General features: G+C 55.1%; 43 protein-coding genes and 1 pseudogene (2 of these 44 cut by a window edge). 29 read left to right on the forward strand and 15 right to left on the reverse strand.

Going from position 1 to position 57,671, the window contains the following annotated elements:
* Nucleotides 1-1,498: the 3' portion of a chemotaxis protein CheW gene (locus G491_RS0127305; RefSeq protein ID WP_028316794.1), read on the forward strand. The gene continues 1,157 nt to the left of window position 1, outside the view; 1,498 of the gene's 2,655 nt are visible here — the last part of the coding sequence; its start codon lies beyond the left edge, outside the window; the stop codon is at nt 1,496-1,498.
* A gap of 74 nt (nt 1,499-1,572) precedes the next feature.
* Here the strand turns inward: G491_RS0127305 and G491_RS34760 are convergent, their stop codons facing one another.
* Nucleotides 1,573-2,109 (reverse strand): hypothetical protein, encoded by a 537-nt coding sequence (locus G491_RS34760; protein ID WP_051327560.1) that lies wholly within the window; start codon nt 2,107-2,109, stop codon nt 1,573-1,575.
* Between the two features lie 40 nt (nt 2,110-2,149).
* Nucleotides 2,150-3,100 (reverse strand): MBL fold metallo-hydrolase, encoded by a 951-nt coding sequence (locus G491_RS0127315; protein ID WP_028316795.1) that lies wholly within the window; start codon nt 3,098-3,100, stop codon nt 2,150-2,152.
* A 92-nt stretch (nt 3,101-3,192) separates the two neighbouring features.
* Here G491_RS0127315 and G491_RS35780 point away from each other — a divergent pair, with 92 nt between their 5' ends.
* The 7 genes from G491_RS35780 (at nt 3,193) to G491_RS0127350 (ending at nt 12,476) form a co-directional block, all read left to right on the forward strand.
* The gene (locus G491_RS35780) at nt 3,193-3,489 is read left to right on the forward strand and encodes a hypothetical protein (RefSeq protein WP_157468644.1); all 297 of its coding nucleotides are present in this window, start codon (nt 3,193-3,195) and stop codon (nt 3,487-3,489) included.
* The gene (locus tag G491_RS0127320; protein ID WP_028316796.1) at nt 3,482-4,873 is read left to right on the forward strand and encodes a TolC family protein; all 1,392 of its coding nucleotides are present in this window, start codon (nt 3,482-3,484) and stop codon (nt 4,871-4,873) included. Before G491_RS35780 ends, G491_RS0127320 begins: the two co-directional genes overlap by 8 nt.
* A 2-nt stretch (nt 4,874-4,875) precedes the next feature.
* Nucleotides 4,876-5,982: an HlyD family secretion protein gene (locus G491_RS0127325; RefSeq protein WP_028316797.1), complete on the forward strand. Its 1,107-nt coding sequence runs from the start codon at nt 4,876-4,878 to the stop codon at nt 5,980-5,982.
* Nucleotides 5,961-7,931, forward strand: a complete 1,971-nt coding sequence (locus G491_RS0127330; RefSeq protein WP_028316798.1) for an ATP-binding cassette domain-containing protein — start codon at nt 5,961-5,963, stop codon at nt 7,929-7,931. Before G491_RS0127325 ends, G491_RS0127330 begins: the two co-directional genes overlap by 22 nt.
* On the forward strand, nt 7,928-9,082 hold the full coding sequence (locus G491_RS0127335) for an ABC transporter permease (RefSeq protein ID WP_028316799.1): 1,155 nt from the start codon (nt 7,928-7,930) through the stop codon (nt 9,080-9,082). The genes G491_RS0127330 and G491_RS0127335 overlap by 4 nt, the downstream gene beginning before the upstream one ends.
* A complete protein-coding gene (locus G491_RS0127340) occupies nt 9,079-10,239 on the forward strand; it encodes an ABC transporter permease (RefSeq protein WP_028316800.1) in 1,161 nt (386 codons plus the stop codon). Before G491_RS0127335 ends, G491_RS0127340 begins: the two co-directional genes overlap by 4 nt.
* Before the next feature lie 248 nt (nt 10,240-10,487).
* Nucleotides 10,488-12,476 (forward strand): choice-of-anchor Q domain-containing protein, encoded by a 1,989-nt coding sequence (locus tag G491_RS0127350; protein ID WP_028316802.1) that lies wholly within the window; start codon nt 10,488-10,490, stop codon nt 12,474-12,476.
* 53 nt (nt 12,477-12,529) lie between these two features.
* On the opposite strand, the gene G491_RS0127355 is transcribed toward G491_RS0127350, so the two are convergent.
* A complete protein-coding gene (locus tag G491_RS0127355) occupies nt 12,530-14,233 on the reverse strand; it encodes a class I adenylate-forming enzyme family protein (protein WP_028316803.1) in 1,704 nt (567 codons plus the stop codon).
* A gap of 16 nt (nt 14,234-14,249) precedes the next feature.
* On the reverse strand, nt 14,250-15,131 hold the full coding sequence (locus G491_RS0127360) for a MaoC family dehydratase (RefSeq protein WP_028316804.1): 882 nt from the start codon (nt 15,129-15,131) through the stop codon (nt 14,250-14,252).
* A gap of 2,055 nt (nt 15,132-17,186) precedes the next feature.
* On the opposite strand from G491_RS0127360, the gene G491_RS0127365 reads away from it, so the two are divergent.
* Entirely contained in the window at nt 17,187-17,681 is a 495-nt protein-coding gene (locus G491_RS0127365; RefSeq protein ID WP_028316805.1) for a hypothetical protein, read from the forward strand.
* 147 nt (nt 17,682-17,828) lie between these two features.
* On the opposite strand, the gene G491_RS0127370 is transcribed toward G491_RS0127365, so the two are convergent.
* From G491_RS0127370 to G491_RS0127400, 6 genes are all read right to left on the reverse strand, one after another.
* Nucleotides 17,829-18,917: an FAD:protein FMN transferase gene (locus tag G491_RS0127370; RefSeq protein WP_051327561.1), complete on the reverse strand. Its 1,089-nt coding sequence runs from the start codon at nt 18,915-18,917 to the stop codon at nt 17,829-17,831.
* On the reverse strand, nt 18,917-19,762 hold the full coding sequence (locus G491_RS0127375) for an FAD/NAD(P)-binding protein (protein WP_015949768.1): 846 nt from the start codon (nt 19,760-19,762) through the stop codon (nt 18,917-18,919). The genes G491_RS0127370 and G491_RS0127375 overlap by 1 nt, the downstream gene beginning before the upstream one ends.
* 15 nt (nt 19,763-19,777) lie before the next feature.
* Nucleotides 19,778-20,833, reverse strand: coding sequence for a 4Fe-4S dicluster domain-containing protein (locus tag G491_RS0127380; RefSeq protein WP_028316807.1), 1,056 nt, complete (start codon nt 20,831-20,833; stop codon nt 19,778-19,780).
* 23 nt (nt 20,834-20,856) lie between these two features.
* The gene (locus G491_RS0127385; RefSeq protein WP_015949770.1) at nt 20,857-21,804 is read right to left on the reverse strand and encodes a 4Fe-4S dicluster domain-containing protein; all 948 of its coding nucleotides are present in this window, start codon (nt 21,802-21,804) and stop codon (nt 20,857-20,859) included.
* 1 nt (nt 21,805) lies between these two features.
* Nucleotides 21,806-22,237, reverse strand: coding sequence for a hydrogenase iron-sulfur subunit (locus G491_RS32870; protein WP_015949771.1), 432 nt, complete (start codon nt 22,235-22,237; stop codon nt 21,806-21,808).
* A 61-nt stretch (nt 22,238-22,298) separates the two neighbouring features.
* Nucleotides 22,299-25,328, reverse strand: coding sequence for an FAD-dependent oxidoreductase (locus G491_RS0127400; RefSeq protein ID WP_157468646.1), 3,030 nt, complete (start codon nt 25,326-25,328; stop codon nt 22,299-22,301).
* Nucleotides 25,329-25,916: 588 nt separating this feature from the next.
* On the opposite strand from G491_RS0127400, the gene G491_RS0127410 reads away from it, so the two are divergent.
* The 11 genes from G491_RS0127410 to G491_RS0127470 all read left to right on the forward strand — a co-directional run bounded on the left by G491_RS0127410 (nt 25,917) and on the right by G491_RS0127470 (nt 37,069).
* A complete protein-coding gene (locus tag G491_RS0127410) occupies nt 25,917-27,680 on the forward strand; it encodes a 4Fe-4S dicluster domain-containing protein (RefSeq protein ID WP_028316811.1) in 1,764 nt (587 codons plus the stop codon).
* 78 nt (nt 27,681-27,758) lie between these two features.
* Nucleotides 27,759-28,628: a CoB--CoM heterodisulfide reductase iron-sulfur subunit B family protein gene (locus tag G491_RS0127415; protein ID WP_015949775.1), complete on the forward strand. Its 870-nt coding sequence runs from the start codon at nt 27,759-27,761 to the stop codon at nt 28,626-28,628.
* A gap of 15 nt (nt 28,629-28,643) precedes the next feature.
* The gene (locus G491_RS35785; RefSeq protein WP_015949776.1) at nt 28,644-29,033 is read left to right on the forward strand and encodes an FAD-dependent oxidoreductase; all 390 of its coding nucleotides are present in this window, start codon (nt 28,644-28,646) and stop codon (nt 29,031-29,033) included.
* A gap of 29 nt (nt 29,034-29,062) precedes the next feature.
* The gene (locus tag G491_RS0127425; protein WP_015949777.1) at nt 29,063-29,533 is read left to right on the forward strand and encodes an NADH-quinone oxidoreductase subunit NuoE family protein; all 471 of its coding nucleotides are present in this window, start codon (nt 29,063-29,065) and stop codon (nt 29,531-29,533) included.
* 152 nt (nt 29,534-29,685) lie between these two features.
* Complete coding sequence (locus tag G491_RS34765; RefSeq protein ID WP_051327562.1) at nt 29,686-31,125, forward strand: ATP-binding protein; 1,440 nt, start codon at nt 29,686-29,688, stop codon at nt 31,123-31,125.
* Nucleotides 31,118-32,551 (forward strand): sigma-54-dependent transcriptional regulator, encoded by a 1,434-nt coding sequence (locus G491_RS0127435; protein WP_028316813.1) that lies wholly within the window; start codon nt 31,118-31,120, stop codon nt 32,549-32,551. The genes G491_RS34765 and G491_RS0127435 overlap by 8 nt, the downstream gene beginning before the upstream one ends.
* Before the next feature lie 62 nt (nt 32,552-32,613).
* A complete protein-coding gene (locus G491_RS0127440; protein WP_028316814.1) occupies nt 32,614-32,991 on the forward strand; it encodes a YajD family HNH nuclease in 378 nt (125 codons plus the stop codon).
* 143 nt (nt 32,992-33,134) lie between these two features.
* Nucleotides 33,135-33,608 carry a MarR family winged helix-turn-helix transcriptional regulator gene (locus G491_RS32880; RefSeq protein WP_051327563.1) on the forward strand — a complete coding sequence of 158 codons (474 nt, stop codon included), beginning with the start codon at nt 33,135-33,137 and terminating at the stop codon, nt 33,606-33,608.
* A gap of 200 nt (nt 33,609-33,808) precedes the next feature.
* Nucleotides 33,809-34,357: a hypothetical protein gene (locus G491_RS0127455; RefSeq protein ID WP_028316815.1), complete on the forward strand. Its 549-nt coding sequence runs from the start codon at nt 33,809-33,811 to the stop codon at nt 34,355-34,357.
* A 420-nt stretch (nt 34,358-34,777) separates the two neighbouring features.
* Entirely contained in the window at nt 34,778-35,371 is a 594-nt protein-coding gene (locus G491_RS0127465; RefSeq protein ID WP_028316816.1) for an NfeD family protein, read from the forward strand.
* Between the two features lie 42 nt (nt 35,372-35,413).
* The gene (locus G491_RS0127470) at nt 35,414-37,069 is read left to right on the forward strand and encodes a flotillin family protein (protein WP_028316817.1); all 1,656 of its coding nucleotides are present in this window, start codon (nt 35,414-35,416) and stop codon (nt 37,067-37,069) included.
* 502 nt (nt 37,070-37,571) lie between these two features.
* Here the strand turns inward: G491_RS0127470 and G491_RS0127480 are convergent.
* The 3 genes from G491_RS0127480 to tsaA all read right to left on the reverse strand — a co-directional run bounded on the left by G491_RS0127480 (nt 37,572) and on the right by tsaA (nt 40,629).
* Nucleotides 37,572-38,915, reverse strand: a complete 1,344-nt coding sequence (locus G491_RS0127480) for a trimethylamine methyltransferase family protein (RefSeq protein ID WP_028316819.1) — start codon at nt 38,913-38,915, stop codon at nt 37,572-37,574.
* A gap of 193 nt (nt 38,916-39,108) precedes the next feature.
* Entirely contained in the window at nt 39,109-39,870 is a 762-nt protein-coding gene (locus G491_RS0127485) for a TSUP family transporter (protein WP_028316820.1), read from the reverse strand.
* A 213-nt stretch (nt 39,871-40,083) separates the two neighbouring features.
* Complete coding sequence (tsaA, locus tag G491_RS0127490) at nt 40,084-40,629, reverse strand: tRNA (N6-threonylcarbamoyladenosine(37)-N6)-methyltransferase TrmO (protein WP_028316821.1); 546 nt, start codon at nt 40,627-40,629, stop codon at nt 40,084-40,086.
* A 455-nt stretch (nt 40,630-41,084) separates the two neighbouring features.
* On the opposite strand from tsaA, the gene G491_RS0127500 reads away from it, so the two are divergent.
* The 6 genes from G491_RS0127500 to G491_RS0127525 all read left to right on the forward strand — a co-directional run bounded on the left by G491_RS0127500 (nt 41,085) and on the right by G491_RS0127525 (nt 49,676).
* Nucleotides 41,085-42,194 (forward strand): iron ABC transporter substrate-binding protein, encoded by a 1,110-nt coding sequence (locus G491_RS0127500; protein ID WP_028316822.1) that lies wholly within the window; start codon nt 41,085-41,087, stop codon nt 42,192-42,194.
* Nucleotides 42,195-42,204: 10 nt separating this feature from the next.
* Nucleotides 42,205-43,275 carry a FecCD family ABC transporter permease gene (locus tag G491_RS0127505; RefSeq protein WP_028316823.1) on the forward strand — a complete coding sequence of 357 codons (1,071 nt, stop codon included), beginning with the start codon at nt 42,205-42,207 and terminating at the stop codon, nt 43,273-43,275.
* Nucleotides 43,272-44,027 carry an ABC transporter ATP-binding protein gene (locus tag G491_RS0127510; protein WP_028316824.1) on the forward strand — a complete coding sequence of 252 codons (756 nt, stop codon included), beginning with the start codon at nt 43,272-43,274 and terminating at the stop codon, nt 44,025-44,027. The genes G491_RS0127505 and G491_RS0127510 overlap by 4 nt, the downstream gene beginning before the upstream one ends.
* A 234-nt stretch (nt 44,028-44,261) precedes the next feature.
* A complete protein-coding gene (locus tag G491_RS0127515; RefSeq protein ID WP_028316825.1) occupies nt 44,262-46,094 on the forward strand; it encodes an LTA synthase family protein in 1,833 nt (610 codons plus the stop codon).
* Between the two features lie 261 nt (nt 46,095-46,355).
* Nucleotides 46,356-47,915, forward strand: coding sequence for an OprO/OprP family phosphate-selective porin (locus G491_RS34770; RefSeq protein WP_028316826.1), 1,560 nt, complete (start codon nt 46,356-46,358; stop codon nt 47,913-47,915).
* A 60-nt stretch (nt 47,916-47,975) separates the two neighbouring features.
* Nucleotides 47,976-49,676, forward strand: a complete 1,701-nt coding sequence (locus G491_RS0127525; protein WP_028316827.1) for a GEGP motif-containing diheme protein — start codon at nt 47,976-47,978, stop codon at nt 49,674-49,676.
* Between the two features lie 324 nt (nt 49,677-50,000).
* Here the strand turns inward: G491_RS0127525 and G491_RS32890 are convergent.
* A pseudogene (locus G491_RS32890) lies at nt 50,001-50,705 on the reverse strand (YczE/YyaS/YitT family protein).
* Nucleotides 50,698-51,135, reverse strand: coding sequence for a MarR family winged helix-turn-helix transcriptional regulator (locus G491_RS0127540; RefSeq protein WP_028316828.1), 438 nt, complete (start codon nt 51,133-51,135; stop codon nt 50,698-50,700). The pseudogene G491_RS32890 and the gene G491_RS0127540 overlap by 8 nt, the downstream one beginning before the upstream one ends.
* A gap of 515 nt (nt 51,136-51,650) precedes the next feature.
* On the opposite strand from G491_RS0127540, the gene G491_RS34775 reads away from it, so the two are divergent.
* From G491_RS34775 to G491_RS0127555, 3 genes are all read left to right on the forward strand, one after another.
* On the forward strand, nt 51,651-52,985 hold the full coding sequence (locus G491_RS34775) for a response regulator (RefSeq protein ID WP_051327565.1): 1,335 nt from the start codon (nt 51,651-51,653) through the stop codon (nt 52,983-52,985).
* Nucleotides 52,986-53,213: 228 nt separating this feature from the next.
* Entirely contained in the window at nt 53,214-55,070 is a 1,857-nt protein-coding gene (locus G491_RS0127550; protein ID WP_028316829.1) for an NADH-ubiquinone oxidoreductase-F iron-sulfur binding region domain-containing protein, read from the forward strand.
* A 21-nt stretch (nt 55,071-55,091) separates the two neighbouring features.
* A protein-coding gene (locus G491_RS0127555) for an FAD-dependent oxidoreductase (protein ID WP_028316830.1) crosses the window boundary here: on the forward strand, nt 55,092-57,671 show its 5' portion. 651 nt of this gene lie beyond the right edge of the window; only the first 2,580 of its 3,231 coding nucleotides appear in the window; its start codon is at nt 55,092-55,094; its stop codon lies off the right edge, out of view.

The raw sequence follows: 57,671 nt of genomic DNA on the forward strand, positions 1-57,671 counted from the left end.
CAACGTATGCGAAAGCGACTCCTCGTCAAAAGTGCTTCTCTGGAACATATCCCGAGCCGGATCCCGCACAAAGGCGGTGTTTGAGGAGTCCATCGGAAACCTGCATGAAACCGTGGTTTCGGCCATCCTCGGCGACGTGGAGTTCCAGGCGGCCCTGGGAGTCGATATCATGGATCGCAATCTTTACGAACGGGCCAACGATTGCAGGTGGTGGGCTCTTACGTCGGCTTTTCGGCGTCTGCTCGCCAAACCCCAGGTGGAAGCCGGGGACAGAAGAAAAATATCCGAAATACTGCAGTACATCAATGGGCTCTATACCGTTTACACAAACCTCTTCGTCTACGACTCCCGCGGCAGGATCCTCGCCGTATCAAATCCGGCGGAAGAAGAAATCGTTGACTCAATTCTCAGTGAAAAATGGGTCGCACAAACCCTCTCGCTGCGCAACAGCCAGCGATACAGCGTGTCTCCTTATGAAAAAACGGATCTTTACAACGGGCGCCATACCTATGTCTACGGAGCGTCCATCACGGATCTCAATGATCCTTCCCGCGTACTGGGCGGAATCGGCATTGTCTTTGACAGCGAACCGCAGTTTGAAGCCATGCTCAAGGATTCCCTGCCCAGAAACAATAGGGACGAGATCAGCAAAGGCTGTCTCGGCATCTTCGCCGATCGCAATCAAACGATCATCAGCTCCACTGACCCGGCCCATACTGTCGGAGAAAAGCTGGACATCGAAGCTGAATTATTCTCCCTGCCTAACGGCGAAAAAACTTCCTGCATCCTAGAATACCGTGGGCAGTACTATGCGGTCGGCGCCTGCACCAGTTTCGGATACCGCGAATACAAAGTCAGCGACAGCTACCGGAACGACATCATCGGCCTGGTTTTTGTTCCCTTGGCTAAAGTTCAGGAGCCAAAAGCCGGAGCCGCGTTGAGGAGAGAGTTTGGAATGGACATTGGCCGCGCCCGAACCGGCGGGGAAGACTGCGTCGAAATGGCTACGTTTTATATTGGCGCCAAATGGCTGGGAGTCAACGCACAGTGCGTTGTAGAAGCTGTCAATTTTCAAGGCGTTTCAGCCATTCCGGGCGCCCATCCAATTGTTCGAGGCAAAATGTTGTACAATAATCATGTCATTCCGGTGCTCCTTATCCATTCCGAGCTCAGGGCCGCCAAACCCGCCGATGAATCATACTCAAGCGTTGTCGTCGTGCAATACATGGATGAAAACGACAAAAAGCAGCTTATCGGCATTGTTGTGGATTCCCTCGGCGAAATATCCGAGATAGACAAAAGCCGGATTGTGGACTCCCCCTCCTTATTTGACAGCAAGGGGCTGGCAAAGAGCGTGGTTAAGCCGGATCTCGGATCGGAATGCTCTGACATGTTCGTCGAACTCAACCTGGAGCGCTTGATAGAATGCCTCACGGAGGGCATCCCGGATGAACTGGCCGCTGAGTTTAATGAACTGAACGCTCAATTTCAGGCGTAAATGGAACGCGGAACGGAAGACGCACGGCTTATGGCAATAGGGGGAAGGCCCAAACCTCCCCCCTCTTGACTATTCTAATTCATCATGCGCGGTTCTGCGGGAGGCGTGACGTCCACCTGGGAGAGCAGCTTGAGCGACAAGCCCCAGCCCGCCCGTTCCGCGGCGTCGGCGATGAGCTTGCGGACCGAATGAAGCATGCTTTCCGCCAAAGCCAGGGTGACCGCCGGGCCTTCCTCGCCTTGCATAATCAGGACCTTTTTTCCATCCTCAGCCCTTTTGATTTGCATTTTGGTTATCAGGACCGGATTTTCGCCCAAAGGCGTGACCGTTTTTTCCTCATTCCGATACGGCGTGGAGAAATCCGCCGACGACAACGCCGCTTCCTCCTTGAACTGGCGCACAGCCTCCTGTTGGGATTGCTGAACCGCCGGATCGAATGGCTGATCCGCTTCCATGGCCTTTTCCAGCCCTTGCCACATTAGCTGGACAAATCGGCGGGTAAGCCACAGGCGGTATTCCGCCGCTCCTTCGGGCGTGGATGCATTCATGCGGAGCAGAAGCCGGTCTTCCGCGGGATCGTACTTGACGTTAATCTGGGTCGGGCCGCTCATGGGTCTTTATTGAGTCCTTCCTTTGCTCGTCAAACAGGCTCTATGCCGAAAAAGTCAGCACGGTGCCCGCCATATTGGTTATGTACGCCTGGGGCATTTCCTTTTCAAATGCCATGGCTGCGTTCCTGCCCGTGCAATGGGTCGGGATCACATAATCCGGGCTGAATTCCTTCATGGCCTGGATGGTGGGATCGATCAAAGGCGCTCCGGCCGGGCCGGAAAGATGAAATCCGCCCATGACGCAATGCACCTTGCTCACGCCGGTTACGTCTATGGCGTGTTTGACCGTGTTGATCACCCCGGAGTGGGCGCAACCGGTCAGGACCACCAGGCCTTTGCCTTTGAGGTTCATGACCAGGGCCGTATCGTCTTCTATCGGATCCAGCAGGTCTTCCCCGTTCTTTTCGTAATACATGGGGGATCCTTTTTCAAAATCCGTCACCCTGGGAACCTGGCCCAGAAAAAGCACGTCGCCGGAAACCAAAGACATGGGGCCGGCGCTTTCCACCGCGTTGAACCCGGAGTCCTTCACATAGTCCCTGGTGAGCACCGGCAGGGTGATCTTGAGTTCCGGCATGGGCATGACAAAGCGGCTGGTCTGAAAGGCCTCGGGATGAAGCACCAGGTCCAGGCCTTTGTCGCCGATCAGCCCGGCCATGGCTTTCATGCCGCCGAAATGGTCCATGTGCCCGTGGGAGAGACAGGCGACCTGTATATCAGAGAGGTCGCAATTGACGGCCTGGGCGTTTCTGGCCGCCACGTCTTCGCTCAGTCCAAAGTCAAAGAGCACGGAGCTCTTTTCCTCCCCCCGGAACGTGTTCACCACGGATGCAAATCCATGCTCCGCAAGCACGGAATTGGAAAAAACCATCCCCTTGATGGGCATGGCTCTGGTGACCACTTCGCTGTTGTCCATGGACAACAGATCCACAAAGTTGTCTTCCAGGGTGGTTATAACGACTTTATCCACTTCATTTAATTGAACCGCCATGTTCCGCCTCCTTGGTTTTGTCTCCCGGCTATCCAAAAGGGCTGTCTGCGGCATGTCCCGACTCGGACCGGACGGTCCGAAAAGATGGGGAAATGAGTACTGAAAGAGCTACCACGAATTTGGGTTGGTGTCCACCTTCTATGCCCATGGCCTATCCGGGCTTGACGCAATGTAAAAAATGCTGGCGGATAAACGCCTTGGGTCTGAGGCTCCTTTCTGTTTACTATCTAAAAAATTTTCCAGAAATTCAAATGGATATGCTCAAAATTCAGTTTCTCGAAAACTGGTATGATAGTTGCCGTTTAACCGCAGCAGTTCGGCGCTGGAAATCATTTTTTCATACCGGGAAAATGAGGCCGCCGCAAGCAGGAGATGCGAAGAATGAATAAATCGCAATGTCTGGGAATTTGTTTGTTGTTGATATTGTTAAACTCTTTACCCCCGGCAAGTGCGGAAACCTTGGAAGAGGCGTGGGAGGCCGCCGCCATTCACAATTGGAGCTTAAAGTCTTCTCAAGAAGAAGTGAATGCGGCTCATGAAGAGTTAGCGGCGACGAAGGCCGCCAGGTTGCCGCGCGTTTCGGTGGACGGTTCTTACAAGGTTTTGGACGAAACGCCGGCCATGGAGGTTCCTCAGGAAATGGTGGATCAGGCCATAGCTAAGGCGGAAGACCTTTCCGTCAGCCTGGATTTGCCCTGGGGGCTGCCGTCCATTCCTCTTCCTACGGATATTGATATTCCGGGTTTTCAGGTTCCGAACATTCCCATGGCGGAAAAGGAAAGCCTGTCATACGGAGCGATTGTGGAAATCCCCGTGTTCACCAGCGGGAAAATAAACAATGGAATCAAGGCGTCGCAGGCCATGCTGGAAGCGGCCCGATCCGACTCCGGGACGGCTGCGCAGGACCTGCGTATGAACGTTTCGGAGGCGTATATTTTGATTTTGCGCGCGCAGAACGCTGTCAAAATCGCAGAGGCCTACGTTGACAGCCTTATGGCGCATGCGGGAGATGCGGCGGATTTTTACGAGCAGGGCTATGCGGCCAAAAACGATTTCCTTGCCTCCCAGGTTGCTCTGGCGGACGGCCGCCAAAGCCTTAGCAAGGCGAAAAACGCACGGGACCTTGCCGGCGGCGCATACAACCGCTTGCTGGGCAGGCCGTTGGACGCCCCTGTTTTTGTGGAGGAAGTTCGGCGCCTTCCGGTTCAGGACTCCCTGGACGCATTAACAAAGACGGCCATGAAAAACCGGTCTGAATTAAAAAGCATCGAGACGCGCGTGGAGGCGTTGAACTATTCGGCCAAGATGAAAAAGGCCGGCTTGCTCCCTCAGGTGGGGGTGAGCGGCGGCTATCAGTTCACCGAAAACAAGTACCAGGCCCATGAAGGAATATGGGCTGCGGGATTGGGCGTAAAATGGGAGCTTTTCGACGGAGGGGTTTCCCTGAAAAAGGCCGGGGCGGACAGGCGCAAAGCCATGGCCCTGGAATACATGAAAAAGGATGTGCGCTCCGGCATAGCTCTGCAGGTGAGAAAGGCCTGGCTGGACTCCAAGGAGGCTAAGGAGCGCGTGAGCGTATCGGAAAAGGCTTTGGACCAGGCGGACGAAAATCTGCGCGTAGCCCAGGATCGTTACAAAGCGGGGCTGTCCACCAACACGGAAGTGCTGGACGCGCAAACCCTTCGCGCAAAAGCCATGAACAACCACAATGAGGCTGTCTACGACTGGGTGCTGGCCACGTACCGCCTGGGACGGGCAACAGGGGCGTTATAACAATGGGCAATATGGTGAAAGCCGTTTTGGGATTCATAGCAGCAGCGTTGATTGTCGTTGCAGCAGTGTATTTCGTTCGTTTATCAGGGCGGGAAACCCTGCCTGAGGGTTTGGTCCAGGCAAACGGGCGAATAGAGGGAGACAGGATAACCGCGGCGGGAAAGTTTGCAGGCAGGATCCTGGAGACGACAGTCAAAGAGGGGGATTGGGTGGAAGCCGGCCAGGTCATGGTCCATATGGACGACGCACAGGTCCAGGCCAAGGTGGCGCAGGCAAGGGAAGCCTATGAGGCGGGATGCGCCCAGGTGCGCGCTCATGAAGCGATATTGGCGGCCATGGACGCGGAGATTCCCATTGGGGTGGAAGCGGCGAAAGCGGGCGTCGAACATGCGGAAGCGGTTATGGGCAAAGCCAAAGCGGTGATGGAGCAGGCTGAAAAGGACGCGGAAAGATTTCGGGAACTGGCTGAGCGGGAAACCGTATCCAGGCACGAACTGGAAAAAGCGGAGCTGGGCCTGTCGGTCGCCAAGCAGGATTTTTTTTCGGCGAAAATCGGCGTGGTTGTCGCCCGCAAGCAACTGGCCCAGGCGATTCTGGGCTTTGAAAAAATCAAAGCCAAGGAAGAGGAGGTGAAAGCCCACAAGGCGGTGTGTCAGCAGGCTCAGGCCGTGGTGTCCGAGGCGGAAAGCGTGATGAACGATCTGACCATCCGGGCGCCCTGCAAAGGGGTGGTCATGGAAAAAACCGCCAACACGGGAGAGGTGGTTTCGGCCGGATCTCCGCTTTTCGGCCTGGTGGATTTGGATCAGCTCTACTTGAAGGCCTACATCCCTGAAAAGGAAATCGGCAAGGTCAGCCTGGGCCAGGAAGCCATGATATACACGGACGCTTTTCCGGACCAGCCCCTGCCCGCCAGGGTGACGTACATCGCCTCTCAAGCGCAGTTCACGCCCAAGGAGGTGCAGACCCCGGACGAGCGAGTCAAGCTGGTCTATGAGGTCAAGGTCTCGCTGGACGACAATCCCGGCCGCAGGTTCACGCCGGGCTTGCCGTCGGACGTGGTCATCCGCTGGAAAAAGGAGATCCCATGGGCAAAACCGGTGTGGTGACCCGCCCTATCGTTGAAGTTGTGGACTTCCGAAAGTCCTACGGCCGAACCAGGGCGGTGGACGGCGTGAGTTTTTCCGTCATGCCCGGAGAGATATACGGCCTCATAGGCCCGGACGGCTCGGGCAAAAGCTCGATCATGAAAGCCGTCGCCGGGGTGCTGTCTTTTGAATCAGGCAGCGTGACCGTTTTCGGCCAAAAGCTGGTTTCGGAAAGCGCTGCGGAGTCCATCAAGCAGCGTTGCGGATTCATGCCCCAGGGATTGGGCTTGAACCTGTATCCGGACCTTTCCATTGAGGAAAACATCGATTTTTTTGCTCGCTTGAGGCTGGTCCCCAGGCAAAAGCTGAAACAGACGAAAAGCCAGCTTCTCGCCATGACGCGCCTGGAGCCCTTTCGATCCCGGCCCATGAAAAAACTGTCCGGCGGCATGAAGCAAAAGCTGGGCCTTGTCTGCACCCTGATCCACGAGCCGGACCTGATCATTCTGGACGAGCCGACTACTGGGGTGGATCCTGTTTCGCGCCGGGATTTCTGGAAGATTCTTTCCAGCCTGCTTAGGGAAAAAGGCATTACAGCCATCGTTTCCACCGCGTATATGGACGAGGCGTCCCGGTTTCATCATCTTAGCCTGTTTCATCAGGGAAAGATTCTTGCCAGGGGGGATATGGAAAGCATCACCGGCAAGGCTGGCGGCGCCATGGTGATATTCAAGACTCCCGACCAGCAGGCTGCGTTGTCCAAACTGGCGGGGCCTCCGTTTATGGCCCAGGCCTCGGGGGAGTGGATCAGGGCCTACAGTCCAAACCAAAACCAGGAAGCCATAGACCATGTGGCCCAGGTCCTTGAGGGCGCGCCGGTTTTTGAAGCATATTTGCAGAAGCCCAACCTGGAGGAGGCCTCCATTCATTTGCTGAGCGACCAGGACGGCCTGGGCCTTAAAGCATTTGCGGAAGCGGAAGAGAACGAGCCGCGGGCCGTTTATCCTCCCGGAGGGCCGATCAACGTAATCCAGGCCTCGAATCTGGTCAGGAAATTCGGCGATTTTACGGCTGTGGATCACGTGAGCTTTTCCGTAAAAAAGGGAGAGATTTTCGGACTGGTTGGCGCCAACGGGGCGGGCAAGACCACGGTCATCAAAATGCTCACAGGCATCATGCCGCCCACGGAGGGCCACGGCAAAGTTGCAGGCGGGGATATGAAACGGGCCGCACGCTATATTAAGCAGAATATCGGCTATGTGTCCCAGGCCTTCAGCTTGTACCAGGAGCTTTCCGTCCGGGAAAATCTCCGCTTGTACGGCGCCATATACGGCCTGCGACCCTTAAAAGCCCGGCGCCGGGCCAACGAGTTGGCCGCCATGATGGGCCTGGGCGCTTATATGGATAAGCAGGCAGGGGACCTGCCCATGGGATTGAGGCAGCGCCTGGCCCTGGGCTGCGCATTGGTGCACAGGCCCACGATTCTGTTTTTGGACGAACCTACCAGCGGCGTCGACCCCCTGGGACGAAAGCGTTTTTGGGAAATCCTGCATAAGCTGGCGCGCGTCGACGGGGTGACCATTCTCATCACTACCCATTACATGAGTGAGGTGGAAAACTGCGATCATGTGGTGATTATGCACGCAGGCCGGGTGGTGGCGGACGACTCGCCCGAGCAGTTGAAAAAGGACACGCAAGCGCGTGCGGGCGAAATGCTGGAAGTCCACACGGACCAGCCTTTACGCACCTTGGGGCTGCTGGAGGATTATGGATTCGACGGCGTGGGTCTGTTTGGAAAAAAGGTGCACCTGCTGGCCAAGGACCCGGTTGCTGCGGAGAAGGCCATCCGGTCCCTTACCGCTGCAAACGGGGTGCTGCTTTATTCCATCCAGCCCATGCCCCTGGGCATGGAAGACGTATTTGTCTGCCAGGTGTTGTCCCTGGAAAAGGCTAGCAGGGAGGCGGCATGAACATCCAGCGCATAGCGGCGGTCATGCTCAAGGAATGGCGGGAGATTGTCCGCGACAGGCTATTTTTCATCCTGGCCTTTGTCGTGCCCGCCAGCTTTATGCTTTTGTTCGGCTACGGCCTGTCCATGGACGTGGAGGACATCCCCATGGCGGTGCTTGACCAGGATAACACGCCCTTAAGCCGGGACTACGCCTATCGGTTTATGGGTTCGCGTTATTTTGACTTTAAAGGCATGACTCCGAGCCTAAAGCAGGCGGAGCCCTTGCTGCTGGACAATAAGCTGCGGCTCATACTCATCATCCCGGACAAGTTTCAGGAAAACATTATTGCCGGCAGGACCGCCGAGGTGCAGACCATCATTGACGGCACCTTTCCTTTCCGCGCCCAGACGTCCAAAGGATATGTGGCGGCGATCAACGGAGAGGCCAACATGGAGCTGCTGGCCAAGGTCCTGGCAAAAAAGGCGGGCATGACGCAGGAAGCGGCCAGGGAGGCGGTTCAGCCGGTCAAACTGGCCGTGCGTTATCTCTACAATCAAAGCTGCCAGAGCATCTGGTCCATGGCGCCTAAAATCATGATGGTCATTCTAATGATTACGCCGCCGTTTTTGACCGCCTTGGGCATTGTGCGGGAAAAGGAAACCGGCTCCATTTACAATATCTACGCCTCCACCGTAACCAGACCGGAGTTTTTGTTGGGCAAGCTGACTCCCTACGCAGTCATTTCAGTCCTGAACATGCTCATCCTCTGGCTTTTTGCAGTGCGGCTTTTCGGCGCACCGTTCAAGGGCAATGTTGTATTCTTTTCCCTGGCGTCCATATTGTACGTGGTGTGCACAACCGGCATAGGACTGATCATTTCCGTATTGGTGCGCACCCAGACGGCGGCCATGGTCATGACCGCCATTCTGACCATTGCGCCATCCGTCTTGTATTCCGGCGTAATCATTCCCGTATCTTCCATGGGGGATGCGGCCCAGTTCGCGGCGTCCACCCTCCCGGCGACCTATTACACCGAGGTGGTCCTGGGTTGCTTCTTAAAAGGAGTGGGGTGGAGCATTTTGTGGTCCCGCATCGCCATATTGGGAATATACGCAATAGGCCTTTTTTCCATAGGCTACGTCATGTTCAGCAAGAGGCCGAGTCGATGAAAAAGGAAACCAGCGCAGCTTTTATCTGGCTGCAGAGGCATGCGGCGATGATCCGGAAAGAGCTTGTTCAGCTTTTGCGTGATAAACTCCTTGTGTTTTTTTTGATCTATGCCTTCTCCATGGATATCATCCTGGCCGGGGGCAGCATTTCCCTGGATTTGAAGAACGCCAGCCTATGGGTGCGCGACCTGGATCATAAAGTGGAATCCCGGGAGTTGATGCAGCGGTTTCAGCCGCCTGCTTTCAGGCTGAAGGGCGGGGTGGACAACGCCCATGAGATTCAAACCATGATGGACAAGGGCGAAGCCATGGCCACCCTGGATTTTGGACCGGGTTTTTCGGAAAATATCCATAAGGGGCGGCAAGCGACAACCCTCATGCAGGTGGATGCCACCAACTCGGTGCTTGGGACGCTTGCAGCCAGTCACGCCTCGCACATCGTGTTTCAGTTCAGCCTGGAAAAGGCCCAGGAAAGGCTGGCAAAGGCCGGGGCGGCCTCCGGCGGAACGCCTTCCATCAGGGACGCCCACAGAGTCTGGTTCAACCCCAATCAGCGGGATTCGTGGTTTATGTCCATCACGGAGTTGCTGACCATCATCACGGTTTTCGCGGTCATGCTGCCGGCCACGGCCATGGTCCGGGAAAAGGAGCGGGGCACCGTGGAGCAACTGCTGGTAAGCCCCCTATCCACGTGGCAGATCATGCTTCCTAAAATCCTGTCCATGACCTTTGTGATTTTGCTGGGGACCGCCGTCAGCCTGTTTTGCGTAATACGGCCCATATTCCACACGCCCATCAGGGGCAGCCTGCCGTTGTTCTTCGGGGTTACCGCCCTATACGTATTCACAACCTCGGGGCTATCTCTCTTTATTTCCACCTTGGCAAGAAACCTGGCCCAGGTGGGCCTGCTGACCATTCTGGTGCTGGCGCCCATGCTTTTTCTATCCGGCGCGTGGACGCCTCCGGAAGCCATGCCGGGATGGCTGCGGTTCGCCATGGTGGTTTCGCCTCTGCATCACTACATTGATACGGGCTTCGGCATTTTGCTTAAGGGAGCGGGCATGGAAATTCTATGGGATTCCGTGGGAATGATCGCCCTGATCGGCGGAATTATGCTGTCCGTGGGCGCATGGCGATTCAGAAGGCAGTTTCATTAATAGGCAAATAGCGTTCCATCAGGCGAAGGCGGTTGGATAGGGCCGCTTTCTCCTGCAAGGCGGCCGGGGCGAATCCATGTCCCCTTGCCCCGGTCGCCGCACCATTTTCAGGAAACACTATCCCACAAGCCCCGGTCGCGAACATCCTGACTGACCTGTTTCCCTCCCTTTCCTCAAAAAAAATCTTTTGGCCTAAATTTCGCATGCTGTTTTATAAACTTCATTATCACCCTTGGACAGGAGATTACATGAACCGGTTTGGACGACTTTCTTTCATCATTTTGCTGCCAGGCATCCTTTTCCTTTGCGCCTTAAATGGTCATGCCGCCACAATCACGGTAACTAACGCCAGCGACTCAGGGGCCGGATCCCTTCGGCAGGCCATTGCCGACGCCGCCTCCGGCGATGCAATCAATTTTGACGCCGCCGCCTTCCCGGACGCCCAAACCGGCGTTATTCTATTAAGCAGCGGCCAGTTGTCCATTGACAAAGCCTTGACCATTGACGGAGACGGGCGAGTAACCCTGGACGGGAACAACGCCTCCAGAGTGCTTTACATCTCCTACAGCACGGAAACCCATTTTATCAGCGTCAGCCTGAAGGGCTTGAGGATCATCAACGGCAGCGCCGATTACGGCGCCGGGGTGTATTGCATGGAGCACCTTACCGTGGAGGACTGCACCTTTTCCGGCAACCAGTCCACCTTGGACGGCGGGGGACTGCATGTCTATTACGGCATTGGCGCCGTCTCCAACTCCCTGTTTTCCAATAACCACGCCCTGGGCTCCTCCAACGGCGGGGGTATGGCGTTGTCCAACCAATGCACCTACACCATCAACCAATGCACGTTCACCGGCAACACGGCGAACGGAGGCGGGGGCGTATATGCGGGCAGCGCCAACCTGATATTGACCAATTCCCTGCTGCAGGGCAATCAGAGCGGCGGCGGAGGCGGGGCGGTCAGAAGCTATACCTCCACAACCAAAATCATCAATTCCACGTTGTCCGGCAACAGCAACACCAATAATGTTTTCGCCAGCGCAATGCGAAACCATTTCAGCGAAATCCGGATTTATAACTCGACCATAACCGCGGGAGGCCAGGGCGTAGGCGCCATATCCAACCTCAGTTCCTCCTGCGCCATCACCAGCACGATTATCGCCGGCAACGAGGGCGTAGACATCCATTGGGTGACAGGCGATATCCAGACATATCCGGTTACGCTTTCCCATTCTCTGGTGGAAAGCGTGGATACGTACACGGTCACGGACGGCGTGAACGGAAACATTGTGGGCCATGCGCCGGAACTGGCCGCCCTGGCCGACAACGGCGGCCCCACCCTGACTCACGCCCTGCTATCCTCCAGCCCGGCCATTGACGCCGGTTCCAATGAACTGTCCCTGGCTTATGACCAGCGCGGCCAGGGTTTCGCCCGCACCCTGGGGAGCGGCGCGGACATGGGCGCCTATGAATTCGGAAACCAGCTTATTATCAAAGCGGCCGGCGCCGGCTCGGGAAGTCTTTCCACCGATCCCGCCGGAATATCTTTTTTCTATCCGGACGCTAACTCCGCCGCCGCCGTGTTTCCCTCAGGCGTTGTCACTGCAACGGCTTCAGCCAACCCCTATTGCGTCGCATTCTGGGACAAAGGCCAGGCGCAGAACGGCGTATTACGCGGAGACGGATCAAACCAGGCGTCCTGCTACATTCCTTCCATTGGCTTGGAAAAAACCATTACGGCAACCTTTGTTTTTGCAGATTCCGACAATGACGGCCTTTTTGATAAGGACGAGGACAAAGACATGGACGGAGAGATTGATCCGGGCGAGACAGACCCCAATGATCCGGATTCGGATAATGACGGCGTTCAGGACGGTACGGAACTGGGGCTCACCCTGGACGATGTAGGCGTCTCCACGAATTTGTCGTTTTTTCAGCCGGATTTGGACCCGGAGACCTCTACCAATCCCTTGGTTCAGGATTCCGATGGAGACGGCGTAAACGACGGCGCCGAGGACGCCAACCATAACGGCAGGATGGATCTGGGGGAAACGTCCGCAGCCAGAAAATCCGGGGACGTCAACGCAGACGGCATGCTTTCCATGGAGGACGCCATCCTCGCCGTCCAGGATCTTGTGGATAAACCCTATGCCGCCAAAGAGCGCTATGCGGACGTTGACGGGGACGGCGCCGTCTCTCTTGCGGAAGCCCTTTTTGTGCTGCAAAGCCTGCAATAAAAAAAGGCCCGGCGGAATTTCCGCCGGGCTTCAACCAACTGTAATTTAAGAAATCAGGCCTTATCCCAGCCGCCTTGGGCGCGAAGGCTTTCGATCACTTCCAAGGCGTTGGCCTTCAAGGCCATTTTGTCTACTTTAGCGGTGCGGGTGATGGGAAAGGGCTCGTCCCCGGGCCAGATGACCACGTGCTGGGGCCGTTTATACGAGGCGATTCCCTTGCAATGCTCCATGACCTCTTCCGCAACAAGATCCTTCCCCGGCTTGGGCTGCACAAAGGCCAGCAGTCCTTCGTCAAACATTTCGTGGGGCGCGCCCACAACCTGCGCCACAGCCACTTTTTCCAACCGGGCGATGTGGTCCTCCACCTCATCCGGGAACACGTTGTACCCCTTTTGCTTGACGATGAACTTTTTCCTTCCTGCCAGGCGCAAAGCCCGGTAAGAGCCCTTGTCCTGGAAAAAGCCCAGGTCGCCGGTGTACAAAATGCCTTCCTTGGAGACCGTCTTGGCGGTTTCTTCCGGCATGTTGAAATATCCCGCAAAAACAATGGGCGGATGATAGCAGATCTCGCCCATTTCGCCGTCGGGAAGCGCCTCGCCGGCCGTCCCGTCTACGTTCATGGGCTTGCGGATGCTCACCTCAGCCAGATCCGCAAAGGCCTGCCCGACTTGGCCCACCATTTCCTCGGGGGATATGCCCTTGGGCGTCATGGTGGCGAACCCGGCGTTTTCCGTCATGCCGATGCCCGTGTAAAATTCCGGGGCCATTTTGGAAAGCCTTTGCAAAAAAGGCAGGTCCGCAGCAGCGCCCGCGTACACAACCCGTTTCAGGCTGGACAGGTCGTAATCGTCGTATCCGGGAACCGCCCAAAGCATACGAAACTGTGTGGGTATCATCCCCAAGAAATTCACCTTATGCGCCTGGACCGCGTCCAGGGTGGTCTTGGGATCGAAAATCATGAGGCAGACCGCGCAGCCGCCCAAAGCAAAAATGGTCATGAAGCACTCCGTCACGCAGGCCACGTGGCTGGGAGGCAGGTTGATCAAAATGCGGTTGTCGTCGTCCAAGTTGCAATTCACTCCCCGGGCCAGCACCTCGTTCTGCACGATGATGCATTCATGGGTGAGCAGGGCCGGCTTGGGCGCTCCCGTAGTGCCTGTGGTGAAGATGATGAGCGTCGGCGTTAATGGAGTGACCGCCCGCCAGGCTTTTTCCAGGGCTTGGGTTTGCTTGTTCGCCTCCACCAAAGAGGCGACGGCTTCGGGGTCCAACAACAGGGGCAGGCTTTTGGCGCCTTCCATAATCTCGTCGTCCCCAAAGCCGAGCGGGGCCTGCACCAGATGCTTGATGGAAGGGCAATTGTCAAGGGCGGCTTTGGCGGCCGTGGTGAAATCCCGCAACGGGGTTTTGCCCAGGATGAACAATATGCAGGGATCGATTTTGCTTAAATCCCGCACCACCTCCTGATCCTGCAGACGCACGTCCAAGGGCGCGCAGATAGCGCCGATGCGGGAGCAGGCGTACATAAGGGCCATATGCTCCGGGCTTAAAAGCATCATGGTGGCCACCCGGTCTCCGGCCTGGACGCCCATGGCCAGCAATTGCAGGGCCAGAGCGTCGGACATCTCCTTGAATTGGGCGTAAGTTACTTTTCGGCCCGTCTCGTGCTGGATCATCACCTCGGCTTCAGGCTTTTTTTCGGCCCAGTGATCCACATAGTCATTAAGAAGCGGCAAGCGGATAAAATTTTCGCTCATGGCTAATCCCCCTTTGTCATTGGTTTTTGCAAACCATCAACCCTTTGCGAAGCACCGGCTTTCCGGCCTCCCCCAGGACGTCAAAATAATAGTTCATTCCATTTTCAGCGGCCTTTTTGTCCAGGAGCCGCACTGTTATCGTAGAGCCGGGAAGCACCATTCCGGAAAATCTGCAGCCGATCTCCAGGATGTTCTCCGGCGCAGCTTGCGCGTCCATCTCCAGCAATTTGCTGATGGACAACGCCAGGGTCGCCGTGCCCTGGACGATAATCCCGGGTAGGCCCACGCTGGCTGCAAATGCAGGCGAAGTGTGGATGGGAAAGACAATATCGCTGCACCCGTCGTAGATGTACGGCAGCACCTCGCTCGCAAAGACTTCTCCGGTCTGCAGGGGCGCCTGCTCCTTCGGGCTGTCAAAGTCCTTTGGAACGCCTTCCAGGCTGGCGCCCTGGTCCTGGCATTCCACGCCCCGCAACATGCCGCCGATATGCTCCGTGAACACGGGCTCGCCGTCTGCGTCCATCGCCTCGTAACGCATGATGATTCGGGTTCCCGCCCTATGAGGCAGCATGGCGGCCACCACGCCGTATATGGTTAAATCCAGGCCCGGCGTCAGGGGCTTGTGCAGCCGGATGTGCTCGGTGTGATGCACCTGCATCAGGAGCGCCTCCTTGGGGAAGTCCGTGGCTTCCAGGTCTCCCCCCATATTGGTGCACAAAGGCCAGGTGACCGCCACCGGAAACACCGGATGGGCGATGACGCCGCCTTCCCTGGAATCGTCCAGATAGCAGGGCAGGGCGTCCCCCAGGGCGGCGGCGTAATTGGTGGTCTGTCGCTGGGTAATGGTGGTTTTATAGGGCTTTAGTTTGGTTCCCGTGTACTTGGATGATATCTGCATGGCTCCTCGCTATAAAAAACAATGTTTCGTTCATTTCAAATTATCGAAACATTGTTTCGATGTCAAGATCAAAAGGAAGCAGTACCCGCCCACATCGTCCTTCCATGGAGTCCGGCCCCAAATATAGCCCAAGTATCCGGCCGTGCATGGCAAGATTTAACCCATGCTTTTCAATACGCAATGTAGAATCAGGGCTTGCCCTGGGTAATGACGCGCACCGCGCGTCAAAAAAAGGCGCCCACAGGGGGGGCGCATCTACACTGGATCTTGATGCTGTGTAGGCTGAATATAGACTTTGCCTCTTATGACGTGTAGTTGCAGGCCCCCGTGCCTGCCAGGGTATGCGCTGCGCGCATCCCAAGCGAAGCAGTCCGTTCGGACAGGCAATCGAGCAAAGTGCTACCTAAGGCCTCTCCTCCCACGGTAGGCTATGCAGTGCCATTGCGCTCGTTCCCATGGTCCCCGTGGGAATGCATACCGCAGCATCCACAACCATTGAAGATGAAGGCTTCGGAGGCATGCGTCGAAACCCAAAAAACAAGGAGTCTATCAAGGCTGTCCGCCTGGCGATCTCGTGGAGTTCCGATAATTCAATGCGCCGGTAATCAAACACCAACCCGGTAATGGCAACCTGATAGCCCCTAAGCAACTCCCATATGCATTCCCACGCTGGAGCATGGGAACGAGGTCTTGACCTATGCCTTCCGCCCGCCAACCTTCCTCAATTCCTACCATCTGTCCCGGCCGCGCCTTTTGGCCTATCGGCCCAGGCAAAAAACCGCCTTGCCTGGGCCGCCCATCTGAATGGGCGTCATAGTGGGGCTTGCCGAGGTGTAGGATGGCTTCATCCTCCATGGTCGAGATGCAATGTAGAATCAGGGCTTGCCCTGCGGAGTGTAGATTCAGGGCTTGCCCTGCAGAAGACGCGCCCTGCGCGCTTCAAACAGGCGCCCCAAGGGGCGAAGCTACAATGTTTATTCGCTAGTGTCTGCCACAACGAAGATGCAGGTTTATGATTTGAAGTTGCAGGCCCCCGTGCCTGCCAGGGGATGCGGCATTAGCATCTCAACCGAAATAACGCGTTCCGACAGGCATTCCAGCAAAATGCATCAATCGTTTTGGGTGGCCCAGGCAGCGTCGTTTGCTGCCTGGGCGCGGAGCACAGTAGGTACGACCTTCCCAGTAGGTAGAATCCAAAAATTCTTCTGCGAACGAGCGTTTTTCCTTAGAGCAATGTAGCGTCAGGGCTTGCCCTGCAGAAAAACGCGCTTTGCGCGCTTCAAAAAAAGGCGCCCCAAGGGGCAAAGCTACAATGAATATTGACACCGCATGGGCTGTATATAGACGCTGCCGTTTATGATATGTAGTTGCAGGCCCCTGTGCCTGCCAGGGTATGCGCTGCGCGCATCCCAAGCGAAGCAGTCCGTTCGGACAGGCAATCGAGCAAAGTGCTACCTAAGGCCTCTCCTCCCACGGTAGGCTATGCAGTGCCATTGCGCTCGTTCCCATGGTCCCCGTGGGAATGCATACCGCAGCATCCACAACCATTGAAGATGAAGGCTTCGGAGGCATGCGTCGAAACCCAAAAAACAAGGAGTCTATCAAGGCTGTCCGCCTGGCGATCTCGTGGAGTTCCGATAATTCAATGCGCCGGTAATCAAACACCAACCCGGTAATGGCAACCTGATGGATCTTAAACAACTCCCATATGCATTCCCACGCTGGAGCATGGGAACGAGATTTTAACCAGGGCCTTCCGCCCGCCAACCTTCCTCAATTCCTACCATCTGTCCCGGCCGCGCCTTTTGGCCTATCGGCCCAGGCAAAAAACCGCCTTGCCTGGGCCGCCCTCGTATAGTAAAAAGTGTTGATGTTATTAATAGGTTTGCTGCCCAGAAAAACCCATTGAATCCAGGTGTTGGAAACTGCGTCATATAGACTGATGGTAGTGCGCCATGATCCTTCTCGGCCATCTTATTGGCCAGGCTACGCCCGGAATTGCATGCCGGGACAACTGGTCGGCATTTTTTGTGTCGTCAAAGAAAGGAGTTTATAATGGATTGGAAGATTGCAATTGCGATAGCCGGATGGTTAACTGCTATTGTAACATTCTATTTCAACTATCGGTTATCCATTAAAAAGAATGAAGATGAATTACTGGAAAAAACATTGAGTTACTTTCTGAAAGGGGCTTTAGCTAGGTCGATTGGGATTAGCTTGGTCGAAGGAATTTGGTTTAAGCGAAAGGTTAATTTGGAAATAATACTTCCGGTTCTTGTCGGCCAAGCAACATTTTTACTAACAGAGGCTGATGAGTATTCTCCTGATAGTAAAAATCTAATTCGGCTATTGAGACTAATTGAAAAGTGTTTACCCTATGCCTCAAATAGGATTAATGAAGTTTCAGAGATATTAGACACATTAATACTTGCAACCCGTTCTGAAAAAGGTGTGCCAATTTCCAAAGAAGTTTTAAAGTTATGGTATTCAAAGTTCAATAATGGAAAAGTTGATGTATTCGAAAATGCAATTAGGAAAATAACCAAATAAATTTGCAGGAGAAAATAAAAAAACTGATGGAGATGAAGTGATACAAAAAACCCCTGGATTATTTAAAATCCAGGGGTTTCTTAATTTGCATCTATGCAGGCGGGCGGGGCGATGACTGGCCAATCGCCTTTTGCGCGGCGCAATTGATTATGCAGCGCTTTTCCAGCCTTTGGTGGCGGTCTTTTTATTGATCCTGCTGATGACGAGGGCTTCGCAATCGGGCAGGGTTTCAATAAACTGGGTCCCCTTGTGGGAGCCCATGACAAACACCGTAGTGGACAAGGCGTCGGCTGTGGTCACGTCTTTGGCCCAGACCGAGGCGGAAGCCAGCTCGTGCGGGCTCATGCCGTCGGTGGGTTTGACGATGTGATGGTACAGTCTTTCCTTGTCAAAATAGATTTCGTAGTTGCCGGAGGTTGCGACGGCGCCGTTTTGCATACGGATTTTATCCGCATAGGCGATGTCTTTGTCCGGGTGGCGGACGGCCACGGTCCAGGCGCGGTCAGAGCCTTTCCCGCCGATGGCGCGGATATCGCCGCCCGCGTTGATGAGGGCGTGGGCGATGTTTTCCTGCTCCAGGGCTTTGGCGCCGGCGTCGATGACATAGCCTTTGGCGATGCCGTCCAGAGTGACGCCCATGCCGGGCTTCATGAGCCTGGCGGACCGGCGTTGCATCAGTTTGCCGTCCTGGACGTCGAGCTGCAGCATGCCGCCGTCAACCAGGGCCACGGCTTCTTCAATAGCCTTGGTCGCCGGGACCTTGCCGGTCTTGCGATAAGTTTCCTGATACAGATCCACCACGGGCTTGACGGTCACGTCAAAGGTTCCGCCCGAGATTCTGTGGTAGTAATTTGCAGCCGTGAGCACCTGAGCCATTTCCTCGGGCATGCCGTCGATTTTGCCGTCGCGGTTAAGCGCGGCCACGGGGGATGCGGAGTCAAAGCGATCCAGGAGCCTGGTCACCCTTTCCATTTCAGCGTAGGCCTTTTCAATGGCTGCGTCCGCCTGATCGACGGACGGATGCATGACCGTGATGGCCACCAGGGTGCCCATGGTGTTTTTGGTGCGCGTTACTTTATGCAGGCCTTTATCAAAGGCCAGTGCTTCGGAAACAGGCATAACCGTGGTTGCGGCTACTCCAACGCCGAGCATGCCGGAGATCTTCAGGAAATTCCGGCGGTCCACTTTCCTGTCAAAAGGTTCAAACATCACTTCCTCCCTGAAATGCCTTGGCATTAATACTCCTTGGGGATGCTGTTAAGCTCCTCAAGGGTGAATACAGGGCCGTCTTTGCAGACAAACTCTTTGCCGATATTGCAACGGCCGCACATGCCTATACCGCATTTCATCCGGTTTTCCAAGGACATGATGATATGATCGTGCTTATAGCCCAATTTGTCCAGCACAGGCTGGGTGAATTTGATCATGATCGGAGGTCCGCAGACGATGGCGAAGGTGTCGTCATCGCCCTTGGGGGCCTTTTCCTCGGTGATGGACGGGACGAAGCCCACGTTGTACTTCCAGTCGGGATCGTCCGTGCCGTCCACGGTGATATGCATGTTGATGTCGTCCCGGGCTTCCCATTCGGCAAGCTCGTCGCGGTACAGGAGCATGCCGGGCGACCGGGCGCCGTAGACTACGTGGATGTCCCCGAACTTTTTCCGGTTTTCCGGATCCAGAAGCATGACGATGCTGGAGCGCAGGGTGGTGAAGGCGAAGCCGCCGCCGATGATGACGATGTTCTTGCCTTCCATGCGTTCCCAGGGATACCAGTTTCCCAAAGGACCGCGGATGCCCATGATGTCGCCTTCCTTCATGTTATGAAGGGCGGTGGACACAAGTCCCACCTTGTTGACGGTGAACATCACGTAGCCTTTTTCCGTGGGAGAGGAGGCGATTCCGATGGGGATTTCGCCTTTTCCGGTGACCGACAGTTCACCGAACTGGCCGGCCTTGTACTGGAATTTTGCCTCGTCTTCAGGATTCACGTAGACGAATTTAAATGTCTTAAGGTTTCTGTCCTCAGTCTCGATAGTCGCTTTGTCTATCCGGACCGGGATTGGCAGATATGGATTTTGCACCGTGTTAATCCCCCTTTATGCGCATTCTTTGCCGGGTTCAAACCGGTTCATCAGATCACAAACCCTGCGGATGTCTATGTTTACCGGGCACTGCTGGACGCATCTTCCGCATCCTACGCAGGCGATCCCGTTCTCGTACTTGTCCACATAGTACTTCAGCTTGTGCATAAAGCGCTGGCGCACCCTGGCCGTTTTGTTGGGCCTGGGGTTGTGGCCGGTGCCATGCTTAGTGAACAGGGCGGACATGCAGGTGTCCCAGTTGCGCATCCGGCAGCCGTCGGTTCCCTGAACCTCATCCTGGATGTCGAAGCACCAGCATGTGGGGCAGAGGTAGGTACAGGTGCCGCAGTTGATGCACGCAAAGGCCACGTCTTCCCAGAAATCCGCGTCGTAGAGTTCGGTGGTGACCTTGTCGCCCAGCTTATCGGTTTCGATCTTGGACGTGATTTTTGCTTCTGCAGCCTTGGCGGCGTCGTCAATGGCGCCGGCTTCGGCCGATCCGTCCTGGTCAAAACCCGCTTTGCCCACCAGGGCCTCGCCTTTCTCCGTCATCACTTTGGCCAGGTAGTAATCGCCCATGTCAGCCAGAAGCACGTCCGCGGAGGAATCGTCGAAAGGACCGGTTCCGGCGGAGGTGCAAAAGCAGGTGCTGCACGGGTTGTTGCAGGCCAGGGCGACGGTGGTAAGGGCGGCGCGGCGCTGCACCCACCAGGGATCCTGGTATTCGGGATTGTCGAAGTTGATGTTTACAAGGTCGATGGCCTTGACGTCGCAGGGCCTGATGCCCAGGATGGCCCGGGGGCTGTAATCCTTGGGGATTTCCTTGTTCACATGATGATCGGGCTGGTTTTCATCCAGGGTGTACTCGAACATGGTCTCGCATTGGGGGTACACCACGGATTTGGGAGACATACGCGTATTCACGTAGTCCAAATCCGGCATCTGGCCCTTTTCCAAGGGCGCGAAGTTATGAAAAGCCCCCTGCTTGACCGGTCCGTACAGGCTGTAATCTCCGGAGAGCTTCCCTACGCCTGATTCCCAGTCTTTTTTATCAATTTTAATGACACGCATATGCTTGCCCCTTATTATCGAATCTATTTGATAAACTCATCCGGGTCCTCTGGACGGTAAGTATCCAGCGGAGGACGCACGTCCAGGCTCATGCCGGCTTCCCAGTCAAAGAGTTCCTTGCAGTCCTTTTCCAGTTTTTTGGTGAACTGGCGGACGGGAATGCCCACCGGGCAGGCTCGTTCGCAGGCGCCGCAGTCGGTGCAGCGGCCGGCGCAGTGGTAGGCCCTCAAAAAGTGGAATGTGCGGGTGTCCGTTTTGTCGACGCTTTTGCCGACCCACTGAGGCTGGCTTTCGTCCACAAAACAGGTGGGACAGTAGCACAAAGGACATGCATTCCGGCAGGCATAGCAACGGATGCATCCGTCAAGCAACTGCTCGAAGTGGTTCCAACGGGCCTCGGGGGCCATGGCTTCCACCGCCTTGACGTCTGCGTAACGGTCTACATCGGTTTGTTCTTCCACCGGGTCGGCGATCACTTCATCAGAGATCACAGGATTTCTGTGAACGCAGATGGCGCAGTTGTCCTGGAGCATTTCCTGCTTGTCCAGAACCTCTTCGTACCCGTCGCCGGTTACCGTGATTTTTCCGTCAGCTTCGGAAACGGAAAGGATTTCCTTGCCCACGGCAAGACGGACTTTGCGGCGGTCAACCATGCCGGTGCAGGGAACGCCTATGATGTACAGTTGCTCCCTGGTGATTTGGTTTTCCACAATATGCGTGACGATGTTGCGGGAGTCGCATCCCTTCGCCACCACGCCAATTTTCTCCTTGCGCTTCGGCAAGTAGTTGGCCAGGTTCACCCCGCAACTGGAATCCCAGATGAGTGCGTCAACCTTGGCCGCATCCTTGACAAAACACGGCTCATTGATCAAAGGCATGGTTCCTTTCCTGAACCCAATGACCATGTCCACCGTGCCGTCATCAAGGAGTTTTTTGGCAATCCCCCTGATTTTCTCAGCATATTCTGACATCTCAGGCTACCTCAACCTTTTCCTTGATGAAATGTTTCGCTGGGCCTAGGGCGCGAACTTCCTCGGTGACGCGGGTGACCACGTCAACGAACTTGGTGGATTCCGCAGAGGAGATCCAGGAAAAATGAATTCTTCCGGGCTCAATCCCCATGTGCTCCAGCAGGTTTGTAAAAAGGGCGAATTTCCGACGTGCATAAAAATTACCTTCCAGGTAATGACATTCACCCGGATGTCACCCAGACACCCAGACGGCGTCCGCCCCTTTTCTAAAAGCTGCCAGCGCAAACTTCGGGCTCATTCTACCAGTGCACGGAATGCGAACCACACGGATGTTAGCTGGATATTGCATCCGGCTGACACCGGCCAAGTCCGCCGCACCGTAGCTGCACCAGTTGCATAAAAAAGCTACGATTTTGGGTTCCCAATCGGCCATGCGTTATCTCCTTTTAAGTCTGTATAAGTCGGGGCCTAAGCCCCGACCATAATATAAGTTGCTATAATGCGTCAATCATCGCGAGAATTTGGTTGTTGTCAAACCCGTTCAAGTGTATGGCCCCGCTTCTGCAGGAAGCCACGCACAGGCCGCAGCCTTTGCAAAGAACGGGATTGATGCTCGCCTTGCCCGCAAAAGGCCCTTCCGTGGTGAAGGAAGGCGCGGAATACGGACACAACGACACGCACACGCCGCACTCGCTGCAATTGGCGGGCGAAGTGACGGCCACGGTTCCGCTGGTGAAAATTTTCTCCCTGGCCAACAGGGTCACGGCGCGGGACGCAGCCGCCTGGGCCTGGGCCACGGACTCGTCAATGGGCTTGGGATAGTGGGCCAGGCCGCACAGGAATACGCCGTCAGTGGCGAATTCCGAAGGTCCGAGCTTGGCGTGGCGTTCCACGTAATATCCCGTGTCATTGAGCGGAACCTTGTAAAACTGGGCCATCTTGCTGTTGTCAGGAGGCGTGATGGCCGTCGCCAAAGTCAAGGCGTCCAGGGGGATCTCCACGTTTTGCTGCAGCACGTGGTCCTTGACCTGAACCGTCAAATTCCCATCGTTTACGCTAACTATGGGCTTGTTGTCAACGCTGTATCTGATAAACAGCACTCCGGCTTCCCGGGCTTTCTTGTACAAAAGCTCTCTTTCGCCGTATGTGCGGATGTCCCGATACAGGATGTAAACGTTCGCGTCCGGGTTTCTTTCCTTCAGGGCGATGGCGCTGTCCACGGAGTGGGTGCAGCACACGCGGCTGCAGTAGGGACGCCCAGGCTCGCGGGATCCGACGCACTGGATGAAAGCTGCGGATTGGATTTTGTCCAGGGCCGGGTCGTTCTCCTTGAACAGCTTGTCCATTTCCAGGCTGGTCCTGACCCGCTCGTCCTGTCCGTACAGGTACTCGGTGGGTTTGGATTCATCAGCGCCGGTGGCCACGATGGCCACGCCGTATTCCAGGGATGTTTCCTTGTCCTTGCCCTTGAGGGTGGAAGTGAAGTTGCCCACGAAGCCGTCTACGCTGGCCAGTTCGGTTTCCATGTAGACGGTGATGTTCTCGTTATCTTCCACTTCCTTGATCATCTTGGCCACATTCTCCTGAATGTCCTCGCCCTTCCAGGTTTTGTGCAGGGCCAGAGCCTTGCCGCCCAGTTGGGAGGACTTTTCAATCAAATGCGTGGGATAGCCCTGCTTGGCCAGGCCCAGGGCCGCGGCCATGCCGGCCACGCCGCCGCCGATGACCAGTCCGTTGGGATTGACCGAAAGTTCGGCCTCGGCCAGGGGAGCGATGAGCGCGGCCTTTTGCACGGCCATGCGCACCAGGTCCCTGGCTTTTTCCGTGGCCAGGTCGGGCGTTGCTTTATGAACCCAGGAATCGTGATTCCTGATATTGGTCATTTCAAACAGGTACTTGTTCAAACCTGCGTTGATCAGGGTTTCCTGGAACAGGGGTTCGTGGGTCTTGGGCGTACAGGCCGCCACCACGATGCGGTTCAGGTTCTTTTCCCTGATCAGCTCCGCCATGCCGTCCTGGGTGTCCTGGGAGCAGGAGTACAGGTTCTCGGAGGCGTATTCCACAAAAGGCAATGTCTTGGCGTATTCCACCACCGAGGGCACGTCCACGACGCCGGCGATGTTGATGCCGCACTTACAGACGAACACGCCGATCCTGGGCGGCTCGCCCTTGATGGCCTTTTCTTCCATTTTCTCCTTGGACTTGGTGCAGGTATTCCTGGCGGAAGCCAGTACCTGACCGGCGCAGGAAGCCGCCGCGCTGGAGTCCACAACCGCCTGGGGAATGTCCTTGGGGCCTGCAAAGGCGCCGCAGACGTAAATACCTTCCCGGGAAGTGGCTACAGGGCTGAAGCTGTCCGTATCGGCGAACCGGTTGGGGCCCAGGTTCACATCCAGCTTGCCGGCCAGTTCCACCAGCTCCGGAGAGATGTCCAGGCCCACGGAAAGGACGACCATGTGGAATTTTTCCACTTTGATCTTGCCGTCTTCCGTCACATACCGCATTTCCAGATCCTTGGTTTCAGGATCCTCCGTGATGGTATGAACCCGGCTTCTCACGAAACGGACTCCCGCCTTGTTGCGGGCGTTGTCGTAAAAAGTCTCAAAGTCCTTTCCATGGGTTCTCATGTCCATGAAAAAGATGGAGGCGTCCAGGCTGTCCCCCTGGTGCTCCTTGGCGATGACCGCCTCCTTGATGGCGTACATGCAGCACACGGCGGAGCAGTATGGGTTGTCGCACTTGTTCATGTCCCGGGAGCCGATGCACTGGAGCCACGCGATTTTGGTGGGCTCTTCCCCGTCCGAAGGCCTGGTCACATGCCCGTGCGTGGGACCGGAGGCCGAAAGAATGCGCTCGAATTCCAGGGAGGTGACCACATTCTTGTACTCGGAGTACTTGTAAGAGTCCAGGCCCTGGGGATCAAAAGGCTTGAAGCCGGGGGCCAGAACCACGGAACCAACTTCCAGGGTTACCTGCTCGGGTTTTTGGTCATAACGAATAGCCCCTGCAGGACACACCTTTTCGCAGTTTCCGCATTTATCCTTTTGGAGTTTGATGCAGTATCTGGCGTCAATGGCGTACTTCAGAGGAACCGCCTGGGCGTATTCCACGTAAATGGCTTTACGTTTGGAAAGCCCTGTATTGTAGTCGTCAGGAATCTTTTTGGGGCATTTTTCAGCGCATGCGCCGCAACCCACGCAAAGATCCTGATCCACATACCGCGGCTGTTTGGTGAGGTTAACGGAAAAATTCCCAACCTCGCCGGAAATGCTTTCAATTTCTGTTTTTGTCAACAATTCGATGTTCAGATGCCGGCCGACCTCGACCAGTTTGGGCGAGATAATTCACATCGCGCAATCGTTAGTGGGAAAGGTCTTATCCAATTGAGCCATCACACCGCCGATGGACGGCCCTTTCTCCACCAGGTACACATAATACCCGGACTCGGCAAGGTCGAGGGCCGACTGCATGCCGGCTATACCCCCGCCCACTACCATTACTGAACCAATGACGTCTTTAGGCATGGATACTCTCTCCTTAAAGGTTATTTATTAAAAGGTATGTTCATATGGAAGACGGAAAACACGCAGCCTGACGCCCGGCCCGGAACCGGGGGCGCCGAATCGTTCGCAGGCCCCTCCCTCATGCCGCCAACCGCTTGTAAACATTCAATGTTTTGCTTTTTTAAAAAATCGTCTCCAGGATTTCTTACAAAACGTAGGAAAAGTTACAGATTAGCAATACGATTGTCAACGAAAATCGGTTTTGAGGGCCTTTGAGGCCCCTCCACTTTCTTAAGAAAATGGGCCTCTTGGAACAGGGCGGGTTCAGAATAACATTTAATTGCATGATGGGGCGCCTAAAGCCCAAATATGTGTAACGGCCATTAAAACACCCCATGAAAAAAAAGGCGTGACATGGAAGGCGAATTATGACATATTCCACCCTTTCATCAACCGGTTTTCCGCCGCTCGTGAAAATCGATTTCTGAAAAGGCTTGAACTCAGGTTGAATTGTTGACTAAGCTGCTGGGAGTAAGGCTTTCCGGCCTTAGCTGAATAATATGGACCCTCGTTAATTTCGGGGGCTGGTTACGGGAAAAAGGAGAAAGCATGTTATTCGGTGACAAACTGCTTACCGTGATATTCTACGCCTCGTTGGCTGTGTTTGTCTTGGGTACTCTTTATAAGGTCTACGGGTGGTTTAAAGCGAAGGTCGGCGCTCAGGCGCCGGACGCTGCTCCCGGAGAACGAATGGGCGCCGCTTTCAAGGGCGTTGTGGGAATGATTTTCAGTAAAAAGCTGTTCACCTTTCTGGAAGCTCTTGTCCTGGATGTGATTTTGGGCCGGCGTCAGTTCCAGGTGGACAAAATGCGTTGGATCATGCACTCCATGATCTTGTGGGGCTTCACCTTGCTGGTGATCTTCCATGCCTTTGGAAATCTGGTCAATCCCTGGTTTGTGGGAGAGTATTACTCCACCCTCAATCCGTTCTGGGTGCTTAGGGATGTCTTCGCGGTCATGGTGTTCGTAGGGATCATCCTGGCCATCGTACGCCGCGTCGCCAAAAAGAGCCCTCGCCTCAGTTCCAGCCCCATGGACATTTACGCCATTATAATAGTTACCGTGATCATGTGCTCCGGCGTTTTGTATCAGGCCGCTCAGATGACTTCCTATTCCATGTTTGTGGAAATGGTGGAGGATTGGGCCGGCTTGGACATGATGGACGACGAAGAGGATGTCCAGGCCATCGAGGCTTTCTGGGTAGCCAATTACGGTTTGGTTTCCCCCAATATTGAGGAGCCGGACCCGGACATGGTGGAAATGGGAATCGACGCCAATGACAGCTATTGCGCGTCCTGCCATACCGCTTCCCCTAAAGCCTTTCTGAGCTACGGCTTCGCCAAGATGCTCAGCCCCATGGCCGGCGTCTTGGACGGCTCCCGCAATGCTCTGAAATACCTGCATTTGCTGGCTTGCTTCCTGGGCTTGGCTTATTTGCCTTTCTCCAAGATGTTCCATCTGGTTTCCACGCCCATCAGCCTGATCGCCAGCCGCGTGATGGACGAGAATTCCCTGCCCGAGAACATCGCCACCAGGCAGGCCATGGAATTGGACGCCTGCGTCCATTGCTGCACATGCAGCAACACCTGTTCCGCCATGATGGCCAGCGTGACTTCCGGCAACAAGCTGGTGCTGCCTTCCGAAAAGATGCAGAGCCTCAAGAAATTGGCCAACGGCGGCGAGCTTAACGCTGATGAACTGGAAGCCGTGAGCTACGGCGTATATATGTGCACCAACTGCAACCGCTGCACCGCGGTCTGTCCATCGGGCATCATTCTTAAGGACCTGTGGATGTCCATTCGCGAATCCCTGATTCAGAAGCAAAAGGCCCAGCCCATGGTTCTGACGCCTTTGTCTTTCTTCCGCGGCTACAACCGCGCCAGGATCGCCCCGGAAACCTACGGCGCCCCGGCTCAAAAAGCCCAGGAAGCCGTGGCCGGCAAGTTCGAGCAACTGGCCGCCAAGGACGCCTCCATAGACATCACCCAGGCGTCTTCCGCAGAGGCCAACCCCATGTTTGCCTATTGCTTCGGGTGCCAGACCTGCACCACGGTTTGTCCTGTGGTGGGCAGCTTTGAGAATCCCGAAGAGGAACTGGGTTTGGTCCCCCATCAGATCATGTGCTCCCTGGCCATGGGCCTGGAGGAAATGGCTTCCGGCTCCAAGATGATCTGGGACTGCCTGACCTGCTACCAGTGTCAGGAGCATTGCCCTCAAAAGGTTCCGGTTGCGGACATCCTTTACGATCTCAAGAATATGGCCGCAGCCCGGGTGCTGCCCGAAAAGCAGACCGAGAGCAGGAAGACCAAGTAGCATCAGGGCTTCCCGGGCGGACTCCGCCCGTATAGATAAAAGTTATTACGAACAACCAGGCAAAATAGGACATAGATTATGAACTACGCATTGTTCTTGGGATGCAATATTCCGGCGCGGGTCCCCCAATACGATCAGGCGGCTCGTGCAGTGCTGAACAGACTGGGCGTCGAGGTTCTGGATATACCGGATTTCAATTGCTGCGGATATCCCATGCGGGACACGGATTCTCAGGCCTTTTTGCTTTCCTCGGCCCGGAACCTGGCTTTGGCCGAACAGTCGGGCTTGGATATGATGGTGCTGTGCAAATGCTGCTTTGGCGCCCTCAAGGCCGCAAGCTACGCATTGGCGCAGGACTCGGCCCTTAAAAATGAAATCAACGCCTTGCTGGAGCCGGAAAAACTGTCTTACCAGGGGAACGTGAAAGTAAAGCACTTCTTTTCCGTGCTCAAAGACTCCGTGGGCCTTGACGAAGTGAAAAAGACGGTGGAACGGCCTTTCCAGGGCCTGCGCATAGCAACCCATTACGGGTGTCACGCCCTGCGCCCCAGTTCCATCACGGAATTTGACGACCCCGTCAATCCCAGTTTGTTCGATAAACTGGTGGAGGCCACCGGCGCCGAAAGCGTGGATTGGGCGGAAAAAACCGATTGCTGCGGCGCTCCGCTCATGGGCGCTAACGATGAGTTGTCCCTGAAGATCACCGGGAAAAAGCTCAAGGGCGCACGCAAGGCGGGAGCCCACTTTTTGTGCGTAGGCTGCCCCTATTGCCATATGCAATTTGACACGGTGCAGGCTTCCTTTATAAAATCGGAGCCGGGCAAAGGACCGATGGCGTCCATCCTGTATCCCCAACTCCTGGGCCTGTCCATGGGAATTGACGCCGAGGACCTGGGGTTGGATAATAATTGTTTGGACATCAGCAGCATCAAGCTGTTTCTAAAATAAGTAAAGGAGAAAACGATGGCTGACCAGACTGTAGGTTCGGTCCTGGTGGTGGGCGGCGGAATTTCCGGCATGCAGACCGCCCTGGACCTGGCCGATTCCGGCTATTACGTGTACTTGTTGGAAAAAAGTCCGTCCATTGGCGGGGTGATGTCTCAGTTGGACAAGACCTTCCCCACCAATGACTGCGCCATGTGAATCATCTCTCCGAAACTGGTCGAGGTCGGCCGGCATTTGAACATAGAGTTGATTACATATTCCGATTTGGAGTCCGTGGAAGGAGCTCCGGGAAAATTTAAAGTCAAGGTTCGCAAAAGAGCGCGCAGCATCAGCACGGAACTTTGCACGGGTTGCGGCGCTTGCCTGGATGCATGCCCGGTTACCAATATAGTCAATGCTCCGGCCTGATTCAAAGCCGGACAAAGCCTAGGTGCAACATGAAAAAAACAGATATTGACTGGCCCAAGATCACAAAGATCGTTCAAGACTACAACTCCGACCCTGAATGCCTGCTCATGATCATGCAGGATATCAGCGACATATACAACTATGTGCCGCCCGAGGTCATTCCCGTTCTGGTGGAAAAGCTGGGCGTCAGCGAAAGCCTGATATACAGCGTGGCGACCTTCTACAAAACCATCAGCCTGGAGCCCAGGGGCAAATACATCATCAACGTGTGCACAGGAACCGCCTGCCACGTTCGCGGGGCCGAGAAGATCACCAATGCTCTCGCGGAGGAACTGGGCATCGAAGAAGGCCAGACCACGGCCGACGGCATGTTCACCCTGGATGCGGTGCGTTGCGTGGGCGCTTGCGCCTCCGGCCCGGTGGCCATGGTGAACCACGACACCCACGGCGCCCTGAACCGTTCCAGCGCCCTGGAAATGCTGGATCAGTACAGGAAGTAATTGCTGCAAATTTGCAGCATGCAATTTTGTTTTTCAAAGGCCTGCGCTTGCGCGGGCCTTTCTTTTTTTTCAGGTTTGCTTGATTTCCAACCCCCGCCTATAGGATAATACAACCATTAATTATCCCGAAGCATCCCAAGGGGAGGGTAAATATGAAAATCGCCATTGTAGGAGGCGGAAGCCGCTGTCTGTTTTTCATCAACATCCTGGCGACCTACAGATTTTCTTCGGAAGTCCAACCTCAAATTGTAGCTGTAGCGGATATTAACCCGGACGCGCCGGGCGTAAAGCATCTGGTTGAACGCGGGGTTTATTACACCGATGACTATTCCGAGTTTCTGACCCGGGAGGATCTGGACGTCGTTCTGGACCTGACCGGAGACGAGGAAATCTTCACGTATCTCTGCAAGGAAAGAAACCTCCTCACCACCGTCCTCAACGACGAAACCGGCCTGATTTTCTTCGAAGGCTACCGGCCCAGGGAATGCGCAGGCAGCAGACAGCTGAATTTCAAGCGCACCAAGCAGCTTTGCGATCTTTTTTTTACGGAATTGGTCAATGAGGAGGTTTTTGTCATCGACACTTCGTTCACCATTATCGATGTGAACAATCTGCCCTTGCAAAAATACGGCTTGGAGCGCAAAGACGTCATAGGCAAGCACTGCTACGAGGTGACCCATCGGGTAAAGGAGCCATGCAGCAGCAAAGCCCATCCCTGCCCCATGGTGGAAATTCAAAAAAGCAGGCAGCCTTACCGCTGCACCCATATTCACTACGACAAGGAAGGCCACCGCATCCTTCACTCCATCTCAGCATATCCCATTTTCGAGGCCAACAAGATCGTGGGCATCGTGGAGCTGGCCAGGGACATCACCTGGGAGACCAGCCTTCAAAAATCCTTCGGAGACCAGGAAAAGCTCTCCGCCATCGGCCGCCTGGCCGCTGGCGTGGCTCATGAACTGAACAATCCCCTGACCACGGTGCTCACCTCTACCATGCTCATTCAGGAGGACATGGATCCCAAACATCCGGATTACGAGGAGTTGGACCTCGTTAAAAACGAAACCCTCCGCTGCCGGAACATTGTGAATAACCTCCTTAACTTCGCCCGGCAATCCAAGCCCATCAAGCAGGATGCGGACCTGAACGAGATCGTGCAAAGCAGCATGGCTCTTATCCGCAAACAGGCGGATTTCAAGAATATCGTCATGAAATGCGACACCTGCCCGGAAAAGCTCATGGTCTATTGCGACCGGGACCAGATCCAGCAATGCCTTATCAACCTTGGCCTGAACGCCATTGACGCCACGGCTCCCGGCGGGCGCATCACGTTTTCCACCGCCCTGGCGGACGACGAAAAAATGGCCAGGATTTCCGTGGCGGACACCGGGGAGGGGCTGCCCCTGAACATCCAGGACAGCATTTTCGAACCCTTTTTCACCACCAAGGAGACCGGCACCGGCCTGGGCCTTTCCATCACCCACGGGTTCGTCAAGCAGCACAAGGGGTTCATCGGCCTGGAAAGCACTCAGGGCCATGGCGCCACCTTCACCATAAGGCTGCCCTTGAAGCGGGAGGAGACCCATGCCTGAGCCCAAGGCCAAAATCCTTGTCATAGACGATGAAGAGGCCATCTGCAGGAATTGCGAAAAAATCCTCACCCGCAGCAATTACGAGATCAAGTGGGCCCTGAACGGGTACAAGGCCATGGAGATGATGTACAAGGAGGCCTTTGACCTTGTCATCACGGACCTTAAAATGAATTCCATGGGCGGCCTGGAAGTCCTCTCCCGGGTCAAGGATGAATGGCCCCAGACCCAGGTCGTCGTCATTACGGGATACGCCTCAGTGTCCTCGGCCGTGGAGGTCATGAAAACAGGCGCTTTTGACTACCTGCCCAAACCCTTCACCCCGGACGAATTGCGGGGCGCCGTGCGCCAGGCCCTGGCGCCTGAAGAGCTTTTCAACAATGCCAAGCCCGACGTTAAAAAAATCTCCCGAAAAATTACCACCCACCAGCTTGTGGGGGACAGCCCTCAGATGCAGGGCGTCATCCGCATGCTCGCCAAGGCGGCCCCGACGGATACCAACGTGCTTATTTACGGGGAGTCGGGCACGGGCAAGGAAGTGATCGCCAGGGCCATCCATGCCAACAGCCGACGCAAGGGCGAGGTCTTTTTTGCTGTGGACTGCGGCGCCCTGGCTGAAAATCTCCTGCAAAGCGAGCTTTTCGGGCACACCAAGGGGGCGTTCACTGGTGCGGTCAAGGATAAAAAGGGCATATTCGAATTGGCGGACGGAGGCACGGTCTTCCTGGATGAGGTGAGCAGCATCAGCATGTCCATTCAAAGCAACCTGCTCCGGTTTTTGGAAACCAGGGAGGTGCTGCCCGTAGGCGGAACCGCGCCGGTCAAGGTGGACGTGCGTCTGGTCTTCGCCACCAACCAGGACCTTAAGGAGATGGTGAGCCAGGGGAAATTGCGGGAGGATTTTTACTACCGCATCATGGTGTATCCCATTTTCACCCCCCCGCTCAGGGAGCGCAGGGCCGACATCCTGCCCATCGCCTACCATTTTCTGGACTTGTTCTCCCATTCCATGAGCAAGGATATTCGCAGCTTTTCCCCGGACGCCGCGGAAATCCTCCTGGATCATTCCTGGCCCGGGAACGTGCGCCAGCTTCGCAACGCCATAGAAAGAGCGGTGATCCTGTGCGAAGGCCGCACCATAACAGCCAGGGAACTGGAGCATCTCCAGGACAAGCCGGGAGAGGAGCATCACCAGGCCGCGTACACCATCACCCACGATTATCAGGTTCCCGCAAACGCCGAAGAGCTTAAAGAAGCGAAAAAGATCATCCGGCAATTGGCGGTGGAGCAGGTGGAGCGGGATTTTTTGACCCAAGCCCTGGAAAACGCCGACGGCAATATCACCCGGGCCGCCGAGCAGGTGGGCATGCAGCGGAGCAATTTTTCCAACCTCATGAAAAAGCACGGCGTGCGCGCCGTAAAAAAATAACTTTGGATTTGAAAAAAAAGGATTTCTACATAAATCCGGAACCATGCAGGGAGTTTTTTAGAATGGCGAAGCAGGATGACAAGAAAAATCAAATCGTGGCCGACGCCCTGGCCTCCCAAAAGGAAAGGGAAAAAGGCTACCGGGAGAAGGCTCTCAGGATGTACCCCCACGTGTGCGGCAAATGCGGCCGCTCCTTTGAAGGCAAACGGATCCAGGAATTGACCGTCCACCATAGGGACCACAATCACGACAACAATCCCCCGGACGGCAGCAACTGGGAGCTTTTGTGCATCTACTGCCATGAGGATGAACACGCCCGCCACTCCGTGGCCGACGCCTACGGCGGCCGAAACACGGAGGAGGAGTCGGGCGGCGGAGACATGGACAACAAGCCCTTCGCCAACCTGGCGGCTTTGATGCAGAAGAAAAAAAACAAATAGCCGGGATTCAAACCAGGGAAGAAAGGGGCTTATGCAGGTTTATCCAAGGCTTTTCCCATAGGCCTGCGGCGCCCCGAAAAAAATCCGACCGCACGGTAAAAAAATATTTGACATGGTTTGGAACACGAACTATATTTACAGCCATGGAAACGAGATCAACATACACCGACATCCTAAAGCTCTTCAGAAGGGTGGTCAATAAATACCGCAGCCTGGAAAAAGCGCCCATCCTGTTCGGTACGGGTGATTCTCTTTTCAGACAGGAAGTCGGCGCCATTCAGGCCATCGGCGCCGATCCCGGCAGGAACGTCAGCGAATTGGCCCATACTCTGGGCGTCACCAAAGGAACCGCGTCGCCCATCGTGACGCGCCTGGCCAAGCGGGGTTTGGTTAATAAGTATAAGAACTTGGACAATAACAAGGAAGTGCTCTTGGAACTCACCGTTCGGGGCCAAAGCGTGTATCACGAGAATGAGCTTTCGTTGATTAAGCTGCGCCAAGCCCTTTTTGAACGCTATGAAAAGGAAAATCCTGAGTATCTGGAGTTCCTGAAGGATTTTTTAGTGCAGATGGAAGAGTTGATAGAAGAACACTATGCCGAGCTTCGGAGCCAATAGGTTTGAGCCCTTTTTTTTGGGTAGATGGTTTGGTATGCTAACAAAATTTTAACAAATTGAGACGAGAGCAAACGGGGAAACAGCCGGAAAAGGCCCCCGGGCCGCCGGCTTTGACATACCGGAGGCAGATTTGTTCGGCCGGCAAATCTTACCTCCGGACAAAAACATTTTAACCGTACTTTATTAAAAGGAGTGGCAGCATGAAAAAGCTGGTTGTTTTGTGTACTTTGATAGTGGGATTTTGCGCAGCGCTGAGTCCCGTTATGGCCGGGGAGATCGCTTCCCTGCAGGTTATTGACTTTCCCAAGGCCGACCTCATGATCGTATTTGCGGACAAGGACGCCGCTGTAGAAGCTCCCGCCCATGTGGATGTCAAGGGCTGCGGGGAATACTCTTTGGTCAGGCTGCTGGATTACTCGGCTGGAAAAGCCATGGTAGCTTCCATGCCCTGGGGCCACAAGTCGGTTTCCCAGGATGAATGGACCCAGTTGGAAGGCTGGTTTAAAAACGCCGTCATGGAAAATAGCGGCAAGGAAGGCATCTTGTCCGCCGTCACGCCTGAAGGCAGCTTTTACTCTGTGGACCAGGGCGCGGCCGGCGCCGTCGCCAAAGCGGGGACCGGAGAAGACGTTGCAGCAATCCTGGAAAGCTCCAAGACTCCCGCGGTGAGCAAATACATCCTGGAAGAAGAACATCACAGCTGGTGGCCGCCCAGAGCGCCGGAAGATGAGATGATTCCCACCCTCTAACGGCAGTATTTACCCGGAGTTGTCATGGCGGACCGGGAAATTCCCCCCTTTTCCCGGCCGCCCGGCGAATACCGCCCCGGCCCCCCAGAGATCGCGCCCCTTCCGCGATCATTGGCCGGCGCAACCATCCGCCGGACTGATACTGTTTCGGGTGTTTCACGGGCCTCTGATAATCAGAGGCCCGTGTTTATTTTAGGGAGGCGTGAAAGCGGCTGCTTGCAGCATGGCCGCCGCCTTTTCGGTAAGTTGAAAGCTCCGCCGAATCTCCGAAAATCCCAGGTCAAAAAACACAAAATGGACTGTTTTCCTCAAAGACTTGTGATTGGCTTGCCAAAATTCTGGTTTTGTGGTTAATGAAAGCCATTCCACTTCATCCCATCCACAATATGACGGAACGCAGCTTTAGCCAGGGGAGGAAAAATGGACGGTTTAAACACCTTGGAGATTTTTTACCTGTTTTGCGCACTCTTGGGCGGAATCCTCGTCGTTTTCAGGATGATCATGCAAGTCCTGGGGGCGGCGGATATGGATATGGATTCCGGCGGCGACGTGGGAGGCGACGTGGGAGGAGACGTGGGCGGCGATGCTTCCGGCCATGACGATTCGGACGCGGGATTCAAGCTCCTGTCCATGCATGGCCTGTCCTCCTTCATGCTTATGTTCGGGCTGGTTGGATTCATCGTGTACCATAATGAGCGGGCCGGGGTCGCTTTGTCCCTGGTTGCAGGCTCTTTCGCCGGATATATCAGCGTCTGGATTATCAAGAAAATTTTCGACTTTATGATCAAAATGCAGTCCAGCGGCACCTTGGAGATGTCAGCGGCCATGGGCGCCGAAGGCGAGGTCTACCTGACCATTCCTAAAGGCGGGGCCGGTAAGGTGATGGTGAATTTTTGCGGGCGTCTGCGCGAGTTCGAAGCCATGTCCGAAAACGGCGAGGAAATGAAAACCGGAGTAAGAATCAAGGTGGTTCGCATCAGCGGGAACACTTTAATGGTGGATCGAATGGTGTAAGCTATGAATCAATCCTTAATTAATAAGGGAGGTTTTTGAATTATGGGCGGAGAAGGGTTATTGGGTTTCATAGGCTGGCCGCTTGTGGTGGTAGTGTTGGCGGTTTTTATAATCTCAACCGTGGTTTTTTTGGCGTCGCGCTATAAACGGTGCCCCTCGGATCAGATACTGGTCATTTTCGGCAAGGTCGGGGAAGGGCAGTCGGCCCGATGCATCCACGGCGGCGGCTCCTTGGTCTGGCCTTTGATTCAGGACTATTGCTACATGAGCCTCACGCCCATGACCATCAATATTCCCTTGAGCAAAGCCCTTTCCATGCAGAACATCCGCATTAACGTGCCCAGCACATTCACCGTGGGCATCAGCACGGAGCCGCAGATTATGACCAACGCGGCCGAGCGCCTCTTGAACCTCCCCAAAGAGGTCATCGAAGACATGGCCATGGAAATCATCTTCGGCCAGTTGCGTCTGACGGTCGCCTCCCTGACCATCGAGGAGATCAACCAGGATCGGGAGCGCTTTCTGGAAGCCATCCGCAGAAACGTGGAGCCCGAGCTGAACAAGATCGGCTTGTACCTCATCAACGTGAACATCACGGACATCACGGATGAGTCCGACTACATCGAAAGCATCGGTAAGAAAGCCGCGGCCGAGGCCATCAACCAGGCCAAGGTGGACGTGGCGGTCCAGGATAAGACCGGCTCCATCGGCGAGGCTGAAGCCTTCCGTGAAAAAGAAATCAAGGTGGCCGAAAACGTGGCCCAGGCGGAAAAGGGCAAGAAAGCCGCCGAAGCCGACCGCCGCGTTTTCGTGCAACAGCAGGAAAGCAAGGCCACCATCGGCGAGGCAGAAGCCAACAAGGAACAGAACATCCGCGTGGCTGAAAACGAAGCCCAGGCGGAAAAGGGCAAGAAAGCCGCCGAAGCCGATCGCCGCATCTACGTGCAGCAGCAGGAAGCCGAGGCCGTGGGCGGGGAAAACAAGGCCAAGGCCGACATCGCCGACGCCGACGCCCAACTGGCCATCAAGCAGGCCGAAGCCAAACGCCAGGGCGAAGTGGCCAAGCGCCAGGCCGAAGTGGAAATTCAAAAAGCCCAGTACCTGGCCGAGCAGCAGCGTTTGAACGCCGAGCAAATCGTCGTCCAGGAAACGGAAAAGCAAAAGATAGAAATCGCGGCCGAAGCCGAGGCGGAAAAAACCCGCCGCGAAGCCAAAGGCCAGGCCGACGCCGTCCTGTTCAAATATCAGGCCGAAGCCCAGGGCGTCCGGCAGGTGCTCCAGAGCAAGGCCGAGGGTTACAATCTTTTGGTCAGAAGCTGCGCCGGAGACGCCAAGGCCGCAGCCACCTTCCTGCTGGTGGAAAAGCTGGAGGAGTTGGTCAAGGTCCAGGTGGAAGCCATCAAGAATCTCAAGATCGACAAGATCACGGTCTGGGACGGCGGCGGCCAGGACGGCGGCAAAACCGCCACGGCCGACTTTTTATCCGGCATGGTCAAAAGCCTGCCTCCCCTCCACGAAGTAGCGGGTATGGCTGGCGTGGATCTGCCCCAATACTTGGGGGATATGGCTGCGGAAAAGGAAGCCAAGGACGAAAAGAAACCCGTGCAAAACCCCAATCCGGTCAGGGTTTCCGTTCCCAAGCCGGCGGCCAAGCCCAAGGCCCCGGAGCCGCCTAAAGAGCCGGAAGACAAGGAATAGCACCCTCCATTTATCCAATATGACGCATCGGGTTCAACGCCGGGCGAGGGCCGCTTTCAAGCCGCCCCGCCCGGCGAGTTATTTTGGGCTTATGGACTAATGATGCAATTGTGGCGGCGCCCCCTCTGCGGACGTCTTTAAAACAAGCCCCTTATACCAAGTTGCGATCATTCGAGTAATTTGCGCATTCTTTTTTCGGACTTTGGATCCACACCCCGGCGCTATTCGGGAAAGACGCTGGGTCCCCGTTTCCGGGATTCCGTCACAATGATTGCAAAAACAACCGCAATCATCCCGCCGCCTCCCTCCACGGGGATGACGGAGAGCGGCGGCCATACCAGGTGAAGGGGGGGGGAAGCCGCCCCCGCATCCTTATGAAAGGGCTTCAAGCGCCCTTTGCACCTTCGCTTACCGCAAAAAATCGTCATCCCGGCAAGGGCGATCCTACTTTTCGGATCGCCCTTGCCGGGACCCAGCGTCTTCTTGATTCTTCACGGCCCCGTCAAAACCATTCCTGGGGAATGTTCTGCAATGTATGGGCGTGGCTGCCGAAATCGCCGTTATAAGTGTCTATGGTTTCGATGATTACTTCCAGCAGCCTGTCTTTTTCCCGGTGAAAGATGAGCGTGGGATCCTGGTAAAACATTTCGGCTCTTTGTATGTCCCGATTCAAGCGTACGTTGTTTGCCAGGACGGCGGTGATACCATTTTCGTCCAAACTCTGAATGTGCCGCAGGGCTAAAATATCGTCTTCCGCTTTTTCAAAGGAGAAAAACGCCAGGTCATTCAGGAAGCCGTAGCAGTGGCGGACCATATGCCATCCTTCGAACATGTCGTCCCACAGGATCATCGCTCGCACCGTCTGGTAATCCGTGCCAAGCAAGTCGTCTTTGTGAATCCGCCCATCAATGGTGCAGCCGGATTGGATGCTGGCGATGTCCAGTAAGCGGGAGGTGTAGGCCACCAGATAATTCACGAAATTGTGCACCACGGAGCCGATTTTCAGCACCGGGTTCTTGCCGGGGGTGCACATGGTCGGTAAGGCGCCGTTGATGACCTTGGTTTCGGAGTTGATCCCAAAAGCAATTGCCATTCCCGCAAGAAATTCGGCAAAGGCCAGCAATGCAATGCCGTAGGGCGTCATGGGGCCGTTTTGTCCGCTGAAAGGCTGCGTGACAAGCATCACGGGTATTCGCCGCTGGACGCACTGGACGAACACATCGATATTTTCCTTAAAGGACAATGTCAGAGGGGAACTGAAAATCGTGTGATTCGTAATGACATACTGGCCCGATTGGATTTGGTTTTCAGCCTCTTGCACGCCGGATTCCGTGGATATGTTGAAAAACTTGGGGCCGCTGAAGATATTGGATGTAACGCTGAATTGCTCCACTTCGTATTGGCCCAACTGCCTGGCGCAGACAAATGAAAAGGGCATTTCATTATCCCGGACCAACATCGCCTGCTTGAGGATATGGTTCATTTGGGGGTCTTTTAACTCATAATCCTCTTCCCCCTGTTTATGAATGAACGCCGCGACGCCGCCAGGTCCGAAAGCCCTGTCTACTATGGGAAAATCAAAGCGATACGCCTGATCAACAACGCTTTGTATATACGCGGGCTCAAAATGAATGCGGCTGGTCCCGGGGTCGTAGATCGCCCCGTAATCGGTTCCCTTGGTTGTACAACGGATGATTTCTGAATAGTCAACCAAGGAGCCGTTTTGCTTTTTGCGGGGAATCTTGACTCCGCAATAGAGCAATACCTCCTTGGCGTCATATATCAGATTCCGAACCAGCCGATTCCATAGGTTTTTATAATCATTATAGCGTATTTTTTTTAACAAGATTCTCCCCCTATATGGATTCTCTTGTCGTTTTCTTTTTCCTCCGCATCCGATTCCGCTATCAGTTGTCCGTACTTTGACTTGCTTAGTCTAAGCAGCAATCCGCTGTCGCCTGCGCAAGCGAAAACAGACTTTTGCTTGGAACTATCCTAACATACAGGAAAAGCCACTTCAATCTTTCATCATGAATTGATTATCCAAACACGGTATCCCAGATAAGTTTAACGAGCGTTACGCCCACCACTGCAAGAAACACGCTCCGTACAAAGTTGACCTTGCGCAGGATCACCATTCTGGACCCTAAATAGGCGCCTGTCATTTGGCCGGCGCCCATGAGGATGCCAATGGTGAAAATGACGTTGCCGCCGATGATGAAGGCGATCAGGGCCACGATGTTGCTGGTGAAATTAACGATTTTGGTAAAGGCGGTGGCTTTTTTCAAATCCAGGCCGATAAGAAGGACAAGGCCGATGGTCCAGAACGATCCGGTTCCCGGGCCGAAAAACCCGTCATAAAATCCAAGGAGCAAACCGGCCGCAACATAAAACGCGTGCTTGCCCATGCGGGCTTTCCGGTCTTCCTGGCCTAACTGGGGGGTGAGGAGGGTGTAAAAAAAGATGCCTGCTAACAAGAACGGAATGATTACGCTCAGAAAGTCGGCCGACAGCATTTGAATGGACACGGTGCCGATGGCGGCCCCAACGGCGGTAAACAGCACCGGCATCCAGATTCCGGAAAGCGAAACCAATCCCTTGCGGCTGTAGTTCACCGCCGCCGTAAAACTGCCAAAGCTCGCCTGGAGTTTGTTGGTTCCCAGGGCCAGGTGCGGAGGAATCCCCATGGCGAGCAAAACAGGCATGGTCAGGATTCCTCCCCCGCCGGCAATGGAATCCACAAATCCGGCGCAAAGGCCTGTCAATACAAACACCGCGTAATGATAAAATTCAAATTCCAATAGCTACCGTTCCACCATTTTAAAACTTGCCGTCAAAATTCACGGTGCGCCAATCCGGCCGCCGGCGCCGACCTCCCCAAGGAAGAACATCGGGCAAAAGACTTCAACGTTTTTGGGGACGTCTCTCAAAAACTCAATAACTCCAACCCCAAAAGCGTTCTAAAGAAAGATCAGCCGGGTAGGGGGCTTTGTTTGATGCTCCGCCCGGATTCCTTACTTTTCCTTTTTCAAATCCTCCATCAAGTCGTCCAGCCATTGGGGGACCGTCACCTTTTCGTAATTGGGATAACTTAAGGTAAAGGGCTTGATGTCCAGGATGGGGCTGCCGTCCACGGCGTCCAGACCCTGAACCTTGAGGATGTTGTCCTTACGCTCCAAAAGGCGCACCGCCGAAACCAAAATAGGGTTGGGCCTGGCCGGGCTGCATGTGGCGTAGATGCCTTTCAGGGGGATGTCCTTTCTGCCCATGGGATGGACCTGGCGCATGGACCGCCTGTCCTCCGGAATCAGGTGGGGCCAGTAAATCACCAAAATGTGGGAATATTCCTCAATGCCGTCCAGAATGCCTTCCAGGCTGGGATCGATTTCCAGTTCGCTTTCCAGGGAACCCAACTTCTTCCGGGTCTTCCGTTGCTCCTTGATGCGATTGTCATAATCCTGATCGCCCATGTCAGGGCGAAACGCGGGCTTGTCCATGGAGGTATGCACTACGCCCACGGGGGTGACGGTGAATTCGTTCAATCTTCTGTATTCGGGCATTGATAACTCCTTTTCCGCTCAACAAGCGCCGATCAGCGCTCCTTAATGAAAATTGCGGCGCATCCCAATGGAAAAAGCGCGGCAGGCCGCCAAGTTTTCAGCCTCTCCATAATAAAAAAAACGCAAACAGTCGACCATTCAGGTTCGGTCGCCATCACGGCGTGAACATTAATTATGGAAAGAGCGCCCCGGCTGCGCCTTCATAGCGTTGTTTTCAATGCAATTATGCCCTTATTATTTAGATTGTCAATGTCCCTTCGGCCGGGTTCAGCGGCGTACGCCGCGCCGATTGAGCTTGACACATGATTTAGAAGGCTTTATTCTCAGTACAACTCCGTCCGAAGGCGGAACGTAAAAACAGCTCCAAACAATATAATTGAATATTTAAAGCCATGAAGGCCGACGCGAGGAACGCGTGTCGCCTTTGTGGCTTTTTTATTTGGGGAGAAAATTTTATGAAAAAAGGCCTTGTGTTTTTGTTCGCAGGAATCCTTGTTTTTTCTTTGTTTTCCAATGTTTGTTATGCGGATCAAAAAATCGTGGACGCCATGGGACGCGCCGTTTCCATCCCGGATAAAGTGGAAAAAGTCATCTGCTCCGGCCCCGGATGTTTGCGGCTGCTTACCTACCTCCAGGCTCAGGACCGCATTGTGGGCGTGGACGATATGGAAACCCGCCGGACCCAGTTTGACGCTCGGCCATACGCTTTGGCCAATCCTCAGTTCAAGGACTATCCCGAGTTCGGCAGCTTTCGCGGCCACGACAATCCCGAGCAGATCCTGGTGCTGGAGCCTCAGCCCCAGGTGATTTTCAAAACCTACGCCACCATGGGGCACGACCCCATTGAGCTTTCCAAGAAAACGGGCATTCCGGTCATCGTGCTCAATTACGGCGATCTTGGCGACAACCGGGACCAGTTGTTTCAGGCCATCCGCATCATGGGCCAGGCCCTGGGACAGGATAAAAGGGCCGAGGAGGTTGTCGCCTTTTTTGAATCCGCCATCCAGGATCTGCACGACCGGACCAAGGACATTCCCGAAGACAAACGGCCTTCCTGCTACATTGGCGGCATCGCTTCCAAGGGGCCCCACGGCTACCAGTCCACGGAGCCCGGATATCCGCCTCTCGCCTTCATCCACGCAAACAATGTGGCGTACAGCACGGGCTTGAAAGGCAAGGCCCTCATGCACAGCAACGTGGCCAAGGAGAAAATCGTGGACTGGGACCCGGAAATCCTTTTTCTGGACCTTTCCACCCTGCAAATGGGCGATCAGTCCGGCGGCCTGTACGAATTGAAAACCGATCCCGCTTATGCGGCCTTGACCGCAGTCCAAAAGGGCAAGGTTTACGGCGTGCTGCCTTATAATTGGTACTCCCGGAATTACGGCTCCATCCTGGCCAACGCCTATTACATGGGCAAGCTGATTTATCCCGACCGCTTTGAAGACGTGGCGCCCCGGGCCAAGGCGGACGAAATTTATTCTTATCTGATCGGCAAGGGCGTGTTCGAGGTTATGAATCAGAGCTTCCAGGACCTGGTTTTTAAGCCGGTCCCGGTCAAGTAGGGAGCGAAACATGCACCTGAATCACGGCGTGAAGCACGAAGAATATTCCCGCTATGTGGGGCGCAAAGCCGCCTTGCTGATGTTCTCCGGAATAATATTGGTATTGATTTCCCTGGTGAGCATCTCCAAAGGCCCGGCCAGCCTGCCCATTGGAGAGGTGGCCAAAGCCCTGCTGGGATTCGACGCGGCCAAGCGCACGGAGTTGATTGTCTGGAACATCCGCTTGCCCCAGGTGCTGGCCGCCATCGTGGCCGGGGCCGGGTTGTCCCTTTCCGGCGCGGTCATGCAGTCGGTTTTGCGCAATCCCCTGGGCTCGCCTTTTACCTTGGGCATATCCCACGCAGCGGCCTTTGGAGCCGCCTTTGCCGTGATGATCATGGGCTCGGGAACCATGGCCAGCTCCCACGTGGGCGCGGTGACCATTTCCAATCCTTACGTGACGACTGGCATGGCCTTCCTTTTTTCCATGGGCGCATCCAGCGTGATTGTGGGCATATCCCGCATGCGGGGCGCTTCGCCGGAAATCATGGTGCTTTCCGGCGTGGCTTTGGGCGCCTTGTTTACGGCCGGGACCATGTTTCTCCAGTTTTTCGCGGACGACGTGCAGCTTGCGGCCATGGTTTTCTGGACCTTCGGCGATGTAGGCCGGGCTTCCTGGTCCGAGTTGGCAGTGCTTTCCGTCATCACCCTGGCGGCGTCGGCCTATTTTCTTTTAAACGCATGGAATTACAACGCCGTGGACGCCGGGGACGAAACCGCCCAGGGCTTGGGCGTCCGGGTGCAGCGGGTGCGCATATGGGGCATGATCATCGCCTCTCTGGTGACGGCCGTGGCCGTGGCCTTTTTGGGGATCATCGGCTTTGTGGGCCTGGTCTGCCCCCATATGGTCAGGCGCATGATCGGCGGGGACAATCGATACCTCCTGCCGGCATCCATGTTGCTGGGCGCCATTCTGCTTTTGGCTTCGGATACCGTGGCCCGGCTGATTTTGGCGCCGCATCTTTTGCCCGTGTCCATTCTCACGGCTTTCATGGGCGCGCCTGTTTTTCTGGCATTGATCATCAAAGGATATGCAAAATGATTCTGGAAGTGGACGGCGTAAAATTCGGATACAACGGCAAGGACATCCTGAAAAACGTCCAACTGAATGTGGACCGGGGCGAGATGCTGGTTATCCTGGGCCCCAACGGGGTGGGAAAAACCACCCTTTTACGGTGCATCAACGCCATTTTAAAGCCCAAGGCCGGAACCATCATGGTGGAAGGCGGGGACGTCCTGAAAATGGAGCCCGCAGCCATCGCCCGCAGGGTAGGGTACGTGGCCCAGTATCAGGCCAAAACCCGCATGACCGCTTTTGACGCCATTCTCATGGGCCGCAAGCCCCACATAAGGTTTCGCACCTCCCACGAAGACCTGCACATGGTGGACGGCGCCATCAAGGTTTTGGGCCTGGAAGACCTGGCTATGCGCCATATCGACGAAATGAGCGGCGGCGAACTGCAGAAAGTCGCCGTAGGCCGGGCTTTGGTCCAGGAGCCCCGCTTGATGCTTTTGGACGAGCCCACCAGCAGCCTGGACCTCAAGAACACCATGAATATCCTGTCCCTTATCCAAAGAGTGGTCAAGGAGCACAACGTGGGCGCGGTCATGACCATGCATAATTTGAATTCCGCTTTACGCTTCGCCGATAAATTCGTGTTTCTGAAAAACGGAGAAATCCATTCCGCCGGCGAAATCCAGGAAGTCTCCGCAGAAATGATCCGGGACGTCTACGACATCCCCGTGGAAATCCTCCATCACAACGGCCGGCCCTTGGTGGCGCCTTTGAATTGAAGCCTTAAAAACGGTTCTTTTCTAACGCGCCGATAAGGGGAAAGGCCATATTTGCCCTTGCTTCCATTCAATAATGCCTTTAGATTGAACGCGATACACAGAACCCAGTCTGTATTGAACCTTATAAAAATGGGCAATTACAGCCCTTTTGTTAAACTGTGAAAGAAGCATAGGAACGCTGTTTTAACCAGCAGGCTATGCTCCTTTTCATATAAGACCTTGCAAAGACCTGATTTGAGTTTTTTATTTACCAACGCTCCTCTGTTGATGGCTTTATTATTCCAGGCCGTGCTGTTGTATCATCTTGATTTCCGGCTGATACGGCGGCTGTCCATGGCGGAGGCGCCGGGCGTATTATTTGGTATGGCGGCGTTGGCGTGTCTTTTCAGGGGCGTTGCCATATTGTTCCCGCAAAATCGATTCGCCCGGACCTGCTGCAATCTCGTCTTGTTCTGCTTTTTGGGTCTGACAGCTTCCTTTTTATATCAAAATCGTTTTATTCTGGATTATGCGGCCCTTGTGGAAAACATCGGCCTGGCCCGGTCCCGGGGCGTTTACAATTTTGTTATGGCGTCCCTGCATCCCAAATTCATGGCCCTGACCCTTGCCATGATCGCGGGGTATTTAACCCTGGAGCTGACCGGCCGTGTAAGGCCGCACCGTTTTCCCTGGGAGATGCGCGTTTGGCGTCTGGCCGCACTATCCATGGTCTACGGAATATATCTTGCCAGCCCCGTCCCGAAGCATGACGATGCCGCAGGCTTTATCGCCTCGGCTGCCCAATACCATTTTCAAAACCAATATCGGACCGTCCCGGACGAAGCTATGGAGTACCCTTTTGTCCGCGATGGGGCGTCCTTTTTGTCCTCCCCCTCTCAAGAGGCGGGACCTTATCCGCCTGTTTTTCTTATAGTCATGGAATCCTTTTGCGGGCGATATGTGGAGGCCCGGGACTCCGCAGGACGATATTACACGCCCTATTTCAACCGCCTGATACCCCAAGGCGTATATGTGGAGGACTTTTATTCCAATTCCATGCAAACGGCCAAAGGCCAGTTCGCCGTCCTGTTTTCCCTGGCGCCCTCCATGCGGGGCAAGGTTTTCGTCCATTATCCAGACGTCCGTTTTGATTCCCTGGCTTCTGTGTTGAAAAGGCGCGGCTACCAAACCCTGTTTTTCCAGGCCTATGAAAATCCTGATTTCGACAACACCCGGGACATGCTTTTAGCCAACGGATTTGATGACTTTCGGGTTCTGAAGGATTTCCTAAAGCCGGAGGACGAACCTTTTGATTGGGGATGGGGGCCCGAGGACGCCGTGGTTCATCGGCGTCTGTTTGAGTATCTTGATTCCGGAGAGCCGGAAAGGGCAGGGCCGGTTTTCGTTGTCGAGGCCACCATCAACGCCCATAGATGCGAACATGTTCCCATGGACAAACGCTTCTTATATCCTCATCCATCCATCCCGTGGGAGGCGCAGGCCAACGCCGTCCATCTGGCGGACCGTCAGTTGGAAGTGTTTTTTAGGGAATTGGAAAAACGCCCGAGGTACAAGGACGCGATTGTGGTCATCACCGGCGACCACGGCGTGAATCTTGGCACGGAATCCGCGGCGGGCGCCGTGCAGAATACCAATGAAGATATTTTTAAAGTCCCGCTGCTTATCCTCCAGCCCGGCCGCCTCTTCCCTCAAAGGATTGAAGGCGAGCCTTTTTCTCAGATGGACATTGCTCCGACTTTATTGGATATGATCCATATCCATGAGCCTGAAACCCATTTCCAGGGCAGATCCCTGTTCCAGGCCGATGGCAGCAATCGTGCGCTTTTGGTCCAACCGTACGGCGGCCGTTCCTTATGCTCCGTGAGAAAGGGCTTCAAATACGTTTATAAGGAGCAATCCAATGAAGTTAGGGCTTTCCAATTAAAGACTTCTTCGGGGGCTCCCCTGGAAGTTCCGTTGCAATCCCTACCCGAGGATTTATTGCACGCCTTTGATAATGACATAAAGTGCTTGTATCTTAATCAAAAGCTGATCGTTCAGAATCGCATCCTGCCTCCCCTGCATTGAAGCGTCTGCTCGGAATAACGCCGCGATTGCTTCATCCGGCGTTCTCTTGCAGAGTCTTGATCAAAACCGTGATATTTTCGAGCGGAGCCTTCCAAAAAATGGTTTGACTTCTGTAAAATATAGGTATTAAGTGGACACGGATCGTTGTGTCTTATTTGGTATAAAGATGGTCTGTCGTTGTATCATATTTGATATATAGATCCGTTCGTTGAAAAACGATCTTTCTTTCCTTACATGAATTGACAAGTTGTGGAGTTCAAAGTGTCGGTAAAAAAAATGTTGCTGATGGTAGGAGTGGTGTTGTTGTTGGCCTCCGGTGCTGTTGCACAGGATTCTTTCAATAACAACTTATTGGAAATATTGCAATCCAAGGGAATTTTATCCTCTCAGGAAGTGTCGGCGCTTCAAAAAAAGGATGCCGCAGACCCGGAAGCCGGGGCGGCCGTCCAGGAAGCCCTGGTGCTGCTCCTGAAGGAAAAAGGGGTGCTCACCAAAGAGGACGCCGCGTTCATTTTTGGGGGCGAGGCCGCACAGGATGACTCCCCGAAGCTCTCTCAAGAGGCGTCTCCGGCTTTGGGCGGCAAGGGGTCCGGCAGGGAGCTTGTGGGCGTCCTGGACGACGGCTTTTGCCTGAAAACCCGGGACAGCTCCTCCCAGTTTCATCTAAAGGGCCTTTTGCAGGCGGATTACAAAACCTATGACTATGACCTGGAGCCCGCAGGAATCGGCACGGATCCGGGGACGGACGGTTTTGACATTCGCCGGGCCAGGCTGATCGCCAAGGGCAAGCTCTCTCCTTTGTTTGATTTTGCCATGTCCTACGAGTTTCAGGGAGTCAGTTCCCGCCGTTTGCTGGACGCCTATGTGAACGCCCGGATTCATGACGTCTTTTCTCTCCGTGCAGGTCAGTTCAAGGAGCCTTTTGGGTTGGAAGCCCTTTCTTCGGACAGCGACCTGTTCTTTACGGAGCGCTCCATGGGTTTTGGCCTGAATCCCGGCAGGGATGTGGGAGTCATGGCTTTCGGCGGTTTTTGGGACAACGCTCTGTATTACAGGCTGGGCATGTTCAACGGCGACGGCATGGATGACGCCACCGGAGGAAACGTGGACGAGCCCGAGGTGTGCGCCCGGATCGGCGCGACCCCCTTCGCCCACGCAGGAATTCCCCTGTTAAAAGGCTTTCATCTGGGCGCCAGCGGGTCTTATCAGCGGGCGGACGCCAACACGGTCAGCCTGGATATCAGCACGGCCGGGCGCACGGATTTCTTTTCCGTCGCCACCAATGCGAAATTCAGCATCATCCGGAACTGCGACACCCTCATCCGTCACGGAGCGGACGCGGCTTGGACATACGGCCCCGTGGCCCTGTTCGGCGAGTACATCCAGGCAAAATACGATGACATGGAAAGCAAGGCCCAAACCTTTGACGCCGAAATGACGGGCTATTACGGGGCTGGCGCCTGGATCATCACCGGCGAGCCCGTCCTCGTTTCCCGGGGCGCGATCCAGCCGGTCATTCCTGCGAACGCCTTAGGAGACGGAGGCTATGGAGCCTTTGGCCTGGCCTTCCGGTACGACAATTTCGACGCGGGCGACAAGGTGTACGACACCTTGGTTTTTGTGGGCGATTCCGTGAGGGAAGCCGAGGCCATGACCTTTGGCCTGAACTGGTACCTGAATCAATACGCCCGCCTGTCCCTGGAATTCACCCACACCACATTCGATCAACCCCTCCTGATATACCGGGATTCCAGCACCGGCACATCCCTGTATAGTGACAAGGAGGACATGATTATCAGCCGGTTCCAATTGGGATTTTAGACTTTTTTTGGAAACGCCGCAGCTTGCTGCGGAAAGCGTTATTTTTTGAAAGGGAGGAAAATGAAAAAATCAGTATTGTTTTTTGCCATTTTATTAATTGCCATTACAGGCTCCACGGGCATGGCGGCTTATCATCATCAGGGGGAAGTCGACTCGGACAATTTTACGGCAGTGTATCCTGCCGCGTCAGGCACCAAACTGGACCAATGCGCCCTGTGCCATTGCGGCGGGGAGTACGAAAAAAACGGCAAGACCGTCACCCTGGGAAGCTGCCAGTGGTGCCACGACAGTGAACACGGATACGGGTACGACGAGTCCGGCAACATCTGGAACACCCTGAACCAGTACGGCAAGGATTACTTCACCGCCGGACGCAATCAGGCGGCGGTCTCGGCCATTGAAGACGATGATTCCGACGGCGATACATACTCCAATCTGCAGGAAATCACGGCTGTCTCCTATCCTGGCAATGCTAACGACGACCCCTCCAAGACCCCCGCGGCGTTCCGGGTTTATTCCATGGATCAGATCGAAGCCATGGATCAGCACACCCAGTTCCTGCTGATGAACACTAGCCGCTCCGGCGATTTTTACGCCGAGTACACGGGCGTGATTATGGAAGACCTTCTTGAAGACGCCGGCATTCTGGACTCCGCCACGGGCATCACCGTGTTCGCCCCCGACGGATGGTCCAACTACCATCCCATGGAAGCGGACGGCCAGGAAAACCATTATCATGTGAAAGGAGAATACGCAGAGGCCCAGTTCCAATATGACGCAGAGGCCGACGAGGCTTTGAACGCCGATGGATGGTGCGATTACAGCGCACCCTCCTGCAAGGGCCGCAACCACGGCGACGCCATTGCCGTGGACGGCGGACTGCACATGATCCTCGCCTACCAACGGGAAGGAAGCTACCTGGACACCGGCGTTCTGAACAATGACAATAAACTGGACGGCTCCGGGCCTTTCAGGGTGGTTCCCCCTCAGGTGACCCCTTGTCCGCCTGACCAGTCCAGCAAATCCGATGTGCAGGACGTGGTCTGGCCTTATGAAAACAGCTGGGACCACAACGCCGGCGCCTCCAGCCGTTCGGCCACCATCATCCGGGTGGAGCCCCTGCCCGACGGCATTACGGACATCGACATCCTGGAAGCCGGCTGGAATTACGTGGACCAGGGCAAGATCATCATCTACGGCGCCATTGACGGAACCGACTCCAACGGAAACGGCATTCTGGACAGCGAGGAAGGCAACTCCGCAGATCCTAAAAAAGCCCATTTTCGCCCCATGACAGGCTTGAACAACATGACCGTGGAAACAGACGCGGGAGAACTGAAACATGTGGAAGCCCTTTACTGCGACGATCCTTCCCTGAACCAGACCGGCAAGCCCGCCAGGATGAACTATCCCTACGGCGCCTTCAAGCTGGAAGTCAACGGCCTGAACGCAGCCAGCCCGGACGGAGACATCGTCACCCTGACGCTTACCTTCCCCGACGCGGTTCCCACCAACGCCAAGTTCTATAAAATAGTGGGCGGCGGCTGGGTCAGCCTGCCCTTTGACGACAACGACGGCGACGAAACCATCGTGGTCACCCTCCAGGACGGAGACCCGGACACCGACGCTGACGGAACCATCAACGGCGTGATTGTGGACCCGGGCGTCCTGGCTACGCCGGCTGCCTCTTCCGGCTCCAAGTCCACCTCTTCGGACGACGGCGACTCCAGCTCCTGCTTTATCAAAGCCCTGCTGCAGTAACCCTCCCCCCTGCATGAAAAAATACGGGAGGCCGCAAACGCGGCCTCCCTATCACCTACAAACAACAGACCAAGAAAAAAGGGTTTTTCGCCTCCGGCGGCAAAACTGATGAACTCCTATAACTGCATGCCTCTGGCGGCAAACTGCCAAAAACAGAAAAGCATGCCTCCGGCGCCCAACTGCCAAAAACAGAAAAGCATGCCTCCGGCGGCCCGCTTTTGAAAAAGCGGGGCAAAACTTTTTAAATGGCGCTGCGCGCAAAAACAAAGGCCTTTCCTCGAACAGGTTTTTATAAGGCATGATTGGCGTCCCCAATGGGATTTGTCACTTTATCGTGAGTTGTGCATCCATGGTTAGCGCCTTGGCTTCATCCGCTGGCTGAGGCGCGCCGTAACACCAGTTTCGAATAAATTCCACGTGCTGCAGCAGTTGGCGGATCATCCAGCCCACGGCGAAGGCGGCGATGACGGTTCCCTCGCGCAGCCCCAGAATCTCCCGGGCGCCGATAAACGAAATGGTCAGGGCCATCACAACCAGCGACACATCCAGCCCCACCTTCACCATGCCGAACTCTTTCTTTTTGGCGTAGCAAAACGCCTGGGCGAATCCTTCTCCCGGTATATATATAAGGTCAGCCGCCAGTTCGCAGGTGATCCCCGCCGCCAAAACAAAGCATCCCAAGAGCAGTTCCACGATCTGTTTCCAATAGGCGTCCGGGACGTAAAACTCGGTCAAATACATGCCCACGTCAATGAAGACGCCAAAGATGGTTATCACAACCAGTTGAAAATACTGAATCCGGCGGAACTCCTTTTTAAGCAGGATCATCTGGCCGATTATAAACAGGATATTGAAAATAAAGGTCCAGGTCCCGAAGCTCAGCGGGGACAAAAAGGTCAGCACCTAAGGCACGCTGGAAATGGGCGTGGTTCCCAGGCCGGCCTGGGTGCTTAGCGCAACGCCCAACCCTGCCAGCGCAAGGCCCAGGCCCAAACAAATCATCCGTCTTCTTAACTCCCGGCTAGGCATTGGCGCTCTCCTTGAGCAGGTTGCCCCGCAGCCTCTTCAAAAGGGGAACCAGAAACTCCTCCTCTTCTCGGCTCACTCCTTTGAGCGCCCTGGCCTCCACAATGGCGAAAGCCCGTTTGACCTTTTGAGCGGTTTCAAAGCCCTTTTCAGAAAGGGAAACCGTTACGGTCCGCCTGTTTTCGTCGTTTCTGACGCGTTCGATCAGGCCCGCCGTCTCCATTTTCGCCAGAAGATTGGTTAAGGTCGGCGGCTCTATGAAGCAGCCTTCCGCGATCTCGCATTGAATGGAATGGGGCTCGGCCATGAGAAAGGCCAGGACCTTGGGCTGCCCCGGGGACAGGTCCGGGCAAGTCTTGGCGATTTCCTCCAGGATCCTTTTTTTGAACACGGATTGGGTGGCCATGAGTTCGTAGTGTATTTCGTTTCGCATACAGTTATCTTCCTAATAATTAGGTTTCGAATTATTAACTTCCGAAGTTAATACGCCCATTGAATCTCCTTTACAAGAGGAAATAGGCATAATTAAAAAATACATGCAAAAAATATTTTTAATTAAATAATAGTCTGAATTAATTGTAAAATATTCTAATAGGCATTGTTTTGAGGCGGCGCGCAGGCATGAAATCGCCCTTGAACGCCATGGGTAAAGATATACGCCGTATATGAAATGTATACAGCAAAATATTTGGACGTTTCACTACTTTATTTACAATATAATCAATATTTTATTTGTAAATTTCTTCCTGTTTTCGGGGCGTTGCGGGGAAAATCACCGATCAAAGCGGCGTATATTTTTTTGTGACGTTTTTGAGGGATGGGTTTTGTAGAATAGAAAATAATAATATAAATCAATATGTTAAATAAAAAGTTTTGGATTGGCACGGTTGATGCTCTTAAGGAAAGCGACGATGTAACGTGAAACACCTCTTACGAAAGGAGGACCTTATGAGCCAAATCCAAAGAATCTTAGTGGTGGACGACGAGCCCGGCATCCTGCAGAACGTCACCAAAATTCTGTCCAAAGCCGAATATGAGGTCTTCCAGGCGTCCAGCGCCAAAGAAGCGCTGGAAGAGATGGCCAAGCGGTCATACTCCCTGTTGATTTCGGATATAGTCATGCCGGAAATGAATGGCCTGGAATTGCTCAAAATGGTCAAGAACCAATGGCCCCTGACCCAGGTGCTTATGATGACGGCTTACGCCTCTACGGAAACCGCTGTCAAAGCCATCCGCCTGGGCGCCCTGGATTACCTGCCCAAGCCCTTCACCCCGGACGAACTTCGCGCGCTGGTTGACCGCTCCGTGGCCGGAGATCTGTACGAGGCCTCCGTAGGCGACGTGGAGCGTGAAGACATTGACGCCATGCACCTGAACCTGCCCCTGGATATGCTTTCGGAAGCGGACGTGGGGGAGGGCTTCTGCGACATCGGCAAGAAGGTTTGCAATGTTTACCAGAAGTTAGGCCACACCTGCAAGGCTGGCGAGAAAAAGGGCCTGTGCCCCCAAGAGGCCAAAAAGGCCAAGTCCGAAGACGCCGCCCCTGCTATTCAGGAGTTGATCGGCGTGGACATGCCCTTCAACTACGAGGAAGTGGTGGAAGCCACAGGCCCGGAATACGTGGCCAATCTGGGGCGCGACGGATTTGCGTTCATGCCCTACGAGGATCTGAAAGCCAGCGCCGCCCGCATGGAGGCCCGGTTAAACAGGGCCAAATTGGCGGCCATGTACAAGAAGAAGGAAAGTCGCATCCCCGGGACCACCGACGCCCTGTCCGACATTACGGACGCCGTTGGAACCGAGTACGTCAAGCATTTGGATCGTGACGGGTTCTCTCGGATTCCCTTTGAGGAGCTGAAGGGAAGCGTCGAGAAAATGGAGGCGAAATTGAGCGGTAAGGAGATTGAGCTGGCCCTGGCCTCGGATATTCTGGTGGTTGACGACGAGGTGGCGGTCAATAACAACATCCGGAAGATTCTGAAAAAAGGGCAGTACACCGTGGATCAGGCGACCACGCGGGACGAAGCCCTGGAAAAAGTCAGCAAGGGATTTTACCGGGTCATCATCCTGGATCTCAAGATGCCCGGAGTGGTGGGTTTGGAACTCCTGGAAGCGGTGCACAAAATGCAGCCTAACGCCAAGATTGTGATTATCACCGGGTACGCCAGCATCGAGACGGCCGTGGAAACCTCCCGGCTGGGCGCCATGCTGTACGTCCCCAAACCCTTCACCCCCGCCGAAATTCGCACGGCTGTGGAAAAGGCCTCCCGCCTCGCCGCATAGCCAGCAGCGACTCTTCTATAACAGGCCGCGGAACCCTTAGGGGTCCGCGGCTTTTTTTATTGACAATGTTTTTCCTCATCAGTATTCTTTTGGTTTCTTGATAGTTTGCGCGGAGAGGATTCAGCCTCCTCCGCCGAACCTGGTTTGACCAAAATCATGAATTTACATTAAGCTGCGTGTTTCGGGCGATTTTTAATTCTTTATACGCGCCTGGGGCGCCGGAGGTAGATGGTGGACAGGTTAAAAAACAGAGACGAACTAATAACACTCCGTAAAAACCTTGTGGCCCAGCACAAGGATGGCAATAAAAAACTTATTTCCCTCTGCTCCGGATCGGGCTGCGGCGCTTACGGCACTGCCAGCGTTTACGAGAGCCTTATGGCCGAACTGAAGAAGGCCGGCCTTTCCGATCAAGTAGAGGTGCGTCTTACGGGCTGCCATGGCTTTTGTGAAAAAGGCCCTATCATGGTGATTCACCCGGAAGGGATTTTTTATCCCCAGGTGAAGCCCGACAAGATTCCTGAAATCGTGGAAATGACGTTGAAGAACGGGGAGATTGTGGAGAAATTCCTGTTCAAGGATCCCGTCAGCAAAAAGAAAATCGTCCACGAAAAGGACATCCCCTTTTACAAGCTCCAAAAGCGCGTCATTTTCGGCCGCAACCAGATGATCGATCCCACCAATGTCCTTCACTACATTGGCGAGGAAGGCTACATGGGGCTGGAAAAAGCCCTGTTCGAAATGGAGCCTCAACAGATCATCCAGGAAATCAAAGGCGCCGGCCTCAGGGGCCGGGGCGGCGGCGGCTTTCCCACGGGCATCAAGTGGGCCTCCTGCGCCAAGCATGACGGCGATCGCTTTGTCATCTGCAACGCCGATGAAGGCGACCCCGGAGCCTACATGGACCGCAGCCTTTTGGAAGGCAACCCCCACAGCATCATCGAGGGCATGCTCATCGCGGCCGTAGCCATGCAGTCCCACAACGGCTTCGTCTATGTGCGCCACGAGTATCCCCTGGCGGTCAAGAACCTGAACATCGCCCTGAAAAGCGCCCGGGAAATCGGCCTTTTGGGCAAGAACATCCTGGGTTCGGGCTTTGATTTCGACATCAAGGTCAGCCGCGGCGGCGGCTCCTTTGTCTGCGGCGAGTCCACGGCTCTCATGGCCTCCCTGGAAGGAAAGCCCGGCAGGCCCCGCGCCAAATACGTCCACACCGTGGAAAAGGGATTCCGGGAAAGCCCCTCCTCCCTGAACAACGTGGAAACCTACGCCAACGTGCCCCACATCATCAACAACGGCGCCGAATGGTACGCCTCCATGGGAACCGAAGGCAGCAAGGGCACCAAGATCTTCTCCCTGGTGGGCAACGTGGTGAACACCGGGCTGGTGGAAGTGCCCATGGGAACCAACCTCCGCACCATCATTTACGACATCGGCGGCGGCATTCCCAAGAAAAAGAAATTCAAGGCGGTCCAGAGCGGCGGGCCTTCCGGCGGCTGCATCCCGGAGCAATTCCTGGACGTGCCCGTGGACTTTGACGAACTGGTCAAGATCGGGTCCATGATGGGCTCCGGCGGCATGATCGTCATGGACCAGGACACCTGCATGGTGGACGTGGCCCGGTACTTTCTGGACTTCCTCAAGGAAGAATCCTGCGGCCAGTGCAACCCCTGCCGCGAAGGCATCAAGCAGATGCTGGACGTGTTGACCCGCATCTGCGCCGGCGAAGGCAAGGAAGGCGACATTGAGCTTTTGGAGGAACTGGGCGCCATGGTCCAGAAATTCTCCCTATGCGGCCTGGGAACCTCCTCGCCCAACCCGGTTCTGACCACCCTTATGTATTTTCGGCATGAGTATGAAGCGCATATCAGGGACAAAAAATGCCCCGCGGGCGTGTGCAAGCCCCTGTTCCACTACGAGATTGTGGACGGAACCTGCACCGGCTGCGGCCTTTGCGCCCGGAAATGTCCCCAGGACGCCATCACAGGGGCCAAAAAGGAAACCCATGTGCTGGACCAGGACAAATGCATCAAGTGCGGCATTTGCTACGATGCATGCAAGTTTAACGCAATTGCAATCCGATAACAGCGTCACGAGGCTAAACACATGATCACATTTAAGTTAAACGGCAAAAAAGTCCAGGGGGAAGACGGGCAAACCGTCCTGCAGGTTGCCGAAAAATATGGGGTGGAGATCCCAACATTGTGCCATCACAAGGCATTGGACCCGGCGGGCATGTGCCGCATGTGCACCGTGGAAATGTTCGACGGCAGAAGAACCAAGTTCGTCACGGCCTGCAACTATCCCATCTGGGAAGGCATGGAAATCTTCACGGATACGGAAACGGTTCACGAAGGGCGCAAGCTCATCGTGGAAATGCTCCTTTCCCGCTGCACCTCCGTCCCTGAAATCCAGAACCTGGCCAAAAAATACGGCATTGAAAAATCCCGCTTCGGCGAGGATAACGAAAACGACTGCATCCTGTGCGGCCTGTGCGTGCGCGTTTGCGAGAAAATGGGCAACAGCGCCATCACCCTCACCGGACGCGGCCTGGAAATGAAGGTGGACACCCCCTTCAGCGTCCAGTCCGACATCTGCAAGGGATGCGGCGCCTGTGAGTTCATTTGCCCCACCGGCCACATCAAACTGGAAAACATCAATAAAGGCGAAATCAAAAAGATTCCGTCCGAATACGAGCTGGGCCTCAAGGGCCGCAAGCCCGTTTACGTGCCTTACGCCCAGGCCGTGCCCAACACCCCGGCCATCGACCGGCGCTACTGCATGCATTTCAAGACCGGCGGCTGCCAGATTTGTACGGAAGTCTGCGGCGTCAACGCCATCGACCACACCATGCAGGACGAAATCGTGGAACTGGAAGTGGGCTCCATTGTGCTCGCCCCGGGCGCCAAGGTCTATAACCCCGGCAAGCACGACACCTACAATTACAACACCAATCCCAACGTGGTCACCTCCCTGGAATTCGAGCGCATCCTGTCCGCTTCCGGCCCGTACGGAGGCCACCTTGTCAGGCCTTCGGACCACGTGGAGCCCAAGAAAATCGCCTGGATTCAGTGCGTGGGCTCCCGCGACGAGCACCTGGACGGCAAGGGATACTGCTCCGGCGTATGCTGCACCTACGCGGTCAAGGAAGCCATGCTGGCCAAGGATCACTGCCCCGAAGGCCCCGACGGCCTGGACGCGGCGATCTTCTATATAGACATTCGCACCAACGGCAAGGACTTTGAGCGCTTTTACAACCGCGCCAAGGACGGCGGCGTGCGTTTTGTCAAGTCCAAGGTCACCAAGGTGGACCATAACGACGAAACCGGCATGGAAATCCTGCGTTACGTGGACGCCGCGGGCAAACTCCAGGAAGAGGAGTTTGACATCGTGGTCCTCTCCGTGGGCTTTGAAATCGGCGAAGAAACCAAGGAAATGGCCAAGAAACTGGGCCTGGAAGTGGACAAGAACGGCTTTGCCGTGTCCTCCAGCTTCAACCCGGTTCAGACCTCCCGGGACGGCGTGTTCGTATGCGGCGCTTTTTCCGCGCCCAAGGACATCCCCACCTCGGTCATCGACTCCTCGGCGGCCGCGGGCGTCACAGGCGGGCTTCTGGCCGATTCCCGCTTTACCCTGACCAAGACCGCGGAAATTCCGCCGGAAAGGGCCATCAAGGGCGACCCGACCCGCATCGGCGTGTTCCTGTGCTGCTGCGGCTCCAACATCGCGGGCGTTGTGGATATGCCCAAGCTGGAGGCCTTCGCCAAGACCCTGCCCGACGTGGCTCACGTGGAAGTCAATATGTATTCCTGCTCCCAGGACACCCAGGAAAAAATGTCCGAGGTCATCCGGGACCAGAACCTGAACCGGGTGGTGGTGGCGGCGTGTACGCCCAAAACCCATGAACCCCTGTTCCAGGAAACCCTTATCGCCGCCAGCTTGAACAAATACCTGTTCGAAATGGCCAATATCCGCAACCATTGCTCCTGGGTCCATAAGGACGCTCCGGACAAGGCCACCTTAAAGGCCATGGAAACCGTCCGCATGTCCGTCCAGAAAGCGGCCCTGGCCCAGCCCTTGACCGAGCCCAAGCTCAGCATTGTGGAAAAGGGCCTGGTTATCGGCGGCGGCGTGGCCGGCATGGAAGCGGCCAAAAACCTGGCGGCCCAGGGATACGAAACCCATATCCTGGAACGCACGGATCAACTGGGCGGACAGGCCCGCTCCCTGCACAAAACCTGGAAGGGCGAGGACGTCCAGAAATACCTGGCGCAGTTGATCAGCGACATCGAATCCAACGAGCTCATCACCGTGCATAAAAACGCGGAAATCACCAACGTGGAAGGCTTTGTGGGCGACTTCAAAACCACCTTCAAGGTGGGTGAAGAAGAAACCACCTACAACCACGGCGTGACCATTTTCGCCTGCGGCGCCACGGAATACAAACCCACGGAATACCTGTACGGACAGGATCCCCGGGTAGTCACCAACCTGGAACTGGAAAAGAAGCTCATCCAGGGCGACGCCGGGCTCAAGAGCGCCGGCGCGGCCGTGTTCATCCAATGCGTGGGATCGCGCATTCCGTCCAGGCCGTATTGTTCCAAGCTCTGCTGCACCCAGTCCATCAAGAACGCCCTGGCCCTTAAAAAGGCCAATCCCAAAAAGCCGGTTTTCGTGCTTTACCGG

The sequence above is a fragment of the Desulfatibacillum aliphaticivorans DSM 15576 genome (assembly GCF_000429905.1).
GTDB classification, from domain to species: Bacteria; Desulfobacterota; Desulfobacteria; order Desulfobacterales; family Desulfatibacillaceae; genus Desulfatibacillum; species Desulfatibacillum aliphaticivorans.

What these genes read in the sequence shown, in the direction of transcription:
- G491_RS34775 (WP_051327565.1), top strand. Translation starts at nt 51,651, where the DNA reads ATGAGCCAAATCCAAAGAATCTTAGTGGTGGACGACGAGCCCGGCATC.
- G491_RS0127470 (WP_028316817.1), top strand. Translation starts at nt 35,414, where the DNA reads ATGGGCGGAGAAGGGTTATTGGGTTTCATAGGCTGGCCGCTTGTGGTG.
- G491_RS0127320 (WP_028316796.1), top strand. Translation starts at nt 3,482, where the DNA reads ATGAATAAATCGCAATGTCTGGGAATTTGTTTGTTGTTGATATTGTTA.
- G491_RS0127360 (WP_028316804.1), bottom strand. Translation starts at nt 15,131, where the DNA reads ATGCAGATATCATCCAAGTACACGGGAACCAAACTAAAGCCCTATAAA.
- G491_RS0127410 (WP_028316811.1), top strand. Translation starts at nt 25,917, where the DNA reads ATGTTATTCGGTGACAAACTGCTTACCGTGATATTCTACGCCTCGTTG.
- G491_RS32880 (WP_051327563.1), top strand. Translation starts at nt 33,135, where the DNA reads ATGGAAACGAGATCAACATACACCGACATCCTAAAGCTCTTCAGAAGG.
- G491_RS0127355 (WP_028316803.1), bottom strand. Translation starts at nt 14,233, where the DNA reads ATGAGCGAAAATTTTATCCGCTTGCCGCTTCTTAATGACTATGTGGAT.
- G491_RS0127455 (WP_028316815.1), top strand. Translation starts at nt 33,809, where the DNA reads ATGAAAAAGCTGGTTGTTTTGTGTACTTTGATAGTGGGATTTTGCGCA.
- tsaA (WP_028316821.1), bottom strand. Translation starts at nt 40,629, where the DNA reads ATGCCCGAATACAGAAGATTGAACGAATTCACCGTCACCCCCGTGGGC.
- G491_RS0127505 (WP_028316823.1), top strand. Translation starts at nt 42,205, where the DNA reads ATGCACCTGAATCACGGCGTGAAGCACGAAGAATATTCCCGCTATGTG.
- G491_RS0127330 (WP_028316798.1), top strand. Translation starts at nt 5,961, where the DNA reads ATGGGCAAAACCGGTGTGGTGACCCGCCCTATCGTTGAAGTTGTGGAC.
- G491_RS0127435 (WP_028316813.1), top strand. Translation starts at nt 31,118, where the DNA reads ATGCCTGAGCCCAAGGCCAAAATCCTTGTCATAGACGATGAAGAGGCC.
- G491_RS0127350 (WP_028316802.1), top strand. Translation starts at nt 10,488, where the DNA reads ATGAACCGGTTTGGACGACTTTCTTTCATCATTTTGCTGCCAGGCATC.
- G491_RS0127540 (WP_028316828.1), bottom strand. Translation starts at nt 51,135, where the DNA reads ATGCGAAACGAAATACACTACGAACTCATGGCCACCCAATCCGTGTTC.
- G491_RS0127365 (WP_028316805.1), top strand. Translation starts at nt 17,187, where the DNA reads ATGGATTGGAAGATTGCAATTGCGATAGCCGGATGGTTAACTGCTATT.
- G491_RS0127440 (WP_028316814.1), top strand. Translation starts at nt 32,614, where the DNA reads ATGGCGAAGCAGGATGACAAGAAAAATCAAATCGTGGCCGACGCCCTG.
- G491_RS0127385 (WP_015949770.1), bottom strand. Translation starts at nt 21,804, where the DNA reads ATGTCAGAATATGCTGAGAAAATCAGGGGGATTGCCAAAAAACTCCTT.
- G491_RS34760 (WP_051327560.1), bottom strand. Translation starts at nt 2,109, where the DNA reads ATGAGCGGCCCGACCCAGATTAACGTCAAGTACGATCCCGCGGAAGAC.
- G491_RS0127425 (WP_015949777.1), top strand. Translation starts at nt 29,063, where the DNA reads ATGAAAAAAACAGATATTGACTGGCCCAAGATCACAAAGATCGTTCAA.
- G491_RS35780 (WP_157468644.1), top strand. Translation starts at nt 3,193, where the DNA reads ATGAGTACTGAAAGAGCTACCACGAATTTGGGTTGGTGTCCACCTTCT.
- G491_RS0127500 (WP_028316822.1), top strand. Translation starts at nt 41,085, where the DNA reads ATGAAAAAAGGCCTTGTGTTTTTGTTCGCAGGAATCCTTGTTTTTTCT.
- G491_RS0127325 (WP_028316797.1), top strand. Translation starts at nt 4,876, where the DNA reads ATGGGCAATATGGTGAAAGCCGTTTTGGGATTCATAGCAGCAGCGTTG.
- G491_RS0127370 (WP_051327561.1), bottom strand. Translation starts at nt 18,917, where the DNA reads ATGCCAAGGCATTTCAGGGAGGAAGTGATGTTTGAACCTTTTGACAGG.
- G491_RS0127335 (WP_028316799.1), top strand. Translation starts at nt 7,928, where the DNA reads ATGAACATCCAGCGCATAGCGGCGGTCATGCTCAAGGAATGGCGGGAG.
- G491_RS0127380 (WP_028316807.1), bottom strand. Translation starts at nt 20,833, where the DNA reads ATGCGTGTCATTAAAATTGATAAAAAAGACTGGGAATCAGGCGTAGGG.
- G491_RS0127525 (WP_028316827.1), top strand. Translation starts at nt 47,976, where the DNA reads ATGAAAAAATCAGTATTGTTTTTTGCCATTTTATTAATTGCCATTACA.
- G491_RS0127315 (WP_028316795.1), bottom strand. Translation starts at nt 3,100, where the DNA reads ATGGCGGTTCAATTAAATGAAGTGGATAAAGTCGTTATAACCACCCTG.
- G491_RS0127340 (WP_028316800.1), top strand. Translation starts at nt 9,079, where the DNA reads ATGAAAAAGGAAACCAGCGCAGCTTTTATCTGGCTGCAGAGGCATGCG.
- G491_RS0127415 (WP_015949775.1), top strand. Translation starts at nt 27,759, where the DNA reads ATGAACTACGCATTGTTCTTGGGATGCAATATTCCGGCGCGGGTCCCC.
- G491_RS34765 (WP_051327562.1), top strand. Translation starts at nt 29,686, where the DNA reads ATGAAAATCGCCATTGTAGGAGGCGGAAGCCGCTGTCTGTTTTTCATC.
- G491_RS0127550 (WP_028316829.1), top strand. Translation starts at nt 53,214, where the DNA reads ATGGTGGACAGGTTAAAAAACAGAGACGAACTAATAACACTCCGTAAA.
- G491_RS0127465 (WP_028316816.1), top strand. Translation starts at nt 34,778, where the DNA reads ATGGACGGTTTAAACACCTTGGAGATTTTTTACCTGTTTTGCGCACTC.
- G491_RS0127510 (WP_028316824.1), top strand. Translation starts at nt 43,272, where the DNA reads ATGATTCTGGAAGTGGACGGCGTAAAATTCGGATACAACGGCAAGGAC.